General features: G+C 70.6%; 52 protein-coding genes, 2 tRNA genes and 1 riboswitch. Of the genes, 26 read left to right on the top strand and 28 right to left on the bottom strand.

All coding sequences use genetic code 11. The annotated features are described in order from the left end of the window. The first annotated feature begins 247 nt into the window (after window positions 1-247). Window positions 248-922: a snapalysin gene (gene snpA / locus ACZ32T_RS19405; protein ID WP_467266199.1), complete on the top strand. Its 675-nt coding sequence runs from the start codon at window positions 248-250 to the stop codon at window positions 920-922. A 66-nt stretch (window positions 923-988) separates the two neighbouring features. Here the strand turns inward: snpA and ACZ32T_RS19410 are convergent, their stop codons facing one another. The 4 genes from ACZ32T_RS19410 to ACZ32T_RS19425 form a co-directional block, all read right to left on the bottom strand. After that, the gene (locus tag ACZ32T_RS19410) at window positions 989-1657 is read right to left on the bottom strand and encodes a DUF6304 family protein (RefSeq protein ID WP_467266201.1); all 669 of its coding nucleotides are present in this window, start codon (window positions 1655-1657) and stop codon (window positions 989-991) included. Window positions 1658-1735: 78 nt separating this feature from the next. Further along, window positions 1736-2332: a GNAT family N-acetyltransferase gene (locus ACZ32T_RS19415; RefSeq protein ID WP_467367946.1), complete on the bottom strand. Its 597-nt coding sequence runs from the start codon at window positions 2330-2332 to the stop codon at window positions 1736-1738. A 93-nt stretch (window positions 2333-2425) separates the two neighbouring features. After that, complete coding sequence (locus tag ACZ32T_RS19420; protein ID WP_467266205.1) at window positions 2426-3469, bottom strand: family 2 encapsulin nanocompartment cargo protein polyprenyl transferase; 1044 nt, start codon at window positions 3467-3469, stop codon at window positions 2426-2428. A gap of 96 nt (window positions 3470-3565) precedes the next feature. Next, window positions 3566-4969 carry a family 2B encapsulin nanocompartment shell protein gene (locus ACZ32T_RS19425; protein ID WP_467266208.1) on the bottom strand — a complete coding sequence of 468 codons (1404 nt, stop codon included), beginning with the start codon at window positions 4967-4969 and terminating at the stop codon, window positions 3566-3568. 297 nt (window positions 4970-5266) lie between these two features. Here ACZ32T_RS19425 and ACZ32T_RS19430 point away from each other — a divergent pair, with 297 nt between their 5' ends. Further along, window positions 5267-6283 (top strand): questin oxidase family protein, encoded by a 1017-nt coding sequence (locus tag ACZ32T_RS19430; RefSeq protein ID WP_467367948.1) that lies wholly within the window; start codon window positions 5267-5269, stop codon window positions 6281-6283. A gap of 42 nt (window positions 6284-6325) precedes the next feature. On the opposite strand, the gene ACZ32T_RS19435 is transcribed toward ACZ32T_RS19430, so the two are convergent. After that, window positions 6326-7753, bottom strand: a complete 1428-nt coding sequence (locus ACZ32T_RS19435) for an FAD-binding oxidoreductase (RefSeq protein ID WP_467367950.1) — start codon at window positions 7751-7753, stop codon at window positions 6326-6328. A 98-nt stretch (window positions 7754-7851) separates the two neighbouring features. Here ACZ32T_RS19435 and ACZ32T_RS19440 point away from each other — a divergent pair, with 98 nt between their 5' ends. The 4 genes from ACZ32T_RS19440 to ACZ32T_RS19455 all read left to right on the top strand — a co-directional run bounded on the left by ACZ32T_RS19440 (window position 7852) and on the right by ACZ32T_RS19455 (window position 11286). Further along, on the top strand, window positions 7852-8304 hold the full coding sequence (locus tag ACZ32T_RS19440) for an RrF2 family transcriptional regulator (protein WP_467266214.1): 453 nt from the start codon (window positions 7852-7854) through the stop codon (window positions 8302-8304). A 131-nt stretch (window positions 8305-8435) separates the two neighbouring features. Next, window positions 8436-9632 carry a globin domain-containing protein gene (locus ACZ32T_RS19445; RefSeq protein WP_467367952.1) on the top strand — a complete coding sequence of 399 codons (1197 nt, stop codon included), beginning with the start codon at window positions 8436-8438 and terminating at the stop codon, window positions 9630-9632. A gap of 140 nt (window positions 9633-9772) precedes the next feature. Next, entirely contained in the window at window positions 9773-10363 is a 591-nt protein-coding gene (locus tag ACZ32T_RS19450; protein WP_467266218.1) for an N-acetylmuramoyl-L-alanine amidase, read from the top strand. Between the two features lie 29 nt (window positions 10364-10392). Then, window positions 10393-11286, top strand: coding sequence for a 1-aminocyclopropane-1-carboxylate deaminase/D-cysteine desulfhydrase (locus tag ACZ32T_RS19455; RefSeq protein ID WP_467367954.1), 894 nt, complete (start codon window positions 10393-10395; stop codon window positions 11284-11286). A gap of 16 nt (window positions 11287-11302) precedes the next feature. Here the strand turns inward: ACZ32T_RS19455 and ACZ32T_RS19460 are convergent, their stop codons facing one another. Then, on the bottom strand, window positions 11303-12904 hold the full coding sequence (locus ACZ32T_RS19460) for a Na+/H+ antiporter (protein WP_467367956.1): 1602 nt from the start codon (window positions 12902-12904) through the stop codon (window positions 11303-11305). Window positions 12905-12957: 53 nt separating this feature from the next. Between ACZ32T_RS19460 and ACZ32T_RS19465 the strand changes: the two genes are divergently transcribed. The 3 genes from ACZ32T_RS19465 (at window position 12958) to ACZ32T_RS19475 (ending at window position 14812) form a co-directional block, all read left to right on the top strand. Beyond that, window positions 12958-13218, top strand: coding sequence for a UBP-type zinc finger domain-containing protein (locus ACZ32T_RS19465; protein WP_467266224.1), 261 nt, complete (start codon window positions 12958-12960; stop codon window positions 13216-13218). A gap of 230 nt (window positions 13219-13448) precedes the next feature. Next, window positions 13449-13862 carry an ATP-binding protein gene (locus tag ACZ32T_RS19470; protein WP_014154139.1) on the top strand — a complete coding sequence of 138 codons (414 nt, stop codon included), beginning with the start codon at window positions 13449-13451 and terminating at the stop codon, window positions 13860-13862. After that, window positions 13859-14812 (top strand): RNA polymerase sigma factor SigF, encoded by a 954-nt coding sequence (locus ACZ32T_RS19475; protein WP_467266227.1) that lies wholly within the window; start codon window positions 13859-13861, stop codon window positions 14810-14812. The genes ACZ32T_RS19470 and ACZ32T_RS19475 overlap by 4 nt, the downstream gene beginning before the upstream one ends. A gap of 55 nt (window positions 14813-14867) precedes the next feature. Here ACZ32T_RS19475 and ACZ32T_RS19480 read toward each other — a convergent pair whose 3' ends face one another. After that, window positions 14868-15320: a hypothetical protein gene (locus tag ACZ32T_RS19480; protein ID WP_467266229.1), complete on the bottom strand. Its 453-nt coding sequence runs from the start codon at window positions 15318-15320 to the stop codon at window positions 14868-14870. A gap of 149 nt (window positions 15321-15469) precedes the next feature. Here ACZ32T_RS19480 and ACZ32T_RS19485 point away from each other — a divergent pair, with 149 nt between their 5' ends. Then, complete coding sequence (locus tag ACZ32T_RS19485; RefSeq protein ID WP_362935208.1) at window positions 15470-16438, top strand: diacylglycerol/lipid kinase family protein; 969 nt, start codon at window positions 15470-15472, stop codon at window positions 16436-16438. A 320-nt stretch (window positions 16439-16758) separates the two neighbouring features. Beyond that, window positions 16759-17016 carry a WhiB family transcriptional regulator gene (locus ACZ32T_RS19490; RefSeq protein WP_003953983.1) on the top strand — a complete coding sequence of 86 codons (258 nt, stop codon included), beginning with the start codon at window positions 16759-16761 and terminating at the stop codon, window positions 17014-17016. A 202-nt stretch (window positions 17017-17218) separates the two neighbouring features. Here ACZ32T_RS19490 and ACZ32T_RS19495 read toward each other — a convergent pair whose 3' ends face one another. Then, window positions 17219-18685, bottom strand: coding sequence for a sensor histidine kinase (locus ACZ32T_RS19495; RefSeq protein WP_467272515.1), 1467 nt, complete (start codon window positions 18683-18685; stop codon window positions 17219-17221). A 545-nt stretch (window positions 18686-19230) separates the two neighbouring features. Here ACZ32T_RS19495 and nagB point away from each other — a divergent pair. Beyond that, window positions 19231-20016 (top strand): glucosamine-6-phosphate deaminase, encoded by a 786-nt coding sequence (nagB, locus tag ACZ32T_RS19500; protein WP_467272360.1) that lies wholly within the window; start codon window positions 19231-19233, stop codon window positions 20014-20016. Window positions 20017-20082: 66 nt separating this feature from the next. On the opposite strand, the gene ACZ32T_RS19505 is transcribed toward nagB, so the two are convergent. The 4 genes from ACZ32T_RS19505 to ACZ32T_RS19520 all read right to left on the bottom strand — a co-directional run bounded on the left by ACZ32T_RS19505 (window position 20083) and on the right by ACZ32T_RS19520 (window position 24912). Further along, complete coding sequence (locus tag ACZ32T_RS19505; protein WP_467367959.1) at window positions 20083-21600, bottom strand: glycoside hydrolase family 3 protein; 1518 nt, start codon at window positions 21598-21600, stop codon at window positions 20083-20085. A 9-nt stretch (window positions 21601-21609) separates the two neighbouring features. After that, window positions 21610-22476 (bottom strand): carbohydrate ABC transporter permease, encoded by an 867-nt coding sequence (locus ACZ32T_RS19510; RefSeq protein WP_467272364.1) that lies wholly within the window; start codon window positions 22474-22476, stop codon window positions 21610-21612. Beyond that, window positions 22473-23489, bottom strand: a complete 1017-nt coding sequence (locus ACZ32T_RS19515) for a carbohydrate ABC transporter permease (RefSeq protein ID WP_467272367.1) — start codon at window positions 23487-23489, stop codon at window positions 22473-22475. Before ACZ32T_RS19515 ends, ACZ32T_RS19510 begins: the two co-directional genes overlap by 4 nt. Before the next feature lie 124 nt (window positions 23490-23613). Further along, window positions 23614-24912 (bottom strand): sugar ABC transporter substrate-binding protein, encoded by a 1299-nt coding sequence (locus tag ACZ32T_RS19520; RefSeq protein ID WP_467272371.1) that lies wholly within the window; start codon window positions 24910-24912, stop codon window positions 23614-23616. 286 nt (window positions 24913-25198) lie between these two features. Between ACZ32T_RS19520 and ACZ32T_RS19525 the strand changes: the two genes are divergently transcribed. The 6 genes from ACZ32T_RS19525 to ACZ32T_RS19550 all read left to right on the top strand — a co-directional run bounded on the left by ACZ32T_RS19525 (window position 25199) and on the right by ACZ32T_RS19550 (window position 32416). Further along, window positions 25199-25963, top strand: a complete 765-nt coding sequence (locus ACZ32T_RS19525) for a GntR family transcriptional regulator (RefSeq protein ID WP_467272517.1) — start codon at window positions 25199-25201, stop codon at window positions 25961-25963. A 229-nt stretch (window positions 25964-26192) separates the two neighbouring features. Further along, window positions 26193-26405 (top strand): DUF3311 domain-containing protein, encoded by a 213-nt coding sequence (locus ACZ32T_RS19530; RefSeq protein WP_161198845.1) that lies wholly within the window; start codon window positions 26193-26195, stop codon window positions 26403-26405. Beyond that, window positions 26405-28066 carry a monocarboxylate uptake permease MctP gene (gene mctP, locus ACZ32T_RS19535; protein ID WP_467272376.1) on the top strand — a complete coding sequence of 554 codons (1662 nt, stop codon included), beginning with the start codon at window positions 26405-26407 and terminating at the stop codon, window positions 28064-28066. The genes ACZ32T_RS19530 and mctP overlap by 1 nt, the downstream gene beginning before the upstream one ends. A 140-nt stretch (window positions 28067-28206) precedes the next feature. Then, complete coding sequence (locus ACZ32T_RS19540) at window positions 28207-28707, top strand: GNAT family N-acetyltransferase (protein ID WP_467367960.1); 501 nt, start codon at window positions 28207-28209, stop codon at window positions 28705-28707. 52 nt (window positions 28708-28759) lie between these two features. Further along, a riboswitch (cobalamin riboswitch) is annotated at window positions 28760-28883 on the top strand. A gap of 138 nt (window positions 28884-29021) precedes the next feature. Continuing rightward, window positions 29022-31400 (top strand): ribonucleoside-diphosphate reductase subunit alpha, encoded by a 2379-nt coding sequence (locus ACZ32T_RS19545; RefSeq protein WP_467367962.1) that lies wholly within the window; start codon window positions 29022-29024, stop codon window positions 31398-31400. Then, window positions 31400-32416, top strand: a complete 1017-nt coding sequence (locus tag ACZ32T_RS19550) for a ribonucleotide-diphosphate reductase subunit beta (protein ID WP_467272382.1) — start codon at window positions 31400-31402, stop codon at window positions 32414-32416. The genes ACZ32T_RS19545 and ACZ32T_RS19550 overlap by 1 nt, the downstream gene beginning before the upstream one ends. Here ACZ32T_RS19550 and ACZ32T_RS19555 read toward each other — a convergent pair. Next, window positions 32413-32625 (bottom strand): hypothetical protein, encoded by a 213-nt coding sequence (locus tag ACZ32T_RS19555; RefSeq protein ID WP_467367964.1) that lies wholly within the window; start codon window positions 32623-32625, stop codon window positions 32413-32415. The genes ACZ32T_RS19550 and ACZ32T_RS19555 overlap by 4 nt on opposite strands. A gap of 81 nt (window positions 32626-32706) precedes the next feature. On the opposite strand from ACZ32T_RS19555, the gene ACZ32T_RS19560 reads away from it, so the two are divergent. After that, window positions 32707-33681 (top strand): GlxA family transcriptional regulator, encoded by a 975-nt coding sequence (locus tag ACZ32T_RS19560; RefSeq protein WP_467272386.1) that lies wholly within the window; start codon window positions 32707-32709, stop codon window positions 33679-33681. A gap of 93 nt (window positions 33682-33774) precedes the next feature. Here ACZ32T_RS19560 and ACZ32T_RS19565 read toward each other — a convergent pair whose 3' ends face one another. The 9 genes from ACZ32T_RS19565 to ACZ32T_RS19605 all read right to left on the bottom strand — a co-directional run bounded on the left by ACZ32T_RS19565 (window position 33775) and on the right by ACZ32T_RS19605 (window position 42027). Then, complete coding sequence (locus ACZ32T_RS19565; protein WP_467272388.1) at window positions 33775-34512, bottom strand: D-Ala-D-Ala carboxypeptidase family metallohydrolase; 738 nt, start codon at window positions 34510-34512, stop codon at window positions 33775-33777. Between the two features lie 177 nt (window positions 34513-34689). After that, complete coding sequence (gene def, locus ACZ32T_RS19570; protein ID WP_467367966.1) at window positions 34690-35328, bottom strand: peptide deformylase; 639 nt, start codon at window positions 35326-35328, stop codon at window positions 34690-34692. 82 nt (window positions 35329-35410) lie between these two features. Next, a complete protein-coding gene (locus ACZ32T_RS19575) occupies window positions 35411-36403 on the bottom strand; it encodes a tetratricopeptide repeat protein (protein ID WP_467272390.1) in 993 nt (330 codons plus the stop codon). Window positions 36404-36493: 90 nt separating this feature from the next. Then, window positions 36494-37741 carry an HD-GYP domain-containing protein gene (locus tag ACZ32T_RS19580; RefSeq protein WP_467272392.1) on the bottom strand — a complete coding sequence of 416 codons (1248 nt, stop codon included), beginning with the start codon at window positions 37739-37741 and terminating at the stop codon, window positions 36494-36496. Beyond that, the gene (locus ACZ32T_RS19585) at window positions 37738-39126 is read right to left on the bottom strand and encodes an HD-GYP domain-containing protein (RefSeq protein ID WP_467367968.1); all 1389 of its coding nucleotides are present in this window, start codon (window positions 39124-39126) and stop codon (window positions 37738-37740) included. Before ACZ32T_RS19585 ends, ACZ32T_RS19580 begins: the two co-directional genes overlap by 4 nt. A gap of 142 nt (window positions 39127-39268) precedes the next feature. Next, window positions 39269-39583, bottom strand: a complete 315-nt coding sequence (rsrA, locus tag ACZ32T_RS19590) for a mycothiol system anti-sigma-R factor (protein ID WP_393763422.1) — start codon at window positions 39581-39583, stop codon at window positions 39269-39271. Further along, window positions 39580-40236 carry a sigma-70 family RNA polymerase sigma factor gene (locus ACZ32T_RS19595; RefSeq protein ID WP_033298180.1) on the bottom strand — a complete coding sequence of 219 codons (657 nt, stop codon included), beginning with the start codon at window positions 40234-40236 and terminating at the stop codon, window positions 39580-39582. The genes rsrA and ACZ32T_RS19595 overlap by 4 nt, the downstream gene beginning before the upstream one ends. A gap of 303 nt (window positions 40237-40539) precedes the next feature. Then, window positions 40540-41193: an alpha/beta hydrolase family protein gene (locus ACZ32T_RS19600; RefSeq protein ID WP_467367970.1), complete on the bottom strand. Its 654-nt coding sequence runs from the start codon at window positions 41191-41193 to the stop codon at window positions 40540-40542. 18 nt (window positions 41194-41211) lie between these two features. After that, the gene (locus ACZ32T_RS19605) at window positions 41212-42027 is read right to left on the bottom strand and encodes an SOS response-associated peptidase (RefSeq protein WP_467272399.1); all 816 of its coding nucleotides are present in this window, start codon (window positions 42025-42027) and stop codon (window positions 41212-41214) included. A gap of 76 nt (window positions 42028-42103) precedes the next feature. Here ACZ32T_RS19605 and ACZ32T_RS19610 point away from each other — a divergent pair, with 76 nt between their 5' ends. The 4 genes from ACZ32T_RS19610 to ACZ32T_RS19625 all read left to right on the top strand — a co-directional run bounded on the left by ACZ32T_RS19610 (window position 42104) and on the right by ACZ32T_RS19625 (window position 45793). After that, the gene (locus ACZ32T_RS19610) at window positions 42104-42817 is read left to right on the top strand and encodes a M50 family metallopeptidase (RefSeq protein ID WP_467272401.1); all 714 of its coding nucleotides are present in this window, start codon (window positions 42104-42106) and stop codon (window positions 42815-42817) included. Window positions 42818-42931: 114 nt separating this feature from the next. Further along, window positions 42932-44311, top strand: a complete 1380-nt coding sequence (aroA, locus tag ACZ32T_RS19615) for a 3-phosphoshikimate 1-carboxyvinyltransferase (protein WP_467367972.1) — start codon at window positions 42932-42934, stop codon at window positions 44309-44311. Window positions 44312-44315: 4 nt separating this feature from the next. Next, a complete protein-coding gene (gene rsgA / locus ACZ32T_RS19620) occupies window positions 44316-45332 on the top strand; it encodes a ribosome small subunit-dependent GTPase A (protein WP_467272405.1) in 1017 nt (338 codons plus the stop codon). A gap of 137 nt (window positions 45333-45469) precedes the next feature. After that, window positions 45470-45793, top strand: a complete 324-nt coding sequence (locus ACZ32T_RS19625) for a DMT family transporter (RefSeq protein WP_356716814.1) — start codon at window positions 45470-45472, stop codon at window positions 45791-45793. Here ACZ32T_RS19625 and ACZ32T_RS19630 read toward each other — a convergent pair. Next, complete coding sequence (locus ACZ32T_RS19630; RefSeq protein ID WP_467367974.1) at window positions 45750-46328, bottom strand: TetR/AcrR family transcriptional regulator; 579 nt, start codon at window positions 46326-46328, stop codon at window positions 45750-45752. The genes ACZ32T_RS19625 and ACZ32T_RS19630 overlap by 44 nt on opposite strands. Window positions 46329-46480: 152 nt before the next feature. On the opposite strand from ACZ32T_RS19630, the gene hisN reads away from it, so the two are divergent. Together hisN and ACZ32T_RS19640 are read left to right on the top strand one after the other, a co-directional pair. Beyond that, entirely contained in the window at window positions 46481-47281 is an 801-nt protein-coding gene (hisN, locus tag ACZ32T_RS19635) for a histidinol-phosphatase (RefSeq protein WP_467272409.1), read from the top strand. 193 nt (window positions 47282-47474) lie between these two features. Further along, on the top strand, window positions 47475-47876 hold the full coding sequence (locus ACZ32T_RS19640; RefSeq protein WP_467272411.1) for a CBS domain-containing protein: 402 nt from the start codon (window positions 47475-47477) through the stop codon (window positions 47874-47876). Window positions 47877-47967: 91 nt separating this feature from the next. Here the strand turns inward: ACZ32T_RS19640 and ACZ32T_RS19645 are convergent, their stop codons facing one another. Continuing rightward, window positions 47968-49419 (bottom strand): catalase, encoded by a 1452-nt coding sequence (locus ACZ32T_RS19645; protein ID WP_467367976.1) that lies wholly within the window; start codon window positions 49417-49419, stop codon window positions 47968-47970. A 178-nt stretch (window positions 49420-49597) separates the two neighbouring features. On the opposite strand from ACZ32T_RS19645, the gene ACZ32T_RS19650 reads away from it, so the two are divergent. Then, window positions 49598-50017 (top strand): Fur family transcriptional regulator, encoded by a 420-nt coding sequence (locus ACZ32T_RS19650; protein ID WP_356716823.1) that lies wholly within the window; start codon window positions 49598-49600, stop codon window positions 50015-50017. A gap of 111 nt (window positions 50018-50128) precedes the next feature. Here ACZ32T_RS19650 and ACZ32T_RS19655 read toward each other — a convergent pair. From ACZ32T_RS19655 to ACZ32T_RS19670, 4 genes are all read right to left on the bottom strand, one after another. Beyond that, window positions 50129-50202 (bottom strand) — tRNA-Met (locus ACZ32T_RS19655). A 91-nt stretch (window positions 50203-50293) separates the two neighbouring features. Further along, window positions 50294-52351, bottom strand: a complete 2058-nt coding sequence (locus tag ACZ32T_RS19660) for a tetratricopeptide repeat protein (RefSeq protein WP_467272415.1) — start codon at window positions 52349-52351, stop codon at window positions 50294-50296. A gap of 210 nt (window positions 52352-52561) precedes the next feature. Next, window positions 52562-52635: transfer RNA gene (locus ACZ32T_RS19665), tRNA-Met, on the bottom strand. Between the two features lie 42 nt (window positions 52636-52677). Then, a complete protein-coding gene (locus ACZ32T_RS19670; protein WP_467272519.1) occupies window positions 52678-55605 on the bottom strand; it encodes a UPF0182 family membrane protein in 2928 nt (975 codons plus the stop codon). Window positions 55606-55692: the final 87 nt, after the last annotated feature.

A 55692-nucleotide genomic window follows, 5' to 3' on the forward strand; every position in this document is an offset into this window, starting at 1 on the left:
GGTATGGCTGTTCGTACGCCGAGCACCAGATGCCCCAACCGCCACCAACCGGGCCGATTCAGGGGGTGTCGGGGCGACCGGCACGTGCTGATTCTGTGTGCTCCCTGTCCCGGGGATAGGGCGGGGCTATCGCCGGTTGACATCATCCGCCGCGGGCCCGGCTGCCCCGACACTCTTGCCGTACCCCCCACCCGTTCCCCGTCCGTCTCCGGACGGGATTCTTCGGACAGGCAGGAGAACACCCCCCATGAGACACCCCAGGACAGCCGTCATGTCGGCCGTGGCCGGTCTCGGACTCGGCCTCGCCACCGCGCTCGGCACCACTCCCGCGGTCGCCGCCACTCCCTCCACCGCGTCCACGGCCGCCGTGCCCGCGGCGCAGTCCGGCTACGCCGCGTACGCCGGTTCGAGCGAGAACGCCGCCGCGAACAAGGCGTTCTTCGACGCCGTCATGAAGTCGGTCGCCGAGAAGCGGGCCGCGAACCCCGGCGCCCAGGCGGTCACCGTGGTCTACAGCACCGCCGGTGCCCCGAGTTTCCGCAGCCAGATAGCCAGCAGCACCAGTATCTGGAACAGCTCGGTCAGCAACGTCAAGCTTCAGGAGGGCTCGAACGCCGACTTCGACTACCGCGAGGGCAACGACTCCCGGGGCTCGTACGCGAGTACGGACGGGCACGGCAGCGGTTACATCTTCCTCGACTACGCCCAGAACCAGCAGTACGACTCGACCCGGGTCACCGCTCACGAGACGGGGCACGTGCTGGGGCTTCCGGACCACTACACGGGGCCGTGCAGCGAGCTCATGTCGGGCGGCGGTCCCGGCACGTCCTGCACGAACGCGTACCCGGACGCCACGGAGCGCTCGCGGGTGAACTCCCTCTGGCAGAACGGACTCGCGGCTCTCGCCCGCGCCACGTCCTGACACCGGTCCGCCGGACACGGGGCCGTTCCGCCGGAGCGGGGCGGCCCCCACGGCTTCGCCGGCGGGTCAGGCGAGTTCGAGCGGGAAGGCGCCCCGGTGCCCGGTGCCGGCACCCTGCGCCGGACGCGGCTCGAACTCCCGGCAGCTCCATATCTCCTGCACGAACCCCGTACGCCGCTCCCAGAGGCCGGCGACCTCGTCCCCGTCCGCCACGTCGCGGTAGGCGTCCTTCGCGCCGCGGAAGCAGGCGAGCCCACCGGAGAGGCCGCGGACCGGGGCCGGGAAGTAGTCGGAGAAGGCGCAGGCTATGCACGTCTGCAGGTGCATGCCCGGCGGCAGTATCCGCTGGACCGTGGCCAGCGCGGCCGCGAAGTCGCCCTCGGCGCGGTTCGACTCGTAGACCGCGCCGTCCAGATGGAGGGCGAGATACAGATCCGGGTCAGCCCTGCGCAGGGACAACAGGCAGCCGAGCGTCGCCTGACGGACCGTCCCTGACACGAGGACAGGGAGCGGGAGGTCCCACTCCAGGACGCAGTCGTCGAGCACACCGTCCACCAGAGCGAACAGCCCCTCCGGAACCGGCACACCGGCCACGGGCCCCAGAGCGTCGAAGCTCTCGCCCTCGAAGTCCGTGCCCCGGACGCGCATACGGAGCTGCTGTCCGTCCGTGGTGAGAATGACGGCCTCGGAACCATGACGGTCCCGGTACCAGCCTGCCCACGACTCATCTGTCATGAGCAGGGACTGTAGCCCGTGCCCTGGGACCCGCCCTCCGGCACCCTCCCCTTCCGTGCTTCCGATGACGGGCCCCGGTCACCGGGCCTGCGGCTCACGCCACATGGGCCACATCGACGGACCCTGGGGCAGGTCGACCGTCCTCCCCATGAAGGTGAAGCCCAGCCGCTCGTAGAGACCGCGGCTGCGTTCGCTGCTCGCCTCCAGATAGGCAGGGGTCCCCTCCCGGTCGCACCGCTCCAGGACCCCCCTCATCAGCGCCTCACCGATCCCCTCCCCCTGGCGCTCCGGGGAGACGCCGATCATCAACAGGTACTCGTGCGCGCGGTCGTGAGGGTGGACGGCACCGGTCAGCCTCCCCACCAGCTCGGCCCGTTCGTTGTCCGGATCCGCGGTCTCCCGCATGAGCGCGGGGGTGTCGTCCTCCTCCTCCGGCGCGCCGGCCGGCACGGAGAGCCAGAGGGCCGCCGCCGTGCCGTCCTCCAGCAAGTCGACGCGGCCCCCTTCCAGCGTGACGTCGGCGAAGACCCCGAGAAACCTTCCGTGCACCGCGCTCCGGTGCTCCTCGTCGGGAAAGACCCAGCTGCTCACCGGATCGTGGTGGAACGCCTCTTCCAGGATCCGTACGACCTGATCCCTGTCCCCCTCGTCCGCCCGCCGTACTCGTACGCCCATGACCGGCCCCGCTCCCCTCGTCCCGTGGCTGATACCAACCGACTTACGGGATATTAGAGTTGGCGCTCAGCGGCGGTCACAAACGGCTTGGGATCAGTGCGTTCTTCGGGTGACGAACTCGGCCAGGGCGAGCAGGTCCCCGCCGCCGGCCGGCGCGGGCACCGCGCGGGACAGGTGGTGGACCGCTCTGGCCATCCGGTCCGCCGCGGCGGTCTGCGCCCAGTCGCGCCCGCCGGCCCGGTCCACCGCGTCGGCGGCACTCCTCACCTCTCCCGGTGTGTTCATGGCGCCCCGGTAGAGCGCGGCGAGCTCGGCAGCGGCCGGGGTGTCCGAGGTGAGCGCCGCGACCACCGGAAGGGACTTCTTGTGTGCGGTCAGGTCCGCACCGACCGGTTTGCCCGTGCGGTCGGTGTCCCCCCAGATCCCGATCAGGTCGTCGATGAGCTGGAAGGCGAGACCGGCTTCCCGGCCGAAGCCGTCCATGGCACGGACCGCCCGCTCGCCCGCCCCGGCGTAGAGAGCGCCGAGGGCGCAGGCGCAGCCGAGCAAGGCGCCCGTCTTGGCCATGGCCATGGCGAGACACTCGTCCAGCGTGACGTCGTCGGGGCCGCGGTCCTCCAGGGCGCAGTCGGCCTGCTGTCCCGCGCAGAGCTCGATGACGCAGGTGGAGAGCCGCACCGCGGCGTGCGCGGACGCCGGGTGCGGGTCGTCGGCCAGGAGTCGCAGGGCGAGGGAGAGCATGGCGTCGCCCGCGATGACGGCGTCCGGGACGCCGAAGACGGCCCAGGCCGTGGGCCGGTGCCGCCGGGTGGTGTCCTCGTCGATGACGTCGTCGTGGAGCAGGGTGAAGTTGTGCGCGAGCTCGACGGCGACCGCCGCCCGCATCGCCGCCTCCGGGTCCCCTCCCAGCGCACGGGCGGCGGCCAGGACGAGCGCCGGTCTGATGGCTTTGCCTGCCTGCCCTGAGGCGGGTGTCCCGTCGGCGTTCTGCCAGCCGAAGTGATACTTGGCGACGCGCCGGATCGCCCCGGGCAGGGTCTCGACGGCCGCCCGGAGGTGCGGGTCGACGGCGTTGCGGGTGTGCTCCAGGAGCGCGGCGGCCTTGTGCCCCTCCATCGCGGCATCCGTACTGGTCATGGTCACGGTCACTCCTTCCGGGCGCCACGGGCGCCTTGATCGCGGCCTCGGGCCTGCCGGGGCCCGGGCGGCCGCGCCGCCCGGGCCCGGGGAGCGTCACCGCCAACGGCTCACCTCCACGTTCTCCAGGACGCCGAGGGCGTCCGGCACGAGGACGGCGGCGGAGTAGTACGCGGTCACGAGGTACGAGATGATCGCCTGCTCGTCGATGCCCATGAAGCGGACCGAGAGGCTCGGTTCGATCTCGTCCGGGATGCCGCTCTGCTGGAGCCCGACGACGCCCTGGTCCGCCTCACCGGTCCTCATGCAGATGATCGATGTGGTGCGGGCGTCGGTGACCGGGATCTTGTTGCACGGGAAGATCGGCACTCCTCGCCACGCCGGCACGTGGTGGCCGCCGACCTCGACGCTCTCCGGGACCAGGCCACGCCTGTTGCACTCGCGGCCGAAGGCGGCGATGGCGCGCGGATGGGCGAGGAAGAGCTTCGATCCGCGCCGCCGCGACAGGAGCTCGTCCATGTCGTCGGGGCCGGGGGCTCCGTCGTGGGGCTGGAGACGCTGCCCGTAGTCGCAGTTGTTGAGCAGGCCGAACTCCCGGTTGTTGATGAGCTCGTGCTCCTGGCGCTCGCGCAGCGCCTCGACCGTGAGCCGCAACTGCTGCTCGGTCTGGTTCATCGGCTGGTTGTAGAGGTCGGCCACCCTGCTGTGAACCTTCAGCACGGTCTGGGCGACGCTCAGTTCGTATTCACGCGGCGCCGACTCGTAGTCGACGAAGGTGTGCGGGACGACGGTCTCCCCCACGTGCCCCGCGGACAGGTCGATCTCCGCCTCGCCGTAGCGGTTGGTCCGCTGGTGGGGGATGGCGAGCAGCCCCGCGAGGTGGTCGCGGAGCGAGTCCGCCCGGGCCGCGAGGTTGAGCACGTCCGACCGGCGCAGGGTCAGCAGCGTGCAGGCGGTCACGGCACGAGCCGTGTACTCCCAGGTGGCGTCGCCGTCGAGCAGGACGTGGTCGCCGAAGTACGCGCCGTCCGCGAGGACTCCGAGCACCGTCTCGTCGCCGTACGGCCCGGACCCGATCTTCTCGACCTTGCCGTGGGCCAGCAGGTGGACCCGGTCCGCCGACTCGCCCGACGAGACGAGCACTTCGCCGGCCGCGACGTCGCGCTGTTCGCACCTGCGCGCCAGCTCGGCCAGTACCTCCTCGTCACCGAAATCGCGCAAGGCCGGCAGCTCGCCGAGCTCGGCGGGGATGACCGTGACCCGGTCGCCCGTCTGGACGAAGGTCACCCTGCCGTCTCCGACGGAGTAGCTCAGTCGCCGGTTCACCCGGTATGTGCCGCCCTGCACCTGCACCCACGGCAGCATGCGCAGCAGCCACCGTGAGCTGATCTCCTGCATCTGCGGGGCGGACTTGGTCGTCGTCGCGAGGTTCCGCGCAGCCGCTGTGCCGAGACTCTGCTGCGGCGGCTGCGTGTCGCGAACCTCTTCACCAACGGACATCCGACATCCTCTCGATCATGGGCTGACCTGCGAGAAGAACACTTCCAGCCGGGGACACCGCGCGCTATTACACAAAAGAGTGTGACTATTCGGGCCTGGGGCGGGAACGTTGCCCACGCCCGGGCACCCGTGAACCGCCCGGGCGGCACTTCCTCAGGCGCCCGGGCGGCACTTCCTCAGGCGCGGAAAGGAATCCGGACCGGACCCCGGACCTAGGCCCATCTCCGGAAAGACCCGCCCGCCGCCTAGGACTTCCGCCCGTTACGGCGCCGCGGAGCGCGACCTAGCGTTCCCGTCATGGATACGACAGGCACCCTCGACGAAGCTCTCCAGCGGCTGCACATCTCGGGCCCCGAGCGGCTCGGGCGGCTCAGCAACCACGCGCCGATGGCCGTCGAGGCACTCTCCGCCAACGGCCGGCCGGCCGCGGTGCACCGCTGGCTCGACCTGTACGCCTCCAGGCTGGAGGAGTTCCCGGCCGGCGTGGAGCCGGTCACGGACGCAGGCTGGCGTTCCGCACTGGGCGACCCACGCCGCGCCGCCGACTGGATCGGCTACTTCGGCCGGGAACTCGCCGACCACCCCTGGCGCGAGGTGCTCTCGCTGTGGTGGCCCCGCCTCCTGCCCGGCATGTACGGCGGGGCAACGCATCCGGTGATCCGCGTTGGCCACGCCGTGCGCACCCTGCTGGCCGGCGAGGAGACCGGACCGCGTCTGACCGAACTCGCCCACGGCCTGGGTTACTGGGCGGCCCGCCACCGCCCCGTCACCGGCCTCGCCCCTTCGCCCGCCACCGGCCCCGGCAGCGCCGCCGCGGCCCTCGACGCGGTGGCGCCCGTGGACGAACGGGAGGGGGGATTCCCCGCCCGCCTCGGCCGGGTCAGGAGCCTGCCGGCCTGGGCGGCCGGGGTGACGGATCCCGCCGAGGCGCGCCGCCTGCTCACCGAACTGGTCCGGGCGGCCACCCACCGGTACGCCACCCACGGCCACGGCGAGGCGACGATGCTGGTCCACGCGGCCACGGCTCCCAACGCCGTCCTGCGGACCCTCCCCGCACTCCCCGAGGCCCTGTGGGTGCCGAGCCTCCGGGCGGCCTGGACCGCGTCCGCGGCCGTGACCGCCATGTACGCGCCGGACGCCCCGGTGGCCTACGTACCGCCGGGCCGGATCGCACCCGAGGAGGTCATGGAACGCGCCCTGGCCCACGGTGACGAGCACGTCATCAAGCTGACCGACACGGCCATGGATTTCGCCGACGAGCAGTCGCTCGCGGCGGCCCTGCGCGCCGTCGAGCTCAGCGAACCTCTGCGGTGAAGCGGCGAGGCGGCGAGGCGGCGAGGCGGTGAGGCGGGCCGTTCAGCGTGCCAGCGGTGCTCCCGACACGACGACCTTGCCCGGGTTGAGAATCCCGTACGGGTCCAGGGCCGCCTTCACCGCTCGCTGCATGGCGAGGTTGACGGGGCCCACCTCACGGTCCATGCCGCCCATCTTCAGCAGGCCCACGCCGTGTTCACCGGTAACCGTGCCGCCGAAGGAGATCGCCGCGTCGAGGATCTCCTCGAAGGCGAGCTGGGCGCGGGCCCTGGCGGCGTCGTCGCCCGGATCAGTGATGATCAGGGGGTGGAGGTTCCCGTCGCCGGCGTGAGCGATGTTGGCGATGAGGACGTCGTGTGCCCCGGCGATCTCCTCGATGCGCGCGAGCATCTGCGGCACCCGGGACCGCGGCACGACGACGTCCTCGGTGAGCACCGGACCCAGCCGCTCCAGCGCCGGGTAGGCGAGACGGCGGGCCTGGAACAGGGCGTCCGCCTCGGCCTGGTCGGTGGAGACCTCCGCCCAGGCCGCTCCGGCCGCCGCGAAACAGGCCCGTACGGCTTCGGCCTCGGCGTCGCCCGCGGCTCCCGGGGTGTCCACGCGGCCGAGCAGGATCGCGTTCGCGTCCGCCGACAGGCCCATGTTCTTCCACTCGTCGACGGCCTTCAGGCAGTGCCGGTCGAGGAGTTCGAGCGCCGACGGCACGATGCCCGCCGCCGTCACCCGGCTCACCGCGTCGCCGGCCGCGACCACCGAGTCGAAGAAGCCCGCCACCGTGCGTTCCGCCGGCCGCGCGCCGCGCAGCTTCACGGTGATCTCGGTGATGACGCCGAGGGTGCCCTCCGAGCCGACGAAGAGACCGCACAGGTCGTAGCCGGCGACTCCCTTCGCGGTCTGCCGGCCCACCCGCACGGTCTCGCCGAGGCCGTTGACCACCTCGAGTCCGAGCACGTAGTCGCGGGTCACGCCGTACTTGACGCAGCACATGCCCCCCGCGTTGGTGGCGGTGTTGCCGCCGATCGTCGACCAGGGCGAGCTCGCCGGGTCCGGCGGGTACCAGAGTCCCTCTTCGGCGCACGCGGCGCGCAGATCGTCGTTGACGACGCCCGGCTGGACGACGGCGATGCGCTCCACCGGGTCGATGCGCAGGATCCGGTTCATGTCCTCGAAGGAGAGGACGACGGCGCCGTCCACCGCGTTGGCCCCGCCCGACAGGCCCGTCCCCGCCCCGCGAGGGATCACCGGGATGCGGTGTTCGACGCAGTACGCGACGACGGCCCGCACCTCTTCGGTGTCCTGGGGCCGCACGACGGCGAGGGGCTGCCCCGCCGGCGCCCACTCCGCCTCGTCGTGCGCGTAACGGCCCAGGCTGTCCGGGTCGGTGATGACCTTGTCCGCCGGTATCCCGTCGGCTGCGTTCGGTTTCGGCACTGCCGCTGACCACCTCTCCTGCCCACGCACACCCCGCATCCGTCACGGGGCCGCACCTCCCATGATGACGCGGGCCCTCCCACGACGGACGGCCGCCCTAAGTTGCATCCGGGATGCAACTTATCTACGCTGCCGCCATGCGGCTGACGCGATTCACCGATGTGGCGCTCCGGGTCCTCATGCGCCTGACCGTCACGGCGGAGGGCGAGGACCCGCCGACCACCCGGGAGGTGGCGGCGACGATGCAGGTGCCGTACACCCACGCGGCGAAGGTCGTCGCACGCCTCCAGCACCTCGGCCTGGTCGAGGCGCGGCGCGGCCGGGGCGGAGGCCTCTCCCTCACCACCGCGGGCCGTGCGGCCTCGATCGGTGCCCTGGTGAGGCAGCTGGAAGGGCCGGGTGAAGTCGTCGAATGCGAGGGCGGCACACCGTGCCCCCTGCGTTCCGCCTGCCTGCTCCGCTCGGCACTGCGCCGGGCCGAGGAGGCGTTCTACGCCTCGCTCGACCCGCTCACGGTCGGCGATCTCGTCTCCTCCCCCACCGGCCCGCTGCTGATGGGCATCAGTCGCGGCCGCCCCGCGCCCGGCTGATCCGCGGCGCCCCCGCCCCCACGCACCCCACTGCGCGCATCAGGCGGTCACGCCGCCAAAAATACGCATCTCATATGCCAGTTAACTGGCCGGACGCCCTGCGCCCGGCCCTCACACCCAGGAGTCACCGGATGCTCTCCGAGACGTCGACCGCCACCGTCCGAGCCACACTTCCCGCCGTGGGGGCGGCCATCGGGGACATCGCGGACCTCTTCTACCGGAAACTGTTCGACGCCCACCCGGAGCTTCTCCGGGACCTCTTCAACCGGGGCAACCAGGCTTCGGGCGCACAGCGCCAGGCACTCGCCGGGTCGATCGCCGCCTTCGCCACCCAGCTCGTGGAGCACCCGGACATCCGGCCCGACGTGATGCTGAACCGCATAGCCAACAAGCACGCCTCGCTCGGCATCACCGCCCCGCAGTACGAGATCGTGCACACGCACCTCTTCGCCGCGATAGCGGAGGTGCTCGGCGACGCCGTCACCCCCGAGGTCGCCGCGGCCTGGGACGAGGTCTACTGGCTGATGGCCAACGCCCTGATCGCGATCGAGGAGCGGCTCTACGCGCAACAGGGTGTGACGGCGGGCGACGTCTGGCGCGAGTGGACGGTGGTCTCCCGCGTCGAGGACACCCCTGACGTGGCGACCTTCCGGCTCACCCCGGCCGACGGGGCACCGGCTCCCGCCTTCCGGCCGGGCCAGTACGTCTCCGTCCAGGTGGAACTCCCCGACGGAGCCCGGCAGATACGCCAGTACAGCCTCACCGGCGCACCCGGCGCCGCCCTGCGCTCCTTCTCGGTCAAGCGGGTACGGGCCGCGGACAGCCCGGAGGGAGAGGTCTCCGCACATCTGCACGCGCGACTGGGCACCGGCGACCGGCTGCGCGTCTCGGCGCCGTACGGAGACCTCGTGCTCGACAGCTCCGACGCCCCGCTGCTCCTCGCCTCGGCCGGCATCGGCTGCACGCCGATCATGTCGATGCTGGAGCACCTCGCGGAGGAGGGACACCGTTCGCCCGTCACCGTGGTGCACGGCGACCGGTCGCCGTCCGACCACGCGCTGCGTACGGACCACGAGGCGCTGACCAGGAAGCTGCCCGACGCCTCCGCCCACTTCTGGTACGAGAACCCGGAGCCCGGCCGGGCAGCCGGCCACACCGGCACCGTCGACCTGAGCGGCGTCCCGGTCGCCTCCGGCACCCGTGCCTACCTCTGTGGTCCGCTCCCCTTCATGCGCGCAGTCCGCACGCAACTCCTCGCGAAGGGAGTGCCGTCGGCGGACATCCACTACGAGGTGTTCGGCCCTGACCTCTGGCTCGCCCAGGACTGAGCACGGCTCGTCCGGGGCACTCGCGGACTGTCCGGAACGAATCGCACACGACGCGAACAGTGCTCGAACAGGTTTGCCGGAGCCTCCTGTTCCGGTAGAAGCGCTGTACGGACACGCTCCCCCGAACGAAGGAGTCGGCCATGTCCTCACCCATGTCCGCCAGCAACTTCCTCAAGGCCCTCAAGGCCGAAGGACTCACCGTCGTCCAGGTGGGCGACTGGCGTACGCACAACCGCAACCACAAGGGCCCCTGGGGGCCGGTTCACGGTGTGATGATCCACCACACCGTCACGAAGGGGACCGCCCGCACCGTCGAGATCTGCCGTGACGGCTACTCGGGACTTCCGGGCCCGCTCTGCCACGGTGTGATCGCCAAGGACGGCCGGGTCCACCTGGTCGGCTACGGCCGCGCCAACCACGCCGGGCTCGGCGACGACGACGTCCTGCGCGCCGTCATCGCCGAGAAGCGCCTGCCGTCGGACAACGAGTCCAACACCGACGGGAACCGGCACTTCTACGGCTTCGAGTGCGAAAACCTCGGCGACGGGAAGGACCCGTGGCCCGCCGCCCAGCTCGAGGCCGTCGAGAAGGCCGCGGCGGCGGTCTGCCGCTTCCACGGCTGGGACGCCCCCTCGGTCATCGGGCACCGGGAGTGGCAGCCCGGCAAGGTCGACCCGCGCGGCTTCTCGATGACGGGGATGCGCAACCGCATCCACGACCGGCTGAAGTAGGAGATCCCCGGGCGGCGGACAATGAGGGCATGACCGGCGAAGAACTCGACCTCTCCCGGCTGCAGCCGGCACTCCCCTCGCCCCTGCAGCCGGCCGAGGACGAGCGCTTCGCGCGGCACGGCGTGACGCTGCTCCTCAAGCGTGACGACCTGATCCACCCGGACCTGCCGGGCAACAAGTGGCGCAAACTGGCCCCCAATCTCCGGGCCGCCGCCGGCCGTACCGTGCTGACCTTCGGCGGCGCCTACTCGAACCACCTCCGGGCGACGGCCGCCGCCGGACGCCTGCTGGGCTTCCCCACCGTCGGCGTCGTACGGGGCGACGAGCTGGCCGACCGCCCGCTGAACCCCTCCCTCGCGCGCTGCGCGGCCGACGGCATGCGTCTGCATTTCGTGGACCGGGCGGCTTACCGCGCGAAGACCTCTCCCGACGTCCTGGAAGGCCTGCTGAGCCTCTTCGGGGAGTGCCTGGTCATCCCGGAGGGTGGCAGCAACGCGCTCGCCGCACAGGGCTGCACAGAGCTCGGCCGGGAGCTGCTCGGCCGGACCGGCACGGTGGCCGTCGCCTGCGGCACCGGCGGCACCCTCGCGGGGCTGGCCGCAGGGCTCGGCCGGGGACAGCGCGCCCTGGGCATTCCCGTCCTGCGGGGCGGCTTCCTGGGAGCGGCGGTGCGCGAGCTGCAGCGGGAGGCCTTCGGCGCCCCCACCGGGCCGTGGTCCCTGGACGAACGCTTCCACTTCGGCGGGTACGCCCGCACCACCGCGGAACTGCACGCCTTCGCCGACGACTTCGAGGACCGCCACGGCCTGCCCGTCGAACGGGTCTACGTGGCCAAACTCCTGTACGCGCTGACGGTGCTGGCCGGGGAGGGCGCCTTCGCTCCGGGCTCCACGGTCACCGCGGTCGTCACGGGACGGCCGTGAGGCGCCCGGGGCGCGATCAGGCGTCGTCCGTCTCCCGGTAGGCGGCGGCCTCCTCCAGGTCCAGCCGCCGCAGCAGCGCGCGCAGCATCTCGTCGTCGATCCGCCGCTCGTCCCTCAGGCGTACGAAGACCTCGCGCTCGGCGGCGATCATCTCCCTCGCGAGCCGCCGGTAGGTGTCGTCGGCCGACTCCCCGGTGACGGGGTTGGCCGCGCCGAGCCTCTCCCAGACCGCGTTGCGGCGGCGTTCCATGACGGCGCGCAGCCGCTGGACCAGAGGGTCGGGCAGCGCGTTGCGCGGATCGGCCAGCAGCGCCTCCAGCGACGCGTCGGCGGCCGTGGACGCCTCGCTCTGCGCCTGCGCCTCGGCCAGCGTCTCGGCCCGCTCGCTGCGCCGCGGCAGCTTCAGTACGCGTACGAGGAGGGGCAGGCTCAGCCCCTGGACGACCAGTGTCCCGATGACAGTCGTGAAGGTCAGGAAGAGCACCAGGTTCCGCGCGGGGAAGTCCTCCCCGTCGTGCGTGACCATGGGGATCGAGAAGGCGATGGCGAGCGAGACGACGCCCCGCATCCCGGCCCACCCGACGATCAGGGGCGACTTCCAGGAGAGATCCCCCTCGCGCTCCCTGATGCGTCCGGAGAGCCGGTGCGGCAGGTAGGTCGCCGGGTACACCCAGACGAAGCGCACCACGACCACGGCCACGAACACCAGGACCGCGTATCCGAAGGCCTCGGGCACGCCGTACGAGCCGAGGCCCCGGAGCACGAAGGGCAGCTGCAGCCCGATGAGCGCGAAGACCGCGGACTCCAGGACGAACGCGACCATCTTCCAGACCGCCGCCTCCTGGAGCCGCGTAGCGAAGTCGACCTGCCAGGAACGGTGCCCCAGGTAGAGCGCGACCACCACGACGGCGAGCACCCCGGAGGCGTGCACCCGCTCCGCGGCGGCGTAGGCGACGAAGGGGATCAGCAGCGACAGGGTGTTCTGGAGCAGCGCTTCCTTGAGGTGCGTACGCAGCCAGTGCAGCGGCACCATCAGCAGCAGTCCGACACCGATGCCGCCGACCGACGCCAGCGCGAACTCACCGATCCCGGCGCCCCAGCTCATGCCCTCGCCGACGGCCGCCGCGAGGGCCACCTTGAACGCGGTGATCGCGGTCGCGTCGTTCACCAGGGACTCGCCCTGGAGGATCGTGGTGACCCGGGCGGGCAGTCCCACCCTGCGCGCGATCGCCGCGGCCGTGACGGCGTCCGGCGGGGCGACCACCGCGCCGAGCACGAGCGCGGCGGTGAGCGGCAGACCCGGGACCAGGAGATGGGCCAGCCATCCCACGGCGACCGTCGCGAAGAGCACGTATCCCACGGAGAGCAGGGCGACCGGCCGCAGATTGGCCCGCAGGTCGAGGTACGAGCTGTCGACCGCCGCCGTGTACAGCAACGGCGGCAGGAGCAGCGGCAGCACGATGTGCGCGTCCAGCGTGTAGTCCGGCACTCCCGGCAGGTACGAGGCCAGCAGTCCGGCCGCGACCAGCAACAGCGGCGCGGGCACCGGTGTCCGGCGTGCGGCCCCCGCGACCGCCGCGCTTGCCGCGACCAGTGCCACCAGCGGCAATGCGTCCATCTCACTGTCCTCACATCCGACGTAACGACCTCACGCGTCGTAACGTGGCCATCATGAGTGAGTGCCTCCATGTATCCGAACTGCCGCGCCCCGAGCCCGCCCCGCTCGGCGACACCTGCCCCGAGTGTCTGGCGGCCGGCACCCATCCCGTGCAGCTGCGGCTCTGCCTCGTCTGCGGTCACGTCGGGTGCTGTGATTCCTCCCCGCTGAAGCACGCGACGGCACACTTCCAGGCGACCGGTCACCCGGTGATGCGCAGCTTCGAATGCGCGGAGAGCTGGCGCTGGTGCTTCGTGGACGGTTCGATCGTCTGACGTCTGGGTACGTCAAACCGGCGCCGGTTCTTCGCAATTGACCGCCGCAGACCCCTAGCCACTGTGTGTGCTCATATGCCTACCATGAGTAATCAGGGGGTTGGGGTCTCGTCGACACGGCATCATGGGTCGCGACAGTGTCGCCGAACCACAGAACCGACGACGGACCGCACGGCCCCGGGCACCCGTCCCGGAGCCTCGAACGAGTTTGTGCCACCTTGGAGGTGAGGGTGTCCCAGATCGCAGGCGAGCCCGGGAACCAGGACTTCGTAGAGGTCCGGCTGCCCGCTGCGGGTGCCTACCTGTCGGTGCTGCGTACGGCCACGGCCGGCCTCGCAGCACGCTTGGACTTCACTCTCGACGAGATCGAGGATCTTCGCATCGCGGTCGACGAGGCCTGCGCGATCCTGCTCCAGCAGGCCGTGCCCGGTTCCGTCCTCAGCTGCGTCTTCCGACTCGTCGGCGATTCCCTCGAGGTGACCGTCTCGGCCCCCACGACGGACGGCCGCGCCCCTGAGCGCGACACCTTCGCCTGGACGGTGCTCTCCGCACTGGCCGGCAAGGTCGACTCCACGGTCGCCGACGACCGTACGGTCAGCATCAGCCTCTACAAACAGCGCGGCGCGGGACCCGGGCCGGCGTGAGCGACGGGAACGGGGACGGTCCTGTGCGTGACGAGACGATCCGGTCGGAGCCGGTGCGCCCGGCCGCCCTGCCGGAGCAGCAGGCCCGGCCGCATCCGGAGGGCGGGGCGGACGGCGCGCAGGGCCGTCCGGCCGCGGCGGAGCAGTCGCAGACGGAGCGGGCGGGCCGGATGAGCGAGCACGGGCACCACGATCCGCACGATCGCAGCGGGGCACGGGCGCTCTTCATCGAGCTCCGGGAGCTTCCCGACGGCTCGGCGGAGAAGGCCGAGCTGCGCAACCGGCTGGTGCGGATGCACCTGCCGCTCGTGGAGCATCTGGCCCGCAGATTCCGCAACCGCGGCGAGCCCCTGGACGACCTGACACAGGTCGCCACGATCGGTCTGATCAAGTCGGTCGACCGGTTCGACCCGGACCGCGGCGTCGAGTTCTCGACGTACGCCACCCCGACCGTCGTCGGCGAGATCAAGCGCCACTTCCGGGACAAGGGCTGGGCGGTGCGGGTCCCGCGGCGTCTTCAGGAGCTGCGGCTGTCGCTGACCACGGCAACGGCCGAGCTCTCGCAGCAGCACGGCCGCTCCCCCACCGTGCACGAGCTGGCGGAGCGTCTGGGCATCTCCGAGGAGGAGGTCCTGGAGGGGCTGGAATCAGCCAATGCCTACAGCACCCTCTCGCTCGACGTCCCGGACACGGACGACGAGTCGCCGGCGGTCGCGGACACGCTGGGCTCCGAGGACGAGGCGCTGGAGGGGGTCGAGTACCGCGAGTCGCTCAAGCCGCTGCTGGAGGATCTCCCGCCGCGCGAGAAGCGGATCCTGCTGCTGCGCTTCTTCGGCAACATGACCCAGTCGCAAATCGCGCAGGAGGTCGGCATCTCCCAGATGCACGTCTCCCGCCTCCTGGCCCGCACACTGGCGCAGCTGCGCGAGCGGCTGCTCGTGGAGGAGTAGCCGCCGCCGGGCGGACAGCCGTGGCCCGGCCGGCAGGGACCGGTCGCGCGGCGGATCAGGCGTCGGGGGTCGTCCGCGGCCCCCGACGGATACCCAGCGCATCCGTCGTCGCGGGGTCGAACAACAGCACGAGCGCTGTCACGGCGACCGCCGCGAGGGCGATGCCCGCCGGGATCAGGGCCCCCTGGGACCGCAGCAGCGTCCAGGCCACCGGCAGCGCCATGAGCTGGGTGATGAGAGCGGGGCCCCGGCTCCAGCTGCGGCGCCGCAGCAGGCCACGGGCGGCGAAGAGCGGGATCAGACCGAGCGCCACCAGCGTGAGTCCGCCCATCTCGGCCTGCTGGATGCTGTCGGGCCGGCCGAAAAGGCCGACGGCCAGCATGTAGATCCCGCCGACGGCGAGCGCCGCGCCTTCGAGCGCGTTGAGTCCGGCCAGTGCGGCGATCCGCCCCGGCTTCTCCTGGCCGGCCGAGGGCGACGGAGAGGGCGTGTTCTGCTGAGTGCTCACGCCTTTCAGATTCGCATCCCGGCCCGTCGAACGCGAAGCCGGGGCGCCGACGGTCAAGCCACCGTGAACGGATCACGCTGCGTGACCGTCCGTGGACCCGGCGGATCGGGACTTCAGGGCGGTACCGCGCGGTAGGTACTCTGGCGGGCATGCGCGCACTTCTCGTGGTCAACCCAGCTGCCACCACTACCAGCGCGCGTACGCGTGACGTGCTCATCCACGCCCTGGCGAGCGAGATGAAGATCGAGGCCGTGACCACGGAGTACCGCGGCCACGCCCGTGACCTGGGGCGGCGGGCGGCCGACTCCGACGACATCGACCTGGTGGTCGCGCTCGGCGGCGACGGCACGGTCAACGAGGTGGTCAACGGGCTGCTGCACGACGGCCCGGACCCGGAGGGGCTGCCGAGCCTCGCCGTGGTCCCCGGTGGTTCCACCAACGTCTTCGCCCGGGCGCTGGGCATCCCGAACGACGCCGTTGAGGCGACGGGCGCCATCCTGGACGCCCTGGAGGCCCGCAGCGAGCGCACGGTGGGGCTCGGTCTGGCGGCCGGCACCCCGGGCACGGCGGACGAGGCCGTCCCCGGCCGGTGGTTCACCTTCTGCGCCGGGCTCGGCTTCGATGCGGGCGTCATCGGCCGGGTCGAACAGAAGCGCGAGCGGGGCAAGCGCTCGACCCATGCGCTGTACGTCCGCCAGGTGCTCCGGCAGTTCATGGACGACCCGCACCGGCGCAACGGAATGATCACGCTGGAGGTCCCTGGCCAGGACCCGGTCACCGACCTCGCACTGTCGATAATCTGCAACACCGCACCCTGGACCTACCTGGGGAACCGTCCGATATACGCCTCCCCGAAGGCGTCCTTCGACAGCGCCCTGGACGTGCTCGGCCTGAAGCGTCTCTCCACCCCCGCCGTGACCCGGTACGCCACCCAGCTGCTCACTTCCAGCCCGGAGAAGGGGCCGCACGGCAAGCACGCCGTGTCGCTGCACGACCTCACGGACTTCACCTTGCATTCCAAGGCCCCACTGCCCTTCCAGATGGACGGCGACCACCTGGGACTGCGTACGAGCGTGACGTTCACAGGCGTACGCCGTGCACTGCGTGTGATTGTGTGAGTAGAAGGGGCGAAAGTCCTTTAACTCGAACGTTTGGGCTGGCCCCCACCCCTTAGAAGTACGGCTGTGACCTAGTCGACACCGAGGAATCAAAAAAAACTTTCCAGAAGGGGTTGTATCCGCCGCCGAGGTTTGCGAATCTCTACATGGCGATCGGGACGGCCCGCAACATCGGCCTCCACTGAGAGCCAGAACCCCTCCTCACCACAACAGGACCACATCCAGTCCATCTGGGCGTCGGACCTTCGTCTGCGGGGGGATTCGTGAAAGCGTTCACATTCACAAGCACCAGCATGTAATACCAAGGAGAGGTAGCAGCCATGGACTGGCGTCACAACGCCGTTTGTCGTGAGGAAGACCCCGAGCTGTTCTTCCCCATCGGCAACACCGGTCCTGCGCTGCTGCAGATCGAGGAAGCCAAGGCCGTCTGCCGTCGCTGCCCCGTCATGGAGCAGTGCCTGCAGTGGGCGCTCGAGTCCGGCCAGGACTCCGGCGTCTGGGGTGGCCTCAGCGAGGACGAGCGCCGCGCAATGAAGCGCCGCGCCGCTCGCAACCGGGCGCGTAACGCCAGCGCCTGACCGACGCCCCCCACAACGAGCCCCAGCCAGGCGGCGCGTACAGAGCGTACGCACAGTCCCGCCTTCGAGTCGCAGCGCGCAGTACCCCCGAAGCGCATCGCACCGTGAGCACCACGCAGTGGGCCCGGACCGTTACAACGGTCCGGGCCCACTGCTGTGCGGTGGCCGTCGCCGACGCGCTACGTGTCGTCCGTAAGCCGCGCTACTTGTCGCTCTGTACGGGGATGTCGAGCACCACCTGCGTACCGCGCACCGGGGCCGGGACCATGCCGAAGGTGCCGCCCAGCTCGCCCTCCACCAGGGTCCGCACGATCTGGAGTCCCAGGTTGCCGGCCCGCTGCGGGTCGAACCCCTCGGGCAGCCCGCGCCCGTCATCCGTCACGGTGATCAGCAGCCGGCCCTCGGCCGGTGAACCGCCACGCACCGCGGACACCTCCACCGTGCCTTGCTCGGCCACGGTGAACGCGTGCTCCAGGGCGTTCTGCAGCACCTCGGTCAGCACCATCGAGAGCGGAGTGGCCACTTCCGCGTCGAGGATCCCGAAACGGCCCGTGCGCCGACAGGTGACCTTTCCGGGTGAGATCTCCGCGACCATCGCGATCACCCGGTCGGCGATCTCGTCGAACTCGACCCGCTCGTCCAGATTCTGGGACAGCGTCTCATGGACGATGGCGATCGAACCGACGCGCCGCACCGCCTCGTTGAGCGCCTCCCGGCCCCGCTCGGAGTCCATCCGGCGCGCCTGGAGCCGCAACAGGGCGGCCACGGTCTGGAGGTTGTTCTTCACCCGGTGGTGGATCTCCCGGATGGTGGCGTCCTTGGTGATCAATTCCCGCTCGCGGCGCCGCAGTTCCGTGACGTCACGGAGGAGCACCAGCGAACCGATCCGCACCCCCTTGGGCTTGAGCGGGATCGCGCGCAGCTGGATGACTCCGCCGGCGCCCTCGACCTCGAACTCCCGGGGCGCGTAACCGCTCGCCACCTTGACGAGGGCCTCGTCCACCGGGCCACGCGACGGGGCGAGTTCGGCGGTGGTCGCGCCGAGGTTGTGACCGACGAGGTCCGAGGCCAGACCGAGCCGGTGGTAGGCGGAGAGGCCGTTGGGGCTGGCGTACTGCACGACACCGTCGGCGTCCAGCCGGATCAGCCCGTCGCCGACGCGCGGCGACGCGTCCATGTCGACCTGCTGACCGGGGAACGGGAAGGAGCCGGCGGCGATCATCTGGGCCAGGTCGGATGCCGACTGGAGGTAGGTGAGCTCCAGCCTCGACGGCGTGCGCACGGTGAGCAGGTTGGTGTTGCGGGCGATGACCCCGAGGACCCGGCCCTCTCTCCGTACGGGGATCGACTCGACCCGGACGGGCACTTCCTCCCGCCACTCCGGATCCCCCTCGCGCACGATGCGGCCTTCGTCCAGGGCGGCGTCGAGCAGCGGCCTGCGGCCGCGCGGCACGAGGTGGCCGACCATGTCGTCCTGGTAGGAGGTGGGGCCGGTGTTGGGCCGCATCTGCGCGACGGACACATAGCGGGTCCCGTCGCGGGTGGGCACCCACAGGACGAGGTCGGCGAAGGACAGGTCGGAGAGCAGCTGCCACTCCGAGACCAGCAGATGGAGCCACTCGAGGTCGGTGTCACTCAGGGCTGTGTGCTGGCGGACGAGGTCGTTCATGGAGGGCACATGGCGAGCGTACCCGTGCAGACGAAGAGGTTCCGAACCGTTCGGTCCCCGGATGCGTGACACTGTGAGGACGGGTGCGCGGGCGGGAGATCGTCCGTGCATACGGATGGACAGGGTCTATTGGTCTAGTCCACAATGCACCACGTAGGGGTGACCACGGTCAGGACGTCCCCCTGCGAGACAGACCTCCGCTCTCCCCGCACAGGAGAGCGGATCGAGGTAACCGGCGCTCTCTGCCCTGACTGCGCCGGTGCCTCCAGTGGCCGGAGGCACCGCACACCGCCGGCCAGGCAGCTCCGGGCTGCGGTGCCGGACGGGCTGAGGGTCCCGTCCTGGCGCCGCGGCCCGCGGGTGTTTCCGGGGCCCCTCGGCCCGCGACTGTCCCCCGGCACTCCGCGCGGCCGGGACGGTCCGCCGACAGGGCGACAACCGATGGCCCACAGGCGGACGGTTCACCTCACGGCCGCGCCGTTCTGCTAGATTGGCCTCACAATTGGTCTATACCACATGCCACTCTCCAGATCGGCAGGCACAGCGTGGAAGTTGTCATCGTCCCGGACGCCACAGCAGGCGGCGAACTGATCGCGGAGGCCATCGCGTCCCTGCTGAGCAGCAAGCCCGACGCCCTGCTCGGCGTGGCCACCGGCTCGACCCCGCTGCCCATCTACAAGGCCCTGGCCGCGAAGGTCCGCTCCGGCGCCGTGGACGCCTCGCGCGCCCGCATCTGCCAGCTCGACGAGTACGTCGGTCTGCCCGCGGGCCACCCCGAGTCGTACCGCTCGGTCGTGCTGCGCGAGGTCGTCGAACCGCTCGGCCTGTCCGAGAAGTCCTTCATGGGCCCGGACGGCACCGCCGAGGACGTCCAGGCGGCCTGCGAGGAGTACGACAAGGCGCTCGCCGAGGCCGGCGGCGTCGACCTCCAACTGCTGGGCATCGGCACCGACGGGCACATCGGCTTCAACGAGCCGTGCTCCTCGCTCGCCTCCCGGACCCGCATCAAGACGCTGACCGAGCAGACGCGGATCGACAACGCGCGCTTCTTCGACGACGACATCGAGCAGGTGCCCCGCCACGTCATCACCCAGGGCATCGGCACGATCCTGGAGTCACGCCACCCGATCCTGCTCGCGACCGGCGAGGGCAAGGCCGACGCGGTCGCCAGGACGGTGGAGGGCCCGGTGGCCTCGGTCGTGCCGGCCTCGGCGCTCCAGCTGCACCGGCACGCCACGGTGGTGGTCGACGAGGCAGCGGCGTCCAAGCTGAAGCTGGCGGACTACTTCCGCGCCACCTACGCGGCGAAGCCGCGGTGGCAGGGCCTGTAGGGCCCCGTACGCGTGAGGGCCGGACCACCTGTGACGGTGGTCCGGCCCTCACGCGTCACTCCACGCTCAGGAGCCCGTGAGCGCCTCCGCGGCCGCGACCCCGCAGACCCGCGCCGCGCCGTGCGTGGCGATGTGCAGGGCGCCTCGGGGCGGCGCGTAGGGCAGGCCCATCTCGACCACGAACGTGTCGGGACGGGTGGCCAGCACGGCGTCCAGCGCCTCGCGCATCCAGGCGTGCCGGTGGACGTCGCGGACGACGGCCACGATGCGCCGCTCCCCCGCCGCCCTCAGCACCTCGGCGGCCGGCGAGGCGCTCGTGGTGCTGTAGGTGTCCGTCTCCGTGCCGGGCAGGATCCGGGCCAGCTCGGCCGCGACGCCCCACGGGGTCTCGTCGCCGACCGCGATGTTGGCGACCGGGGTGAAGGCCGCGACGTAGGCCGGCTCGCGCAGCGGCTCGGCGGTGCCCGTGACCGTCACGGCTCGCCGGGCCGCGACCAGTCCGATGCCGGCTCCGGGGCCGGGCGCGGTCCCCTCCTGCATGTCCGCGCCCGGCTCCGAGGCAGCCCCCCTGGCCCCCTGCGTCCAGGACGCGAGGGCCCGTACACGTGCGGCCGCGTCGGCCAGCCGCTCCTCGGGCAGTTCACCGGTCCGCACCGCTGTCACCAGCGCGTCGCGCAGCCGCAGCACGGTGTCCTCGTCGGCCAGCCCGCCGCCGACGCAGATGGCGTCGGCGCCCGCCGCGATGGCGAGGACGGATCCGCGCTCGATGCCGTACGTGCCGGCGATGGCGTCCATCTCCATGCCGTCGGTGACGATCAGCCCGTCGTAGCCCAGTTCGTCGCGCAGCAGACCGGTGAGGATCTGAGGGCTCAGAGTCGCGGGCCGTGTCGGGTCGAGTGCGGGGAGCAGGATATGCGCGCTCATCACTGATTTGGAACCCGCTGCGATGGCCGCCCGGAAAGGCACCAGCTCACGGGCGTGCAGGGTGTCCAGGTCCACATCGATGCGGGGCAGCGAGTGGTGCGAGTCGACCGCCGTGTCGCCGTGGCCGGGGAAGTGCTTGGTGCACGCGGCGACACCGGCGGACTGGAGGCCCTCGACGTACGCGGCGGTGTGCCGGGCGACGAGCCCGGTGCCCGCGCCGAAGGAGCGTACGCCGATGACCGGGTTGTCCGGATTGGAGTTGACGTCGGCGGACGGCGCCCAGTTGAGGTTGACCCCGCACTCGGCAAGCCGTCGGCCGAGCTCCCGGGCGACGGCCCTGGTGAGGTCAATGTCGTCGACGGAGCCGAGAGCGAGGTTGCCGGGGAAGGAGGAGCCGTTGCGGACCTCCAGCCGGGTGACGTCGCCGCCCTCCTCGTCGATCGCGACGAGCACGTCGTCCCGCTCGGCACGCAGCCGGGCGGTGAGCGCGGAGAGCTGCTCGGGCGAGTGGATGTTCCGGCCGAACAGTCCGACGGAGGCCAGGCCTTCACCGACCCTGCGCAGGAGCCAGTCCGGGGCGGTCGTCCCGGTGAAGCCGGGCTGGAGCACGGCGAGTGCGTCGCGGGTGACGGTGTCCATGGTGGATACGAGGGTGGTCATGGGGCTGCGTTATCCCTTCACGGCGCCTGAGGTGAGCCCCGTAGCCATCTTCCCCTGGATGATCATGAAGAAGATGACGACCGGGATGGAGATGAGCGTGGAGGCCGCCATCAGCGCGCCGTAGTCCGTTCCGCGCTCCGTCGTGAAGGTCATCAGCCAGACGTTGAGCGTGTACTTGGAGTTGTCGTTGATCAGGATGTACGCGAAGAGGTACTCGTTCCACGCGTTGACCAGCGCGAAGATGGAGGCGGCGGCGAGCCCCGGCGCCAGCAGCGGGAAGATGACCCGGCGGAAGGCCTGCATGCGGGTGCAGCCGTCCACCATCGCGGACTCCTCGAGCTCCACCGGGATGTTGATCACGAATCCGCGGATCATGATCGTCGCGAAGGGCAGCGTGGAGACCAGGTAGACGACGATGAGTCCCCAGTACTCGTCGATGCCTCCCATCGCGTTGAGCTGGAGGTAGATCGGGATCAGCATCGCGGTCGGGGGCAGCATCTGGACCAGGATCATGACCATCATCAGCGCCTTCCGCCCGAAGAAGCGGAAGCGTCCGATGGCGAGCGCCGCGAGGGTCGCGATGATCATGCCGCCGACGACGGCCGTGATCGAGACGATGAGGCTCGACTGGATGGCTGTGGAGAAGTTGTCCTGCTTCACCGCACGCGCGAAGTTGTCGAAGGTGAGGGAGGACGGCCACAGGGTCTGGTCGTAGGACCGGATCTCGTGGTTGGGGCGCAGCGAGCTGACGATCAGCCAGTAGACCGGGAAGGCCATGACCCCGGCCGTGACCAGCGCCAGGATGTTGTAGCCGAGGCGGTTCTTCTTACGGTCGGGCCGCAGGACCTGGGCCGGCGTGTTCGTGGAGGCGCTCATTCGACCTCTCCCGTCTTGATCAGCTGGCGCAGGTAGTACACGGCGACACCGGAGAGCATCAGGACGGTGATCAGTGCGATCGCGCTGCCCTGGCTGAAGGAGGTGGACTCGAACGCCTTGGAGAAGGAGTAGAGACCGAGGGTCTCGTACTCGGGCTCGGGCTTGTTGCCGCGCAGCAGCCAGATCTGACCGAACACGTTGAAGTCCCAGATGACCGAGAGCGTGGCGACCATGGTGAAGACGGGCTTGATGACGGGCCAGGTCACGTAGCGGTAGACGCCGAACGCGGTGGCTCCGTCGAGGGCGGCCGCCTCCTCCAGCTCCTTGGGGACCTGGGTGAGGGCCGCGTACATCGTGATCACGACGAACGGGATGGCGCCCCAGACGACCAGGAGCGTGATGATGCCGAAGCCCTGCAAGGGGTCGAGGAACCAGTTGTGGCCGAGCCACCGGTCCTCGTTGCCCGTGATGTCGGCGAGCAGCGTGTTGATCAGCCCGTAGTCGGAGTCGGAGAGCCAGCGGAAGACCGACGCGGCGACCATGAGCGGCATGGACCAGGCGGCGATCAGTGCCACCGTGAGGACGAGCCGCACCCAGGTGGAGAGCCTCAGCATCATCAGGGCGATGAGCAGGCCGAGGCCCATGGTCAGCACGACGCAGACGGTCATGAAGACGACGGTTCTTCCGACGACCGACCAGAACTCCGGGTCGCCGAGGATGTTGGTGAACTGCTCGAAGCCGACCCACGGTGCCTCGGCGTTGCCCCAGAGAGCCGCCCGTCCCAGGTCCTGGAAGGACATGATCACGGTCTTGACCAGCGGGTAGACGTAGACGGCGGCGATCGCCAGGATCGCCGGCAGGATCAGGAGATAGGGGAGGAGTTCCCCCTTCTTCCGCCGCTTCTTCGGGCGCGGCCCGGCGGTTTCCTGCTCGGAGGGTGAGATCCCGGTCTTCTCCGGGACACTCGGTACGGGGACCGGTGGACCGGCGGCCTTGGTGTCGGCAGCAGTCACGTGACTGACCTTCCATCGGGATTCCGGGGATCTGCACCCGGGAATCACGGCGTTCTACCTGCGAAAGAGGGGCGGGGGCCCGGTGTTCGCCGGACCCCCGCCTGGAGAGCCGTAGGCCCCGGGACTACTTGTTGATCAGCTCGTTGACCTTGTCGTCGGCCTTCTTGGCCGCGTCGGCCACCGAGGTGCCCTTGAGGATCTCCAGCAGCATGTTCTCCAGGACCTCCTCCTTCTCGATGGAGGTCCAGCCCGGCGCGATCGGCGTGAACCAGGCGTCCGGCACCGCGTTGGCGACGGCGGCGGTCTCCGGCTTGGACTTCAGCGGCTCGAGCTGCTTCTCGTTGTTCGGGAGGATGTTCTTGGCGGCGAGCACTTCCTGCGACTTCTCGCTGGTGAAGAGCGAGATCCACTCCTCGCTGAGGTCGGTGACCTTGGACTTGGCGGTCACCGCGAGGTCCGAACCGCCGATGAAGGACGGGAGGGCCTTGCCGTTCGGGCCGGGCATGCCGGCCGTGCCGATCTTGCCCTCGAGCTTCGGGTTGCCGTTGTTGGCGCCGTCGACGACGGAGCCGGCCTCCCAGCCGTTGCCGTAGATCAGGGCCGCCTTCTCGTTGGCCATGACGTTGGCGTGGTCCTGCTCGTCCTTGGTCTGGTCGGCCTTGTTGTACTTCTTGACCAGGTTGACGAAGTGCTCGATGCCCTTCTGGGACTCGGGCGAGGAGAGGTTGCCCTTCCACTCCTTCGCGCCCTCGTCGTACTCGGCGATGGAGCCGCCGTAGGCCGCGACGTAGGACATTGCCGCGTACCAGTAACGGCCCGGCAGGTAGAGGGACGAGAAGCGCTTGTCCTTCTTGTTGTACTCGGCGGAGACCTTGTCGAGTGCGGCGAGCATCTCGTCCTCGGTCTGCGGGAGGGCGTCGCTGCCGGTGCCCTTCTTGAGCATGTCCTTGTTGTAGACCGCGACACGGGCGCCCGCGTAGTAGGGCACGCAGAACTGCTTGCCCTCGAAGGTGCAGGTGTCCTTCAGACCCTTGATCCAGGTGTCCGAGTTGTCGTACTTCTTGGGGTCGATCTCGGCCAGCGCGCCGTTGAGGATGTACTGCATCGTCTCGGTGTTGCCGAGCTCGACGACGTCCGGGAACTTGTCACCACCGAGCGCGGTGTCGAGCTTCTTGGCCTTGTCCGCCCACTGCTGGTACTGGACGTCGACCTTGACCTTGGGGTACTTCTTCTTGAACTGCGCGTTGACGTCCTTGACCAGTTCCGGCCAGGTGCTCTGCGCGTCGACCATGAGCCAGACCGTCAGGTTCTCGGTACGGTCCTCAGGGTCCTTCGAAGCGTTGTCGCCGCTGTCCCCACCACACGCCGCGATTCCGGTCATCATCGCTGCGACGCCTACTGCCGCTATGAGCTTGCGCTTCATGCCACACCCTCCTCAGGGATACCAGCAACCCCCCGCCCACCGCGAAGACGTACGCCTGGCGCTACCTGTGGGTCTGGGACCTGGTCTTTAATGGTTTAGACCAGTACCGGGAGCTTGGCCTAGACCTTTAGGGGTGTCAAGGGTGTATAAGAAGTGCACTCGCGTCCGTTATCGGACCGACACCTGAGGGAGGGCGACGACCCGTGACCGGACCGTGCCACCATGTGAGCCGCGACAGACGGAGGAGCCGGTGACGGCAGCAACGCAGCAGTCGGGAAGGCGGGCCATGGGTGCCGACGGGGGCAGAGTGACGAACGAGGCCGGTGCGGGAGCGCGCACGGCACGCGTCCCGAAGTACTACCGGCTCAAGCGCCATCTCCTCGACATGACGGACACCATGCCGCCGGGCACTCCGGTGCCGCCCGAACGGACCCTGGCGGCGGAGTTCGACACCTCGCGCACCACGGTGCGCCAGGCCCTCCAGGAGCTGGTGGTCGAGGGCCGGCTGGAGCGCATCCAGGGCAAGGGCACCTTCGTCGCGAAGCCGAAGGTCTCCCAGGCCCTGCAACTCACCTCGTACACCGAGGACATGCGCGCCCAGGGGCTGGAGCCCACCTCGCAGCTGCTGGACATCGGCTACGTCACGGCGGACGACACGCTCGCCGGGCTGCTGGACATCACGACGGGCGGCCGGGTGCTGCGGATCGAGCGGCTCCGGCTGGCCAGCGGTGAACCGATGGCCATCGAGACCACTCACCTCTCGGCCAAGCGCTTCCCCGCGCTGCGCCGTTCACTGGTGAAGTACACCTCGCTCTACACCGCGCTGGCCGAGGTGTACGACGTCCGGCTCGCCGAGGCCGAGGAGACCATCGAGACCTCGCTCGCCACCCCGCGCGAGGCGGGACTGCTCGGCACGGACGTCGGCCTCCCGATGCTCATGCTGTCCCGGCATTCGATCGACGGAGGGGGCGAACCGGTGGAGTGGGTGCGCTCCGTGTACCGGGGCGACCGGTACAAGTTCGTAGCCCGTCTGAAGCGTCCCACGGACTGAGCACCGTCAGGGTCCCGGAATGCCTGATCCCCCCGCGTGCGCGGGGGGATCAGGCATTTCGGGCGACACCGGACCGTTGCACGACCGCAATGCGGACGGGGGGTGACGGTGGACGGGGCGCTCGCTTAGATTTCCTGCGCATTACACCAGGTGATCAGCGAGGGGACGGAGTCGCCACATGCCAGAAGAAAACGATGCGAACCCACCGACAGCACCGACAGTGACACCCATGAGGGTGGTCATCGGGCTCTGCCTGATCGCCCCGTTCGTGGCGATGCTCTGGGTCGGGTCGTACGCGAAGGTCGATCCGACCTTCATCGGCATCCCGTTCTTCTACTGGTACCAGATGCTGTGGGTGCTCATCTCGACCGCTCTCACCATGATCGCTTACAAGCTGTGGCAGCGTGACCAGCGCGCCCGCAAGGGGGGTGCGTCAGCGTGATGGACGGCTCGAACAACATCGCGGCCGCCGGGGACGGCGTGAACGGCGTCGCACTCGCCGTGTTCATCTTCTTCTTCCTGGCCGTCACGGTCATCGGGTTCATGGCCGCGCGCTGGCGCAAGGCCGAGAACGAGGCCACCCTCGACGAATGGGGCCTGGGCGGGCGGTCGTTCGGCACCTGGGTCACCTGGTTCCTGCTCGGCGGAGACCTCTACACGGCGTACACCTTCGTCGCGGTGCCCGCGGCGGTCTACGCGGCGGGCGCGGCCGGCTTCTTCGCCGTCCCCTACACGATCCTCGTCTATCCGCTGATCTTCACCTTCCTGCCGCGCCTGTGGTCGGTGTCGCACAAGCACGGCTACGTCACCACCTCGGACTTCGTCCGTGGCCGCTTCGGCTCGAAGGGTCTCTCGCTGGCGGTCGCCGTCACCGGCATCCTCGCCACGATGCCGTACATCGCGCTCCAGTTGGTCGGCATCCAGGCCGTCCTGGACGTCATGGGCGTCGGCGGCGGCGAGAACACGCACTGGTTCATCAAGGACCTGCCGCTGCTCATCGCGTTCGCCGTCCTCGCCGCGTACACCTACTCCTCGGGGCTGCGCGCGCCGGCGCTGATCGCGTTCGTCAAGGACGGGCTGATCTACCTGGTCATCGCGGTGGCGATCATCTACATCCCGATCAAGCTGGGCGGGTTCGACAACATCTTCGCCGCCGCCGGCGAGAAGTTCTCCGCCGCGAACGAGGCGGCCGGCAAACCGGTGGCCGGGCTCGCACCCGGCGTCTCCGGCCAGTGGGTTTACGCCACCCTGGCCCTGGGCTCGGCGCTGGCGCTCTTCATGTACCCGCACTCGATCACGGCGACGCTCTCCAGCCGCAGCCGTGAGGTGATCCGGCGCAACACCACGATCCTGCCGCTGTATTCGCTGATGCTGGGCCTTCTGGCGCTGCTCGGATTCATGGCGATCGCGGCCGGGATCAAGGTCGACAACGGCCAGCTCGCCATTCCGCAGCTCTTCGAAAACATGTTCCCGGACTGGTTCGCGGGCGTGGCCTTCGCCGCGATCGGTATCGGCGCCCTGGTGCCCGCCGCGATCATGTCGATCGCCGCGGCGAACCTCTTCACCCGCAACATCTACAAGGACTTCCTGAAGCCGGACGCGACCCCGGCCCAGGAGACCAAGGTCTCCAAGCTGGTCTCGCTGCTGGTCAAGGTCGGCGCGCTCGCCTTCGTCCTCACCATGGACAAGACGGTCGCGATCAACTTCCAGCTGCTGGGCGGCATCTGGATCCTCCAGACGATGCCGGCCCTGGTGGGCGGGCTCTTCACCCGGTGGTTCCACCGCTGGGCCCTGATCGCGGGCTGGGCGGTCGGCATGATCTACGGCACGGCGGCCGCGTACGGCGTCGCCAGCCCGACCCAGAAGCACTTCGGCGGGTCCTCGAAGGAGATCCCGGGCATCGGCGAGATCGGTTACATCGGTCTCACCGCGTTCGTCCTGAACCTCGTCGTCGTGCTCGTGCTGACCGTCGTCCTCAACGCGGTGAAGGCGCCGGCCGGTGTGGACGAGACCTCCCCGTCGGACTACACGGCGGACGCGGGCGACCCCGGCGTCAAGGTCGAGCTCCCGCCGGCCACGGCGGGCGCCCCGGGCGGCCACTGACCCCACAGCGGTCACTCCGGAGCAGGACGTCCGTCCCGGCAGGGTCCTCCCTGCCGGGACGGAGTCGTCTCAGGACCGGTGCCCGAGGCCTGCGGAAACGGGGGCGCGCCGCACCCGGCGTCTGGGGCAGACTGCCGCCCATGGACGTTTCGATCAGGCCGGCGCTGCCCGCTCAGTTCGAGGAGCTGGGCGAGATCACCGCGCACGCCTATGTGGGCGACGGGCTCCTGGACTTCGGCGCCGACGACCCCTACCTGGATCAGCTCCGCGCGGTCGGGCGGCGGGCCGCCGAGGCCGAGGTGCTGGTCGCGCTGGACGCCGACGGCAGGCTGCTGGGCGGTGTCACCTACGTCGCGCCGGGGAGCCCGTGGGCGGACATCGCCGGGGAGGACGAGGCCGAGTTCCGGATGCTGGCCGTCTCGCCGGAGGCCCGTGGGCGGGGTGCGGGTGAGGCGCTCGTACGTGCCTGTATCGAGCGGGCGCGGGCTGCGGGAGGGCTCACCGGGATCGTCCTGTCGACGCAGTCAGCCATGCTGGGCGCCCACCGGATATACCGCCGCCTCGGCTTCGTACGGACTCCCGAGCGGGACTGGTGTCCCCTGCCGGAGCTCTCGCTCCTGACGTTCCGCCTGGAGCTCTGACCCTTCACGACACAAGATGTGGTGGCTTCTTCAATCGGCACCCCCCACATGTATGCTCGACCTCGCTGTCGCCGCAGGGGAATCCGGTGAGAATCCGGAACTGTCCCGCAACGGTGTGATCGGTGTGCTCATCCGCACCCCGAAGTCCGAAGACCTGCCGACAGTGCGCCCGGCTCGACCGATCCGGGCGCCGATACGTCCGGGCCCCGCGGAGGGCCGGTGGACGCCGCGCGCCGTGCTGCCCTTTCCCGGGCGCCGTGTGCCCCCGGCTGCCCCGCTCCCGCAGGCCCTGAGCCGAGCGAGGGATAGCCCCAGTGACCATCGCGCCAGCCGACCCGGTTTCAGCCACGGAACCCGAAGGCCGCACGACCGACGCGCCCGGGACCGCACTGCTGCGGACCCTGACCGGTCTCACCGCCGATCTGCCCGACACCGACCCCGGACGGGTGGCCGCCGCCGCGCTGCGTGGCCGCAACGCCCGGTCGGACGAGGCCGAACTGCGCTCGCTGGCCACCGAGGCCGCCGCCGGCCTGATCTCCGAGGACCCCGCCTACTCCCGGCTCGCCGCCCGGCTCCTCACCCGGACCATCGCGGACGAGGCCGCCGGCCAGGGCGCCGTCTCCTTCTCCGCGTCGGTCGCCGTGGGGCATCGCGAGGGCCTGATCGCGGACCGTACGGCCGGGTTCGTCACGCGGCACGCCGCCGCCCTCGACGCGCTGGTCGAGCGGGCGCTCGCCGAAGGCGCCGACGACCGCTTCGGCTACTTCGGGCTGCGGACGCTGCACAGCCGGTACCTGCTGCGCCATCCGCTCACCCGCGATGTGGTCGAGACCCCGCAGCACTTCATGCTGCGCGTCGCCGCCGGGCTGGCCGAGGACACCTCCGAGCGGGCTCTGGAGGAAGTGGCCGCGCTCTACGGCCTGATGAACCGGCTCGACTACCTGCCCTCCTCCCCCACCCTCTTCAACTCCGGAACCCGCCACCCGCAGATGTCCTCCTGCTACCTGCTGGACTCGCCGCTGGACGAGCTGGACTCGATCTACGACCGCTACCACCAGGTGGCGCGTCTCTCCAAGCACGCGGGCGGCATCGGGCTCTCGTACTCCCGTATCCGCGCCCGGGGTTCGCTCATCCGCGGCACGAACGGACACTCCAACGGCATCGTGCCGTTCCTGAAGACGCTCGACGCCTCGGTCGCCGCGGTGAACCAGGGCGGCCGCCGCAAGGGCGCCGCCGCCGTCTACCTGGAGACCTGGCACGCGGACATCGAGGAGTTCCTCGAGCTGCGCGACAACACCGGCGAGGACCAGCGGCGTACGCACAACCTCAACCTGGCGCACTGGATCCCGGACGAGTTCATGCGCCGCGTCGACGCGGACACCGACTGGTCACTGTTCTCACCGGCGGACACCCCCGAGCTGGTCGACCTGTGGGGCGACGCGTTCGACGCCGCCTACCGGGCCGCCGAGGCCAAGGGGCTGGCCCGCAAGACCCTGCCGGCGCGTGAGCTGTACGGAAGGATGATGCGGACCCTCGCCCAGACCGGGCAGGGCTGGATGACGTTCAAGGACGCCTCGAACCGCACGGCGAACCAGACCGCCGAGCCGGGCCGGGTCGTGCACTCCTCGAACCTGTGCACGGAGATCCTCGAAGTCACCGACGACGGCGAGACGGCCGTCTGCAACCTGGGTTCGGTCAACCTGGGCGCTTTCGTGGTGGACGGCTCCATCGACTGGGAGCGGCTGGACACCACCGTGCGGACCGCCGTGACCTTCCTGGACCGGGTCGTCGACATCAACTTCTACCCGACCGAACGGGCCGGCCGCTCCAACGCCCGCTGGCGTCCGGTGGGCCTGGGCGCGATGGGCCTCCAGGACGTCTTCTTCCAGCTGCGCCTCCCCTTCGACTCCCCCGAGGCCCGCGCGCTGTCCACGAGGATCTCCGAGCGGATCATGCTGGCCGCCTACGAGGCCTCCTGCGACCTCGCGGAGAAGTCCGGCCCGCTGCCCGCCTGGTCCGAGACCCGCGCGGCGCGCGGCGTACTGCACCCGGACCACTACGACACCGAGCTGCACTGGCCGGAGCGCTGGGACGCGCTGCGCGCCCGGATCGCGAAGACGGGCATGCGCAACTCGCTGCTGCTCGCCATCGCGCCGACGGCGACCATCGCCTCGATCGCCGGGGTGTACGAGTGCGTCGAACCGCAGGTCTCCAACCTCTTCAAGCGCGAGACCCTCAGCGGGGAGTTCCTCCAGGTCAACGCCTACCTGGTCGACGAGCTGAAGAGACTCGGCGTCTGGGACGCGCGGACCCGTGAGGCGCTGCGCGAGGCGAGCGGCTCCGTGCAGGGCTTCGGCTGGATCCCCGAGGACGTGCGTGCGCTGTACCGCACGGCGTGGGAGATCCCGCAGCGCGGCCTGATCGACATGGCGGCTGCCCGCACGCCGTTCCTCGACCAGAGCCAGTCGCTCAACCTGTTCCTGGAGACGCCGACGATCGGCAAGCTCTCCTCGATGTACGCGTACGCCTGGAAGCAGGGGCTGAAGACGACGTACTACCTGCGGTCGCGCCCGGCGACCCGGATCGCCCGAGCGGCGTCCGCCGCCCCGATCCCCGAGCAGGCGCCCGCGCCCGACGCGGACGCGATCGCCTGTTCCCTGGAGAACCCCGAGTCCTGCGAGGCCTGCCAGTAATGACGACATCCGAGAACAAGAACCTGCTGGACCCGGGCTTCGAACTGACCCTGCGTCCCATGCGCTACCCGGACTTCTACGAGCGCTACCGGGACGCGATCAAGAACACCTGGCACGTGGAGGAGGTCGACCTGCACTCCGACGTCGCCGACCTCGCCAAGCTCTCACCCGGTGAGCAGCACATGATCGGACGGCTGGTCGCGTTCTTCGCGACGGGTGACTCGATCGTCTCCAACAACCTGGTGCTGACGCTCTACAAGCACATCAACTCCCCCGAGGCGCGGCTCTACCTGTCGCGTCAGCTGTTCGAGGAGGCCGTGCACGTCCAGTTCTATCTGACGCTGCTCGACACCTATCTGCCCGACCCTCAGGACCGTGCGGCGGCCTTCGACGCGGTCGAGGAGATCCCCTCGATCCGCGAGAAGGCGCAGTTCTGCTTCCGGTGGATGGACTCGGTCGAGAAGATCGAGCGGCTGGAGTCGAAGGCGGACCGCCGGCGCTTCCTGCTCAACCTGATCTGCTTCGCCGCGTGCATCGAGGGGCTGTTCTTCTACGGCGCCTTCGCGTACGTCTACTGGTTCCGCTCGCGCGGTCTGCTGCACGGTCTCGCCACGGGCACCAACTGGGTGTTCCGTGACGAGACGATGCACATGAACTTCGCCTTCGAGGTCGTCGACACCGTCCGCAAGGAGGAGCCGGACCTCTTCGACGACGCGCTCCAGCAGCAGGTCACGGACATGCTGCGGGAGGCGGTCGAGGCGGAGCTCCAGTTCGGCCGCGACCTGTGCGGCGATGGCCTGCCGGGGATGAACACCGAGTCGATGCGCCAGTACCTGGAGTGCGTCGCCGATCAGCGGCTCACCCGGCTCGGCTTCCCCGCGCTCTACGGTTCCGAGAACCCGTTCTCGTTCATGGAGCTCCAGGGGGTGCAGGAGCTGACGAACTTCTTCGAGCGGCGCCCCTCCGCGTACCAGGTGGCGGTGGAGGGGTCCGTCGGCTTCGACGACGACTTCTAGATCCGCGCCCAGGACCTGACGTACGGGCGCCGCGTGGCCGTGAGCGGCTGCGCGGCGCCCGCCGTCGCCGGCGGCCGCTCCCCCCTCCGTCGTTCCGCCTCACGCAGTTCGCGGTCGATCCGGCGCTCCCGCGCGAGACCGACGAGGGCGGGCAGCAGGACGAGGGCGAAAAGTACGACTACGGCCAGGTAGCTCAGGAATGTGTTCATGGCTCCACTGTCGTCGGAGCGGACGGATTCCGGCAGTGGCAGGACTGTCACGCTGCATCGAATTACTGCCACACTGGCGGCATGCTGAACAATGTCGCCGCTCTGGTGCTCGACGAGGTCAACCCCTTCGAACTCGGCGTCCTCTGTGAGGTGTTCGGGCTCGACCGGTCGGACGAGGGGCTGCCCGTCCATGACTTCGCGGTCGTTTCGGCCGAGGGCCCGGTCCTCCGGACCCACGCCGGCTTCTCCATCAGCACCCCTTACGGTCTCGACCGCCTGGAGGAAGCCGACCTGATCGCCGTTCCGGCGGGGACCCACTTCGTGGAGCGGGCCTACCCCGAGGAGGTCCTGGACGCCCTGCGCCGAGCCGTGGAGCGAGGGGCACGGGTGCTGAGCGTCTGCTCCGGGGCGTACGTCCTCGGAGCGGCCGGGCTCCTGGACGGCCGCCGCTGCACCACCCACTGGCGGCACGCCGACGAGCTGGCCCGCCGCTTCCCGAAGGCGAGCGTGGAACCGGACGTACTGTACGTGGACGCGGGGCCGGTCATCACGTCGGCGGGCACGGCCGCGGGCATCGACGCCGCCCTGCACCTGGTCCGCCAGGCACACGGGCCGGCCGTGGCGAACGCCGTGGCCCGCCGCATGGTGGTCCCCCCGCACCGGGACGGCGGCCAGGCGCAGTACATCAAGCGTCCGCTGCCCCGCACCCGGTGCGACACGGTCGGGGGCACCCTCGCCTGGATGGAGAGCCACCTCGACCAGGAGATGACCGTCGAACAGCTGGCCGACCGGAGTCACATGTCGCCCCGGACCTTCGCCCGCCGCTTCCAGCAGGAGACCGGCACCACGCCGTACCGCTGGCTGCTCCGGCAGCGCGTGCTGCTGGCACAGCACCTGCTGGAGACCTCGGACGAGACCATGGACACGATCGCGGGACAGACCGGATTCGTGACCGCGGCGGCGTTGCGTCACCAGTTCGTCCGCTCACTGGGCACGACTCCGAACGCCTACCGCCGCACCTTCCGCGGCCCGTCCATGATCCGGGAAGCCGCCTGACGTCCGTGCCCGCCTGTCACGACGGAGCCCCGTCCGGGACACGTGTCCCGGACGGGGCTCGCCGCACGAGGTGCGGTCACCGCGCGCGTGCGCTCAGATGCCGCACTGCGAGGCGGACCAGAAGCGGTTCGGTCCCTGGTTGACGTGGATGTGGTCGCCGTGGCCTGCGTAGCCCGGGCCGAGGATCCCCCGGAAGCCGTGGTTGCGGGCCTGCTTGGCGATGGTGCAGAGGGAGTGCGGCCCGGCACCGAGGTCGACGGCGTCACCGTAGAGATGGCGGCTGTTCGTGGCCCCGCCGACGGCCGCGTTGCAGGACGTGGAACGGAAGCCGCTGGTGACCCGGAGGGGCTGGTCGCCCAGCGCGTGCCGCAGGGCCTGGAGCTTCCACATGCTGCTCAGGGCGTTGGCCTTGGCCGTACCCGCCGCGACCGCACCGCCCGCCCAGGTGCTGTTGCACGTGTTCAGCTCGGGATAGGTGAAGTTGACGGGGGTGCAGTCGTCGTCCTGGAGCGCGTAGAGCTTGGCCTGCGTGGCCGGCCCGGCGACGCCGTCGGCGGCGAGGCCGTACGCGGACTGGAAGCGCTGGACCGCGGCCTGGGTGGCGGGGCCGTAGGAGCCGTCGATGGCGAGCACGGAGTTGTATCCCGGATAGCCGGCCACCCGGATCTGGAGCTGCGTGACGTCGTTGCCGGTGGCGCCGGACGACAGGGTGCGGGTCCAGGTGAAACAGCCGTCGGCCTGCGCGGTGCCCGCGGTGACGACGGCGCCGCCGATGGCGAAGGCCATGGTCATGACAAGGCCGAGCAGCAGATGTGCGGTACGTCTGAGCATGGGGGTCTCCCTGCACGGTGAGGCGTGGGCGTGGCGTGGGACGAGCCTGGCGGAAGGGTCGACGCGCGTCAACTACGCCGGGGTGAACCGTGGTTGACCAAGCCGCCCTCGTTCGTACCCCCGGACACGGAGAGGGCCCCGCCGCAGGCGGGGCCCTCTCCGAACAGCGAAGGGGGGTCAGTCGTTCGGGACGACCTCGTAGCGCGGGGTGCCCTCGGCCATCTCCTTCAGCGCCGCCTTGCGGTCCCGCTTCGAGAGACGGTCGATGTAGAGGTAGCCGTACAGGTGGTCCGTCTCGTGCTGGAGGCAGCGCGCGAAGTAGCCGCTGCCCCGGACCTTCACCGCGTTGCCCTGGGCGTCCTGACCGCGCACGACCGCGTAGTCGGGACGCGCGAGCGCGGCGTACGCCGTGGGCACGGAGAGGCAGCCCTCGCCGGAGTCGTCGAGGTGGCGCAGCTCCGGGGCCAGGTCCTCCAGCACCGGGTTGCAGATCGCGCCGACGTGGCGGACCCCGTCGTCGTCCGGGCAGTCGTAGACGAAGACCTTGCGGTCCACGCCGATCTGGTTCGCCGCCAAACCCACGCCCTGCGCGGTCCGCTGGCTGGCGAACATGTCGTCGATCAGCCGCGCCAGCTCGTCGTCGAACTCCGTGACGTCGGCGCACTCCTTGTGCAGAACCGGGTTGCCGACCACCGTGATGGGGCGGGAGGTGCCGCGCTCCCGGTGCGCCGCCTCGCGCGCCTCGCAGTCCTCGGTGTCCACGAGGAATCCCTCGTCGTCCACACCGGTCTGCTCGTCCGTCTCCTGCTGCGACATGTCCGCCGTTCGCCTTCCTGCAACCCTGTGACCCGTGAGTACCCGCACCGCAATCGGTGCCCGTACAGCCTACGGGCACGTATCAGCAGACTTCTTCCAGATCCCGCCACTCGCGGCTGTCCGGGCTGTCCGCCACCCAGCCGTCCAGCAGACCGCGCACCAGCCCGGCCGGGGCCGCTATGCCGCACTCACGCTCCGGCACCCACAGGTCACCGGCCGTACGGTGGCCGAGGGGCCCGGGGTGTCCCGGCTCACTGTGGTCGTGCGGGTCCAGGTGTTCGCCGTCACCCTCGTCGCTCTCCATCGGGCTCTCCGAACACGCGCGGCAGAGCAGCCGCACGGAGGACGACCAGTCCTCCGCGGCGAATCCGGCGTCCGAGGCGAGCTTCTCCAGCGCGTCGCGGTCGGCCTCGGTGGCGGCCTCCAGGAGGACCACCCAGGTGGGGACGGGTGAGGGCGCCCACAGCTCGATCTCGTCGAAGACCGGGTACGACGGCCCGGCCGCCGTGATCCGCTCGCCGTTCGGCACCCCGTCGTGCAGGACGACCTCGCCCCAGCGCCGCCCCGAGGACGGCAGCGGGATCGACAGCACCTCCAGCCGTGCCGGGTCCAGTCTGCGGCCCCAGACGACCTCGGCCTCGCCCTCGGGCGAGAGCCGCACGGCGGCACTGCCCAGCTCCATGCCCGTGGGTTCGCTGTTGGCCGCCGCGTTGTGCTGGCCGCTGCCCGGCACCCGCAGCCCGTAGGCCTGCCAGGCCCGGCGCGCCAGCGGCCAGTCCTGCAGCGCGGTGGCCGCGATCCCGACGTTCCACCAGTCCGGGGCCCCGGACTCCCGGTCGAGCAGGGCGACGGCCCGCAGGCCCGCGGCCCGGGCCTGCTCCCAGTCGTGCCGGAACTTGTGCAGCAGCGCCAGGTTGAACCAGGACTCCGAGAGCCAGGGCTCCAGGTCCGCCGCGCGCGTCAGCAGCGCCCCCGCGTCCTCGTACCGGCCGTCGCCGATCAGCGTGAACGCGCGGTCCGTGGCCTGCCGCCAAGAGGCGGACGGCCGATGCCGTACCTTCCCGAAGATCCTCACGATTCCCGCCTGTCCCGACTGGACACCCTCGTTTTCCGCTCTCTTCGCATCCAACCATGCCCGGCCGGACGCTCGCTCATTACCCGTGGGTTACCCCGCCCCCGCAGGGGCCGGGCCGCCCCGCGCCAGGACTCGCGCCAGTGCTTCCACCACCTGTGGCTGGTAGTCGCGGCCGGTGCCGAGCCTGAGCTGCTCCAGCGCGCGCAGGGACCCCTTGACGCCTTCCCCGCACAGGTCGTCGTACGCGTTGACCGCACGGACGATCCTCGCGGAGGTCTGCTGTTCCCGGTACGGATCCGCCTGCTGCTCCACCACCACGGCGACCGCGGGGTCCACCCCGGTCTGGCGGACCACCGCCCCTCCGAGCAGCGCGATCCTGCGCTGCTCGGCTGCCGGGAGGACGGCCGTCGCCCCGTCCTCCACCGGGTCGACCAGCGAGAGCTGCCCGATGTCGTGCATCAGCGCCGCGTACTCCAGCACGGTCAGCTCGGGGCCGGTGAGCCCCAGCTCCCGCCCGACGGCCGTCGAGAGCCCGGCCACCCTGCGGGCGTGCCCGTGCGGGGTGTAGCCCGCGATCTCCGTGGACCGGGCCAGCGACGCGATGGTCTGCCGGTACGTCGTGCGGACGGCGGCGTACCGGCGGAACGAGACCTGGGTGAGCAGCAGCGGTACGCACAGGACGGGCAGCGCCCACAGCCCCGCGACGGCGACCCCGAGCGCCATCACGGCACCGGTCGCGCAGACCGCGGAACCGATACCGCTGAGCGCGCGGAGTTCGTCGCGGAGCTGCGGCCCGTACGGACGGGAGGTCCCGGCCGTGAGAGCCGCGAGGACGGCGTCGCAGAGGGCGGTGAGCACCAGCAGGACGAGCAGGAAGAGCGCGAAGTAGGGCCCCTCGCCGAACCAGCGCTCCGACAGGCCCGCGTGCTGCAGCGGCTGGAAGCACACGGCGGCGAAGGCCACGGCCAGCACGCGGCGGGCCGCCTGGTCGGGTCCCGGGCCGCTGCCCCGCGCCAGGTGGGGCACGGAGGCGAGCAGCTGCGCCGCCACGACGACGGTGATCACCTGGAGCACGCCGTGCGCCGTCTCCTGTCCCGCGCTGCGCCCGAGCAGGGCGTACGCCAGCGCACCGGCCGCTCCCAGCGGCGCGGGCTCCCGCTCGCCGGGCAGGGCGCCCCAGCGGGCCAGCTCACCGACGGTGACGAGGACTCCGAAGGCGAGGGCGTGGCCCGGCTCGACCACGCCGTTCCACAGGGTGTGCCCGAGCGCGACGGCGGCGAGGACCAGGGCGGCGCCTCGGACCCCGAGGACGGCCGGCGACGGGTGGAGCGGGTTCACCGGGGCCGCCCGGGCCGGTCCGTCGAATCCGCCGCGGGCGGCAGCGCCCCCGTCCGCTGCCGCGGCAGCCCGGCCGGCTCCTCCTCCGAGGTGACCGTGTTGGCCGCCGCCGACCAGCCGTGGCGCTCCAGGGCACGCGCCAGCGCCCCGACCATGCGCGGGTCGAACTGGCTCCCCGCGCAGCGTCTCAGCTCCTCCACGGCCACGGGGACGGGCCGCCCGCGCCGGTAGGAGCGGGTCGAGGTCATCGCGTCGAAGGCGTCGGCGACGGCGACGACCCGGGCGAACTCCGGGATCCGGTCACCGGCGAGGCCGTACGGATAGCCGCTGCCGTCGAGCCGCTCGTGGTGGTGCAGGATCGCGGCGCGCGCCTCGTCCAGGAAACCGATGCCCCGGACGATCTCGTGGCCGTACTCCGGGTGCAGCTCGATGACGCGGCGCTCCTGGGGGGTGAGCGGCCCGTCCTTGCGCAGGACCCGGGTGGGGACGCCGAGCTTGCCGACGTCGTGGAGGATGCCGGCGAAGCGGAGCGCTTCCATCCGGTCCTCGTCCATGCCCAGTTCGCGGGCGATCAGCTCGGAGGCGCGGCCGACCCGCTCGCTGTGTCCCCGGGTGTAGCCGTCCTTGATGTCGACGGCCTGGACGAGCGCCCTGATGGTGGCGCGGTGAGCGGCGTGCTGGCGGTGGTACTGCGCGAAGACCCAGCAGGAGATGTACATCGGCAGCAGGACGACCAGCGCGGACAGCGGGCCGTAGGAGCTGTGCCACAGGACGGCCATCATCAGCCCGGCGAGGGCGTGCACCAGGTGCGGCCCCAGGGAGCGGGCCGGCAGTCCGCGCCAGGCGTGCCTGACGGCCACGCGCTCGGCCGTGACGAGGATGGAGCCGTCCAGCGCGGCCAGAACCAGACTGAAGACGAGAGCCGCCGCGCAGGCCGGGAGGAGGGCGTACGGGAGATCGGGCGCGGCGCCCCCCAGGGCACCGCCGAGCGTGGCGGGGCCGCCCAGGAACGCGTACGCCCACGAGGCCGCCCCCACGGTCAGCGCGAGCTGTGCGGCCCGCCAGACGCGGCGGGCCGCGGCGGGCGGGCGCTCCACCCGGCCCGCGAGCGCGCCGGGGACGGCGACGAGCGCGGCGGCGGACGGTGGCAGCAGGAAGGCCGCGGCGAGCAGCAGGGGAAAGAACGATCCGGCACCGATCGGTACGGAGCCGCGGAAGGAGGGGCAGCGGCCCGGAAGTTCACAGGCCAGGTAGAGCGCGGCGAGGAGTGCGAGCGTCTCCCAGGGCGTGGCGGCCTCCGGGGACAGCGCGGGAAGCGCGCAGAGCGCGGCGCCGACCGCCGCGCACAGGATGTGGGCGCGTGCCGCCCCCGGTGTGCCCCTCACCCGAACCACCCGCCCCCAGCCTGGTCAATGGAGGCGCCAGGCTAGCGAGTTGGGGGTTGACCGGGGCCCGAACGGGCCCGGTTAGCACGTTCGGGTGACACGACCGGGTGGGTTCAGCGGGCGGCGCACCGGTGGAGAGCCGTCACTCGGCGGTGGCCGGTCGGTCGGCGCCCACGGACACGTCCTGCTCGGGCACGGCGTGCCCGGAACGGATCAGGTCGATCCGTCCCATCACCTTCGAGCGCAGGTCGGCCGGGACGTCGTCCTGGCCGCAGCAGCGCTTGACCAGCTTCTTCACGGCCTGCTCCAGGCCGTACTTCTCCAGGCACGGGGAGCACTCCTCGAAGTGAACCTCGAATTTGGTGCAGTCGCCCTCGGGCATCTCATGGTCGAGGAACTCGTAGAGATGATCGAGAACCTCTGAGCAGTCCGTCTCGTGCGGCTCTCCGCAGCTCATGAGGCCGAGCCTTTCCTGTCGTCCGACTCACCGGCTCCGGCCGGGACGAGCCCGCGCTCACGCGCGTAGTCCTCCAGCATGCCGCGCAGCTGACGGCGTCCCCGGTGCAGCCGGGACATCACCGTACCGATGGGTGTCCCCATGATGTCCGCGATCTCCTTGTAGGCAAAGCCCTCTACATCGGCGAGATACACGGCGATGCGGAACTCCTCGGGGATCGACTGCAGCGCGGACTTCACGTCGGAGTCCGGCAGGTGGTCGAGCGCCTGGGACTCCGCCGAGCGCAGACCGGTCGACATGTGCGACTCCGCACGCGCCAGCTGCCAGTCCTCGATCTCCTCGGCGGCGCTCCGCTGGGGTTCACGCTGCTTCTTGCGGTACGAGTTGATGAAGGTGTTGGTGAGAATGCGGTACATCCACGCCTTGAGGTTCGTGCCCTCACGGAACTGGTGGAAGGAGCCGTAGGCCTTCGCGTACGTCTCCTGCACCAGGTCCTCGGCGTCCGCCGGGTTGCGCGTCATGCGCAGGGCGGCCGAGTACATCTGGTCCAGATATCCGAGGGCGTCCCGCTCGAAGCGCGCGTTGCGCTCGGCGGTCGTCTCCTGCGCACGGCCGTCGTCGGTCCCTGTGTCGGTCCCAGTGACCGGACCCACCTCCTCCAACGATGTGGCGGAGCCGAAACCGGACCCGCTCGCATCGGAGAATAGTCGACCTTGCTCCTGCGCGGGCTGTCGATCGGTTCCGCCCGGGGCGCGCGCCGGAGTGCTCCTGGCCGCGTGAAGCACCGTCCACTCCAGCTCTGCGGCGTTCGAGCGGCTCGGGCAGATGGTCGAACCCATGCGACGGACTCCCTCTCCACGTACGACGTTCCTGTACCGACACCAGCCACAACAGCCGCCTCGCACGGCGCATTCCCGGGGTGAGGGGCGCGCGCCGGGAGTGTGAGGGGAACAACGTCAGGAGAGTCCGCCGAGCCACTCGGCCACGGCGCCGGCGAGGTCGTCCATCGCCTGATCCTGGGTCAGCGGCGCCTTCTTCGGCACGGCGAAGCCATGGTCCGCGTACGGCACCTCGACGAGCGCGTGCTGCCCCGGTGGGAATTCCTCCGGCCTCCCGAAGGGGTCACGGCCGCCCTGCACCACGAGGGTGGGGACGCCGGCGCCGAGCAGCTCGTCCGCGCGGGACTTCTCCGGCTTGCCCGGAGGGTGCAGGGGGAAGCTCAGGGCGAGGACCGCGCGGGCGCCGAGCTCCGCCGCCGTGCGGCAGGCCACCCGGGCTCCGGCGCTGCGTCCCCCGGAGACGACGGGCAGCCCCGGGGCCGTCAGGGCCGGCCACACGCCCCGCCAGCCGGTGTCCAGGGTCCGGGGGCCGGGTGCCAGCTTCTTCCCGGCCACCCGCCAGGGCTGCTCGACCAGCGCCACGGTCACCCGGCGGTCCGGCAGCACGGCGGCCAGGGCCTGGAGGTCGCGGGCCTCGATGCCGCCTCCGGCGCCGTGGCCGACGGCGAGCACCAGACGGGCCCTCTTCGCGGGGAGCCAGGTGATCCTGGCCTCTCCGGCGTCCGTGCCGACGCTCTCGGTCTTCCGCTCTGTCGCTGTAGTACGGCTCACAGCACCCATCCTGCCGGGTCAGAAGAGCGTGCTCTCCTCCGGCGCGGCCAGCTCCTCCAGGAGTTCCGGGCCGTTGTTGCGGACGTTGCTGACGGCGGTGGCCACCGGATAGGCACGCATCAGTCCGCCGGGCGGCGGCTCCAGCAGCGCCTTCAGCTCCTCGACGCCGGTGTGCGAGGGGTCGAGCCAGTCGTCCCAGCGGTCCGGGGTCAGCATCAGCGGCATCCGGGGGTGGATGTCGGAGAGCGACGCGGGTCCCTCGGCGGGGGCGACGGCGAGCGGGGCCGTCTCGGCCTCGGTGGTGATCACCGAGCAGGTCACCCACCAGGCCCCCGGGTGGTCGTCGGGAAGTGTCCGGTCGCGCCAGAACTCGTACAGGCCCGCCATGGCGAAGACGGAGCCGTCTGCGGGGGTCACGAAGTACGGCTGCTTACGGGGCCGCTTCTTCCCGACCTTCTCCTCCAGCCGGCGTTCGTCGGTGCCCGTGACCCACTCGTAGTAGCCGTCGGCGGGCAGGATGCAGCGCCGCGACACGAAGGGTCGGCGGAAGGACGGCTTCTCGTGGACCGTCTCCGCACGCGCGTTGATCATGCGGGCGCCGCCTTCCGGCGACTTCGACCAGGACGGCACGAGTCCCCATTTCAGGGTGCGCAGCTGGCGAACCGGACGCTGATCGTCCGCGTCCTTCACAGGACGGTCCAGAACCGCGTAGACCTCCTTGGTCGGCGCGACGTTCCAGTCGGGCTCCAAGGTCTCGGTGGGTTCCCACTTCTCCACGCCGAAGAGCCCGGCCAGATCTTCCGGCCGTCGGCTCGCTGCATACCGTCCGCACATAAGTGCCAGACTGCCACGACCCGCCAGTCGAGTGGATGCCGATTGCCCTCGATCACCTCAAGGAGCCGCCCGCACCATGGACAGCACCGACCTCGGCGATCTGTGGGATCGCGTCTTCGGAACCCAGCCAGCGCCCGAGCAGTGGCTGGTGGTCGTCACGGCCACGGCGGCGCTCGTCGCGGTGGTCCCGAACCTCATATGGCGGCTCTCACGCAACGCGATCACCATCGCGCACGAGGGAGGGCACGGCCTGGTGGCCCTGCTCACCGGGCGCCGGCTGTCCGGCATCCGGCTGCACTCGGACACCAGTGGCCTCACCGTCAGCCGCGGCAAGCCCACCGGCATCGGCATGATCCTCACCGCGGCGGCCGGCTACACGGCGCCACCGCTGCTCGGCCTCGGCGGTGCCTGGCTGCTGGCCGACGGCCGGATCACGCTGCTGCTGTGGCTGGCGACGGCGCTGCTGGCGGTGATGCTGGTGATGATCCGCAATCTGTACGGCGCGCTGACGGTCATCCTCACGGGTACGACCTTCCTGCTGGTGTCCTGGCTGACCTCGGCCGACGTCCAGTCGGCCTTCGCGTACACCGTGGTCTGGTTCCTGCTGCTCGGAGGTGTGCGCCCGGCGTTCGAGCTGCAGTCCAAGCGCAGGTACGGCGGCACCCCCGACTCCGACGCCGACCAGCTCGCCAGGCTGACGCACGCGCCGGCCGCGATCTGGCTCTTCCTCTTCCACGCCGTGTCGCTCTGTTCGCTGATCGGCGGCGGACGCTGGCTCCTCGGGCTGTGAGCACACTCGATCGGCCGAGGCCGGGAACCCGCCTCTATCACCCTTGTATTACGCCCTGATTTCGTCCCTTTTGTTCAGGATCTGGGATTGCGCTGAGCCACTAAAGTGAGGGGCATGACCGAAAGTTCCGTGCACCCCGCCCTCTGGCCCGCCCCCCGAGCGACCGGGGCCGTCGACGCGACCGTCACCGTGCCCGGATCGAAGTCGGTCACCAATCGCGCCCTCGTCCTCGCCTCGCTCTCCTCCGAGCCGGGCTGGCTGCGCCGCCCGCTGCGCTCCCGCGACACCCTGCTGATGGCGCAGGCGCTCCGCGCGATGGGCGTCGGCATCGAGGAGGGTGTGGGCCCGGACGGCTCCGGGGAGGCCTGGCGGGTCATCCCCGCCGGTCTGCACGGCCCGGCGCGGGTGGACGTCGGCAACGCGGGCACGGTGATGCGTTTCCTGCCCCCCGTGGCCTGCCTCGCGGACGGCCCCGTCCACTTCGACGGGGACCCCCGGTCGTACGAGCGCCCTCTGCACGGCGTGATCGGCGCGCTGAAGTCCCTGGGCGCCCGGATCGACGACGACGGCCGGGGGACCCTGCCACTGACCGTGCACGGGGCGGGCGCGCTGGACGGCGGACCGGTGTCCATCGACGCCTCCTCGTCCTCGCAGTTCGTCTCCGCGCTGCTGCTGTCCGCCCCCCGGTTCAACCAGGGCGTGGAGGTGCGCCACACGGGCTCGGCGCTGCCCTCGATGCCCCACATCCGTATGACCGTCGACATGCTGCGCTCGGTCGGCGCCCAGGTCGACGAGCCGGAGTCGGGCGGCGAGCCGAATGTCTGGCGCGTCTCCCCCTCCGCCCTGCTGGGCCGCGACCTGACCGTCGAGCCCGACCTCTCCAACGCCCAGCCGTTCCTGGCCGCCGCGCTGGTGACCGGAGGCCGGGTCACGATCCCCGACTGGCCGCTGCGGACCACCCAGCCGGGTGACGCGCTGCGCGAGATCTTCACCGCAATGGGTGGCGCGTGCGAGCTGACCGAGCGCGGTCTTACCTTCACGGGCTCGGGCTCGGTCCACGGCATCGACGTCGATCTCGGCGAGGTCGGTGAGCTGACCCCGGGCATCGCGGCCCTCGCCGCCCTCGCGGACTCCCCGTCCACCCTGAGCGGGGTGGCCCACCTGCGGCTGCACGAGACGGACCGGCTGGCGGCGCTCACCAAGGAGATCAACGCCCTCGGCGGCGACGTCACGGAGACCGCCGACGGCCTGCGCATCACCCCCCGTCCGCTGCACGGCGGCATCTTCCACACGTACGACGACCACCGCATGGCGACCGCGGGCGCGATCATCGGCCTCGCCGTCGCCGGGGTGGAGATCGAGAACGTCGCCACGACGGCCAAGACCCTGCCGGACTTCCCGGACATGTGGACCGGCATGCTCGGGGAACCCTCCGGCGCCGTCGGCGTCTCGTCCGGGGCGCTCGGCGCACCGGCCGGCGGGCGCGGGGTCTGAGGACATGCGCCGCTACGGGAAGAACCCCGACGAGGACGACATCCGCGTCCGCCCCAACCCCAAGGGCAACCGGCCCCGTACCCACACCCGCCCCAAGCACGAGGACGCGCAGGACGGCATGGTCCTCACGGTCGACCGGGGCAGGCTCACCTGTCTGGTCGATGACCGTACGGTGACTGCCATGAAGGCCCGCGAACTGGGCCGCAAGGCCGCCGTGGTGGGCGACCGGGTATCCCTGGTGGGCGACCTCTCGGGCGCCAAGGACACGCTGGCGCGCATCGTGCGGATCGGGGCGCGCACGTCGGTGCTGCGCCGCACGGCGGACGACGACGACCCGTTCGAGCGGGTGGTCGTCGCCAACGCCGACCAGCTGGCGATCGTCACCGCGCTCGCCGACCCGGAACCCCGCCCGCGCATGATCGACCGCTGCCTGGTCGCGGCGTACGACGGTGGGCTCACCCCGCTCCTGGTGCTGACCAAGTCCGATCTGGCCTCGGCGGACAAGCTTCTGGAGGCGTACACCCCGCTGGGTGTCCCGTACGTCGTGACCAGCCGCGAGGAGCTGGAGAACGGGGACGCAGCCGAGCAGGTGCGGGAGCTGCTCGACGACCGGGTGACCGCGTTCGTCGGTCACTCCGGGGTCGGCAAGACGACGCTCGTCAACGCGCTGGTGCCGAAGGACCGACGGCGGACGACCGGCGTGGTCAACGCCGTCACGGGGCGCGGCCGGCACACCACCACGTCGGCGCTCGCCCTGCCGCTGCCGGACGGCCGCGGCTGGGTGGTCGACACCCCGGGCGTGCGGTCGTTCGGTCTGCACCACGTCGACCCCTCCCGGGTGATCAACGCCTTTCCCGATCTTCAGCCGGGCACGGAGAACTGCCCGCGCGGCTGCACCCACGACAGCCACGAGCCGGAGTGCGCCCTGGACGCGTGGGTCGCGGAGGGGCACGCCGATCCGGCGCGGCTCGACTCGCTGCGGAGGCTGCTGGCGACCCGGGAGCGGCGCGAGGGCGACTGAGCCACGGCGCCGCCCGACGCGCGCACGTTTGCGGGCTCCCTCGGTTGGTAAGGGCATAATCGCGCAGGCGGTACATCGCGCAGGCGGTACATCGCACAGGCGGGACGAGGCATCACCGACGTGGGAGGCACCTGACGATGGCGTGGTTGCTGGTCGTGGTCGCCGGACTGCTCGAGACCGGCTTCGCCGTGTGTCTGAAGCTTTCGCACGGATTCACCCGGCTCTGGCCGACGATCGCGTTCTGCGCGTTCGCCCTGGGCAGCTTCGGTCTGCTGACGATGGCTCTGAAGAAGCTCGACGTCGGTCCCGCGTACGCGGTGTGGACGGGTATCGGAGCGGCGGGGACGGCGATCTACGGGATGGTCTTCCTCGACGACGTGGTCTCGGCTCTCAAGCTGGTGTCGATCTCGCTGGTGATCATCGGTGTGATCGGTCTCCAGCTGTCGGGTTCCGCGCACTGAGCTCCGGTGCCGGCGCCGGCACCAGCGCGTAGGAGACGGCCAGCCGGAGCGCGATCTCGCAGCTCAGCTCCAGCTCCGCCAGGTCACGCGGCTCGGGCCCTCCTTCCAGCGCGGCCACGGCACGGTCGCGGACGAGCGTGAGCAGTTCGGTGGCCGTGGGCGGTGCCGCATCGGTGCGCCGCCCCTCGGCCGGCTCCCCCGGACGGGGCAGGTCCTCCCCCCAGACGCCCGTGATCAGGGCCATGACCAGGACGTTCGCGCGTGCCGCCCGGACCGTGCAGCGAGCGAGTTCGGCCGGCCCCTCCCCTCGGGCACGGGCGGATCCGAGCGCCTGTTCCACGCCGGCCAGATAGCCGTCGGCCGCCCGCCGGATCAGTGCGCGGGCCAGACCGTCCTTGCTCCCGAACTCGTTGTAGAGGGTCTGCCGGGAGACCCCTGCCCGGGCGGCCACATCGACCATGCGCACGGCCGGCCAGGGCAGGGTGGAGAGCGCCGAGTGTGCGGAGTCCAGCAGAGCTTCTCGCGCCGAGGGCATCGTCGCCTCCCACGCCGGGGACCTGCGCATCAGAGTTGACGCGCCCAGGGGCACTGTCAAGGGTCCGCGCACAGTGGGCACGCGGGGGAAGGGGGCGGCCGCCCGCACGGGGCCGTGTAGCCCGGGCGGGTGGCTGTGGATACTGTGACGGCATGCCCGACTACCACGATGATCTGCGCCTGGCCCACGTACTGGCGGACGCCGCCGACGCGGCGACGATGGACCGGTTCAAGGCTCTGGACCTCAAGGTCGAGACGAAGCCGGACATGACCCCGGTGAGCGAGGCCGACAAACACGCGGAGGAGCTGATCCGCGGTCATCTGCACCGGGCCCGTCCGCGTGACGCGATCCTGGGCGAGGAGTACGGGATCGAGGGCACCGGCCCCCGGCGCTGGGTCGTCGACCCGATCGACGGCACGAAGAACTACGTACGGGGGGTCCCCGTCTGGGCGACGCTGATCTCCTTGATGGAGGCGGGCGAGGACGGCTTCCAGCCGGTGGTCGGTGTCGTGTCGGCTCCCGCGCTGAACCGCCGCTGGTGGGCGGCCAAGGGCGCCGGCGCCTTCTCCGGGCGGAGCCTGACGTCGGCGACCCGGCTGCACGTCTCGAAGGTCGAGCGGATCGCGGACTCCTCGTTCGCCTACGCCTCGATGACCGGCTGGGAGGAGCAGGGCCGCCTGGACGGCTTCATGGATCTGACGCGGGCCGTCTGGCGCACGCGCGGTTACGGGGACTTCTGGCCGTACATGATGGTCGCCGAGGGTTCGGTGGACATCTGCGCGGAGCCGGAGCTCTCCCTGTGGGACATGGCGGCGAACGCGATCATCGTCCAGGAGGCGGGCGGGCGGTTCACCAGCCTGGACGGGGTGTCGGGCCCGGGCGGCGGCAACGCGGCGGCGTCCAACGGCCTGCTCCACCACGAACTCCTGGGCTATCTCAACCAGCGCTACTGAACACCGCGGAGACCCGCCGAGGAACGTCCCGCGATCCCCGGCGGCCGCCCCCTTGTCGAGTCACCTCCTGGGTGCGACTCTGAGAGTCCCCCCACTTGTGAACTTGTGAATCGGCTCACGAAGGGCGCTACGCTCCATCCACCCACGAAGGCCGGCTTCACACGGTCACTCCCTCAAGGAGGTGGCTCCCCGCATGCTTGTCCGTGACGCCATGAGCACCCTGGTCCTCACCATCGGCCCCGCCCACACGCTCCGGCAGGCGGCCCGGCTGATGTCGGCCCGCCGCGTCGGAGCAGCTGTCGTCCACGACCCGGACACCTGCGGCCTCGGCATCCTCACCGAGCGCGACATCCTCGACGCCGTCGGCGCCGGACTGGATCCCGACGCCGAGGCCGCGTCCACCCACACCACCACCGACGTGGTCTTCGCCTCTCCCGTCTGGACCCTGGAGGAGGCCGCCGAGGCCATGACGCACGGCGGCTTCCGGCATCTGATCGTGCTGGACGGTGACGGCCCCGTCGGCATCGTCTCGGTGCGCGACATCATCAGGTGCTGGGTGCCGGCCCGGCGGTCCCGGGTCGAAATGGTGCTCTGAACGGCGCGCCCCGGCCCGCCGACGACAGCGGGCCGGACCCCCGGGAACATCTCCCGGGAATCCGGCCCCCCACCTACGGCAAGCGTCCGTGTCAGCCGCGCAGGGCCTTGACCGCGGCGTCGAGCCGCTTGCCGAAGTCCGCGTCGGCCTGACGGAAGTTGCCGATCGCACGCTCGGCGATGTCGTCGCGCGAGACCTTGGAGATGAAGCCGGCGAGATTGCCGATCAACCGGTCCTTCTCGTCCTCGGACAGCAGCCGGTAGAGGTTGCCGGCCTGCACGAAGTCGTCGTCCTCGGCGTGGAGCGGCGTCTCGTGGCTGCCCGTGCCGCCCGTGACGGGGACGGGCTGCCAGAGCGGCCGGTCCGTCTGGGCGGGTCCGCCGAAGCTGTTGGGCTCGTAGTTCTTCGCACCCTTGTGGCGGCCGTCGTACAGGTAGCCGTCACGGCTGTTGGTGCGCGCCTCGGTGGCGTGCGGGCGGTTCACCGGAAGGTGGTCGGCGTTGATGCCGACGCGGTAGCGGTGCGCGTCGCCGTACGCGAAGAGGCGGCCCTGGAGCATCTTGTCGGGGGACGGACCGATGCCGGGCACGAAGTGCGCCGGGCTGAAGATCGACTGCTCGACCTCGGCGAAGACGTTCTCCGGGTTGCGGTTGAGCTCCAGCTTGCCGATCTCGATCGGCGGGTAGTCGGCGTGCGGCCAGACCTTGGTCAGGTCGAACGGGTTGAAGCGGTACGTGGCCGCCTCCGCCGCAGGCATGATCTGGACCTGCACCGTCCAGGACGGGAAGTCACCGCGCTCGATGGACTCGCGCAGGTCTCGCTGGTGGCTGTCCGGGTCCACGCCGGAGAGACGGACGGCCTCCTCGGTGGTGAGGTTCTTGATCCCCTGGTCGGTCTTGAAGTGGTACTTGACCCAGAAGACCTCGCCCGCCTCGTTGTTCCACTGGAACGTGTGCGAGCCGAAGCCGTCCATGTGGCGGTACGAGGCGGGGATGCCCCGGTCGCCGAAGAGCCAGGTCACCTGGTGTGTGGACTCGGGTGAAAGACCCCAGAAGTCCCAGACGTTGTCCGCCTCCTGCGAGCCGGTGTACGGGTCGCGCTTCTGGGTGTGGATGAAGTCGGGGAACTTGATGGCGTCCCTGATGAAGAACACCGGGGTGTTGTTGCCGACAAGGTCGTAGTTGCCCTCTTCGGTGTAGAACTTCAGTGCCCAGCCACGGGGGTCGCGCGCCGCGTCGGCGGAGCCGAGGTTGCCCGCCACGGTGGAGAAGCGCAGGAAGGTCTCGGTCTCCTTGCCGACCTCCGAGAGGAACTTCGCCCGGGTCCACCGCGAGACGTCCCTGGTCAGCGTGAACGTGCCGTACGCGCCGGCCCCGCGGGCGTGCACGACGCGCTCCGGGATGCGCTCGCGGTTGAAGTGGGCGAGCTTCTCGAGAAGCGCCTGGTCCTGGACGAGAACCGGTCCGCCCGGGCCGGCGGTCTCACTGTTCTGGTTGTCGGCCACCGGAGCGCCGGCCTCCGTGGTGAGCGGTCCCTGGGTCACGCGCGCCTCCTGCGTCATGTCCTGCACAGCGTCGTTCCCTGCACAGCGTGTTTCTCGGCCGCAGCCTGTCCTCGGCCAATCCGTAAATAATCCTACAATGGACTTTGTCCAAGTCAAACAGACATCTAAAGTCACACCGACTCGGGACTCGGGGCCTCCCACTGTTACGCTGGGCTCCATGAGTGACCTCCTGGAACGACTTCGTGGACGCGGCTGGCGCATGACGGCACAGCGGCGCGTGGTGGCCGAGGTTCTCGAGGGGGACCATGTGCATCTGACGGCGGACGAGGTCCACGCGAAGGCCGTCGCCCGGCTCCCCGAGATCTCCCGGGCCACCGTGTACAACACGCTGGGCGAGATGGTGTCGCTCGGGGAGGTCATCGAGGTCACCACCGACCGCCGGGCGAAGCGGTACGACCCCAACGCCCACCGCCCCCACCACCACCTGGTGTGCGGGCGCTGCGGCGCGATCCGGGACGTGCACCCGTCCGGCAACCCGCTGGCGGACCTGCCCGACGACGAGCGCTTCGGCTTCACCGTCTCCGACGTCGAGGTGACCTACCGCGGCATCTGCCCGAACTGCTCCGCCACGGCCTGAACCCCGGCGCCCGGCGGACCTTCGCCGGGCGCGGCCTCTGCACGGCCGGCCTTTGCACGGGCATACGACAGAGGCCCGGATCCTTGGAAGGATCCGGGCCTCTGTCTTCAGTAGCGGGGACAGGATTTGAACCTGCGACCTCTGGGTTATGAGCCCAGCGAGCTACCGAGCTGCTCCACCCCGCGTCGTTGTGATTGCAACTCTACGACACCGGCACCGGCCGGAGCAAATCCATTCGCCGGACACAAGTGCGCGCCCATGGGCCGACCGGCCCGGTCACGCCGTGAGCTCCTGGTGCAGCGCCTCCAGCAGACGCGCCGCCCGCTCGGTCACCTCCGCCGGCCCCAGCTCGACCGCCCGGGCACACCAGCGCTGCCCCTCGGTCAGCTCGCCCCGGCGGGCGGCAAGCAGGGCGAGACGCAGGGCGGCGCGGCCGTGCCCGTCGTTGGCGGCACGGCTCCACCACAGGGCCGCCTCGCGCTCACTGCCCTCGCGGGCGAGCAGCAGGCCGAGGTTGAACGCTCCGTTGCGGCTGCCGGACTCGGCGGCCTCGCGGTACCAGCGCGCGGCGCTCGCCATGTCGCCGCGCGCCGCCGCGAGCATCCCGGCCCTCACCTGGGCACGGCGGTGGCCCTGCTCGGCCGCCCTCTCGTACCACTCCTCGCACTCGGTCTTCTCCGGCATCTGTTCCCCGAGCCCGGGGGGCCCCGGGGCCGGCTGGCGCAGGTCGAGGACGCCCGCCAGCCGGAAGGCGGCCTCGGCGCTGCCGCCGCCCGCGGCGCAGCGCAGATGGCGCTCCGCCTGCCGCTCGTCGCCGTCCCGCAGCAGGGCCATGCCCACCTGGAGCGCGGCGTCGGTGTGCCCGGCCGCCGCTGCCCGCTGGTACCAGTCGAGCGCCGCGCGGTCCTCGTCCCGTCCGGCGTGCAGGATGCCGAGGTTGAACGCGGCGTCCACGCTCCCGGCCTCCGCCGCCTTGGAGAACCAGGGCTCGGCCCCGGCCGCGTCACCGGCCTGGAGCAGCAGCACGGCCAGCGCGTTCGCGGCCTCCCGGTGTCCGGCGTAGGCGGCCCGGCGGTACCACTGCTCGGCCTGCGGGATCCGGTCCTGGGCGGCGCAGAGCAGACCGAGGTTGTAGGCGCCGTTGACGTCTCCGGCGTCCATGGCCGCGCGGTACCAGCGCTCGGCGGTCTGCTGCTCGCCCCTGGCCGCGTGCAGGGCGCCCAGGGCGTTGGCGGCGTTGCCGTCGCCGTCCTGGGCGGCACGCAGCCACCACACGGCCGCGCTCTCCTCGTCGCCCGCGTCACGCAGCAGGAAACCGAGGGCGCAGGCCGCCCGGGGCTCGCCGTCCTTGGCGGCGGTGAGATACCAGCGGCCGGCCTCCTTCAGCTCGCCGCGCTGCTCGAGGATGGAGCCGAGGTGCAGGGCGGCACGGCGGTGGCCACGCGCCGCTGCCTGGCGGTACCACTGCTCGGCCTCACCGACGCGTCCGGAGCCGGGGCCCGCGACGGGCCCGTCCGGCCTCACCGGCGGCCCCGCGTCCAGCACCCGGCGGCCGTCGCCCACGACGCGGCCGGGACCGAAGGCATCGTGCGCGTCGCCGGCGGCGTTGCGCTCGATCGTCCGCGCCAGGCGGTACGCGGCCTCCCTGTGCCCCTGTTCCGCGGCGGCGCGCAGCCAGCGCTCGGCCCCGGCGTCACCGCGGTGCTCCAGCAGGTCCGCCAGCGCGTACGCCCCCAGCGCGTGGCCCTGCTCGGCGGACTGGCACAGCCAGTACTCGGCGCCGGGCTCGTCCCCGCGCTCCCGGAAGTGGCGCCCGAGGGCGTGTGCCGCGGCGGCGGAGCCGGCGACAGCGGCGATGCGCCACCACCCGGCCGCCTCGTCGGCGTACCCCCTCTGGTGCAGGAGCACGCCGAGGTTGTTGGCCGCGGCCCGGTCACCCTCGGCGGTGGCCGCGCGCAGGTAGACCTCGGCGCCGTCCAGGTCACCGCGGCGCAGCAGGAGAGCGCCCAGGACGCTCATCGACTCCGTGTCACCGGCCTCCGCGGCACGCCGGTGCCGGGCCTCGGTCTCGTCGGCGTGATCCGTGCCGTCCGCGGTGTCCGCGCTCCTGGTGGTGTCCGCGTGTCCGGTCGCCTCGGCGCTCTCCACGCCGTCGGCCGCGTCGGCGACGCCCACGGTGGAGACCGGGTCCTCGCGGGCGCCGTCGGCGATGTCAGCGGTCCGGGCCAGGGCAGCGGCGAATGCCGCATCTGCGGTGCTTTCCGTCGTCCGGCCGCGTCGCTGCACAAACCGCCCTGTCTCCAACAGAGTTGCCCTGTCCCCCATAAATACCATCGTCGCACCACCTGCTACCCGCGTACACCTGGTATACCGCGGCCAGTGAAGTCACTTCGGCGTTTTGTCGACATGCCCACAGAGAGACAAGTGAAACACGACTGGCCTCAACTCATGCCCCGCGAACCGCACTTCACGCCGACAAGTTGAGAAAGGCCCATGACATGGCGAAGGCCCGGATCCTGGGGGATCCGGGCCTGCGCCTTTCAGTAGCGGGGACAGGATTTGAACCTGCGACCTCTGGGTTATGAGCCCAGCGAGCTACCGAGCTGCTCCACCCCGCGTCGTTGTGTTCAAACCGTACCACGACGCGGGGTGAACATTTCTCAACTGCCCTGGTCGTCGCCCTCCGGCTTCTTGGCACCCTCGGTCGGCGAAGCGCCGCCCGCCCCGTCGGGCTGAGCCGCCGCCGCCCGCTCGAGAGCCTCCTGGAGGTCGGCCTGGGCCTTGCCGTAGGCCTCCCAGTCCTGCTCCTTGAGAGCCGTCTCGCCGGCCGTGTACGCCTTCTGGGCGTCCGCGATGGCCTTCTTCAGAGCCGCCTCCCCGGTGGCCGGGGGCTCTGTGGTGTCACCCGGTGGCTCGTCCGGCTCGGTCGGCGGTGTCGTCGTATCGGAGTCCTCGACCCCGAACACCGCGTTCAGCGCTTCGCCGAGACTGTTCTCGAACACGATCTTCGAGCCGTACGAAGCGGCGACCTTGCGCAGCAGCGGATAGTTCTGCGTACCACCGCGCGTGTACACCGGTTCGATGTAGAGGAAGCCTCCGTCGAGCGGCACCGTGAGCAGGTTGCCGTACTCGATGTCCGAGTCGGTGCCCTTCAGGTTTCTCACGAACTCGGCGACGTCGTCGTTACCGTTGAGCTCGCTCTGTACCTGGCCCGGTCCCTTGATCGTGCTGGTGACTCTCAGGAGTCTGATCGTGCCGTAGTCCTTGCTGGCCGCGTCCGCGTCCACCGCCATGAACGCCCCCAGGTTGGGACGCCCCTTCGGGGTGAAGGTCGTGGTCAGGGAGAACTTCTGCGCGTCCTGGTCCGGCATCTTCATGCTCAGGTAGTACGGCGGGACGGACCCGGGTTCCTTGTTGGTGGGGTCGTCCGGCACCTGCCAGGCGTCACTGCCGCTGTAGAACTGCGCGGGGTTCTCGACGTGGTACCGCGTCAGCAGCTCCCGCTGGACCTTGAACAGGTCCTGCGGGTAGCGCAGGTGGTCCATGAGCTCCTGCGGGATGTCCGCCCGGGGTTCCACCGTGCCGGGGAACGCCTTGCGCCACGTCTTGAGCACCGGGTCCTCGGTGTCCCACTCGTAGAGCTTGACCTTGCCGTCGTACGCGTCGACGGTGGCCTTCACCGAGTTCCGGATGTAGTTGACCTGGTTCTGCTGGGCGACGACCGCGCGCTGGTTGGTGGTCAGCGAGTCGGCCGTGGTGTCGCCGAGCGTCGTACGCGAGGCGTACGGATAGCCGTTGGTCGTGGTGTACGCGTCGACGATCCACTGGATCCGGCCGTCGACGACCGCCGGGTAGGCGTCGCCGTCGATCGTCAGCCAGGGCGCGACCGCCTCGACGCGCTCCTTGGGGGTGCGGTTGTAGAGGATCCGGGAGCCTTCGCCGATGGCTCCCGAGTACAGGATCTGCGGCTCGCTGAACGACACGGCGTAGGCCGCCCGGTTGAAGGCGTTGGAGAGACTGATCCCGCTGTCGCCCTCGTAACTGGTGGTCTTCTCGCCGTCCTCCTCGTAGTCGAGCTCCTTCTGGGGCCCGCCGACGATGGAGTACTGCTCGGTCTTCTCGCCGTAGTAGATCCGCTGCTCGTACTTGCCCAGCTCGCCCGTGGTGGGCAGCCCCGACTCCGTGAAGTCCGGGGATCCCGCCGGGTTGGTGCCCGTCGTGGTGCCCCGGGCCGCGATGACGCCGTAGCCGTGGGTGTACGTGAAGTGGTCGTTGATCCAGTTCCTCTTGGGGAGGCCCTGGAGGTTCAGCTCGCGCAGGCCGACGACGGTGTCCTGCTCCTTGCCGTCCTCACCCTTGTAGCGGTCGACGTCCAGCGTCTTGGGGAACTGGTAGTAGTTCCTCTTCTGCTGGAGCTGCTGGAACGCGGGCGAGACGACGTTCGGGTCCATGACGCGGTAACTGGCGGCCGCGTCCGCGCTCGCCCTCAGTTTGGTGCTGTCGTCGGTCGTGCTGGTGCCCGTGTAGTCGTCGACCTTCGCGTCGTCGATGTCGTAGGCGTCGCGCGTCGCATCGATGTTCTTCTGGATGAACGGCGCTTCCTTGGCCTGCTCGTTGGGCTGGACCTGGAACTTCTGCACGATCGCCGGGTAGAGCCCGCCGATCAGGATCGCCGAGAGCACCATCAGGCCGAAGCCGATCACCGGCAGCTGCCAGGTGCGGCGCCAGAGCGTCGCGAAGAACAGCACGGCGCAGATGACCGCGATGCAGAAGAGGATCGTCTTCGCCGGCAGGTAGGCGTTGGCGTCGACGTACCGCAGGCCGGTCCAGTTGTCCGTGGCCTTGAAGTCACTGGACTTCACCGCCAGGCCGTACCGGTCGAGCCAGTACGCCACGGCCTTCAGGGCGACGAAGACGCCGAGCAGCACGGAGAGATGACCCGTCGCGGCGCCCGTGGCACGCGCGCCGGGGCTGGTGATCCGCAGCCCGCCGTAGAGGTAGTGGGTCAGCGCCGCCGCGATCAGCGACAGCACCACCGCGGCGAAGCCGAACCCGAGCAGGAAGCGATACCACGGCAGGTCGAAGGCGTAGAAGGCGACGTCCAGCTTGAACTGGGGGTCCTTCTGTCCGAACGGGACGCCGTTGACATACATCAGCCAGGTGCGCCACTGACCGGACGCGGAGGCGCCGGCGATCAGACCGACGAGAGCGGTGACGGCGAGCAGCACCCACTTCTTGTACGGCGCGACGCTCATCCTGTAGCGGTCCAGGCTCTGCTGCTCCAGCGACATCGCGCTCAGCGGCGGCCGGAGCCGGTGCGCGAGCCAGATGTTCACACCGATGGCGACGGCCATCAGCAGTCCGAAGACGAGGAACAGCCCGATCTTGGTCCACAGAGTGGTGGTGAAAACAGACGAATACGCGACCGACCTGTACCAGAGCCAGTCCGTCCAGAACCCGGCGAACATGACGAAGGCCATGGCGAGAACCGCCAGGACACCCAATGTCATGAGCAGGGTACGGACGCGCCGGGACGGGCGGCCGACTCTGATCCGTGGCCCGGTCGGGCCTCCGCCGCGGTCCGGCATCTGGAAAGCCAACGTGCGCACCTCGAAGTTCGCGGTCGTGTGAAGCAGGCCCAGCGATCGTAGAGCCCACCTATGCAACTTACTGAG

The sequence above is a fragment of the Streptomyces sp. NPDC023573 genome (assembly GCF_055559735.1).

Bases quoted from the DNA above. Each gene is read 5' to 3' on its own strand.
- snpA (WP_467266199.1), top strand. From the start codon at position 248: ATGAGACACCCCAGGACAGCCGTCATGTCGGCCGTGGCCGGTCTCGGA.
- ACZ32T_RS19410 (WP_467266201.1), bottom strand. From the start codon at position 1,657: ATGACAGATGAGTCGTGGGCAGGCTGGTACCGGGACCGTCATGGTTCC.
- ACZ32T_RS19415 (WP_467367946.1), bottom strand. From the start codon at position 2,332: ATGGGCGTACGAGTACGGCGGGCGGACGAGGGGGACAGGGATCAGGTC.
- ACZ32T_RS19420 (WP_467266205.1), bottom strand. From the start codon at position 3,469: ATGACCAGTACGGATGCCGCGATGGAGGGGCACAAGGCCGCCGCGCTC.
- ACZ32T_RS19425 (WP_467266208.1), bottom strand. From the start codon at position 4,969: ATGTCCGTTGGTGAAGAGGTTCGCGACACGCAGCCGCCGCAGCAGAGT.
- ACZ32T_RS19430 (WP_467367948.1), top strand. From the start codon at position 5,267: ATGGATACGACAGGCACCCTCGACGAAGCTCTCCAGCGGCTGCACATC.
- ACZ32T_RS19435 (WP_467367950.1), bottom strand. From the start codon at position 7,753: ATGCGGGGTGTGCGTGGGCAGGAGAGGTGGTCAGCGGCAGTGCCGAAA.
- ACZ32T_RS19440 (WP_467266214.1), top strand. From the start codon at position 7,852: ATGCGGCTGACGCGATTCACCGATGTGGCGCTCCGGGTCCTCATGCGC.
- ACZ32T_RS19445 (WP_467367952.1), top strand. From the start codon at position 8,436: ATGCTCTCCGAGACGTCGACCGCCACCGTCCGAGCCACACTTCCCGCC.
- ACZ32T_RS19450 (WP_467266218.1), top strand. From the start codon at position 9,773: ATGTCCTCACCCATGTCCGCCAGCAACTTCCTCAAGGCCCTCAAGGCC.
- ACZ32T_RS19455 (WP_467367954.1), top strand. From the start codon at position 10,393: ATGACCGGCGAAGAACTCGACCTCTCCCGGCTGCAGCCGGCACTCCCC.
- ACZ32T_RS19460 (WP_467367956.1), bottom strand. From the start codon at position 12,904: ATGGACGCATTGCCGCTGGTGGCACTGGTCGCGGCAAGCGCGGCGGTC.
- ACZ32T_RS19465 (WP_467266224.1), top strand. From the start codon at position 12,958: ATGAGTGAGTGCCTCCATGTATCCGAACTGCCGCGCCCCGAGCCCGCC.
- ACZ32T_RS19485 (WP_362935208.1), top strand. From the start codon at position 15,470: ATGCGCGCACTTCTCGTGGTCAACCCAGCTGCCACCACTACCAGCGCG.
- ACZ32T_RS19490 (WP_003953983.1), top strand. From the start codon at position 16,759: ATGGACTGGCGTCACAACGCCGTTTGTCGTGAGGAAGACCCCGAGCTG.
- ACZ32T_RS19495 (WP_467272515.1), bottom strand. From the start codon at position 18,685: ATGAACGACCTCGTCCGCCAGCACACAGCCCTGAGTGACACCGACCTC.
- ACZ32T_RS19505 (WP_467367959.1), bottom strand. From the start codon at position 21,600: ATGACCACCCTCGTATCCACCATGGACACCGTCACCCGCGACGCACTC.
- ACZ32T_RS19510 (WP_467272364.1), bottom strand. From the start codon at position 22,476: ATGAGCGCCTCCACGAACACGCCGGCCCAGGTCCTGCGGCCCGACCGT.
- ACZ32T_RS19520 (WP_467272371.1), bottom strand. From the start codon at position 24,912: ATGAAGCGCAAGCTCATAGCGGCAGTAGGCGTCGCAGCGATGATGACC.
- ACZ32T_RS19525 (WP_467272517.1), top strand. From the start codon at position 25,199: ATGGGTGCCGACGGGGGCAGAGTGACGAACGAGGCCGGTGCGGGAGCG.
- ACZ32T_RS19530 (WP_161198845.1), top strand. From the start codon at position 26,193: ATGAGGGTGGTCATCGGGCTCTGCCTGATCGCCCCGTTCGTGGCGATG.
- mctP (WP_467272376.1), top strand. From the start codon at position 26,405: ATGGACGGCTCGAACAACATCGCGGCCGCCGGGGACGGCGTGAACGGC.
- ACZ32T_RS19540 (WP_467367960.1), top strand. From the start codon at position 28,207: ATGGACGTTTCGATCAGGCCGGCGCTGCCCGCTCAGTTCGAGGAGCTG.
- ACZ32T_RS19550 (WP_467272382.1), top strand. From the start codon at position 31,400: ATGACGACATCCGAGAACAAGAACCTGCTGGACCCGGGCTTCGAACTG.
- ACZ32T_RS19555 (WP_467367964.1), bottom strand. From the start codon at position 32,625: ATGAACACATTCCTGAGCTACCTGGCCGTAGTCGTACTTTTCGCCCTC.
- ACZ32T_RS19560 (WP_467272386.1), top strand. From the start codon at position 32,707: ATGCTGAACAATGTCGCCGCTCTGGTGCTCGACGAGGTCAACCCCTTC.
- ACZ32T_RS19565 (WP_467272388.1), bottom strand. From the start codon at position 34,512: ATGCTCAGACGTACCGCACATCTGCTGCTCGGCCTTGTCATGACCATG.
- def (WP_467367966.1), bottom strand. From the start codon at position 35,328: ATGTCGCAGCAGGAGACGGACGAGCAGACCGGTGTGGACGACGAGGGA.
- rsrA (WP_393763422.1), bottom strand. From the start codon at position 39,583: ATGAGCTGCGGAGAGCCGCACGAGACGGACTGCTCAGAGGTTCTCGAT.
- ACZ32T_RS19605 (WP_467272399.1), bottom strand. From the start codon at position 42,027: ATGTGCGGACGGTATGCAGCGAGCCGACGGCCGGAAGATCTGGCCGGG.
- ACZ32T_RS19610 (WP_467272401.1), top strand. From the start codon at position 42,104: ATGGACAGCACCGACCTCGGCGATCTGTGGGATCGCGTCTTCGGAACC.
- aroA (WP_467367972.1), top strand. From the start codon at position 42,932: ATGACCGAAAGTTCCGTGCACCCCGCCCTCTGGCCCGCCCCCCGAGCG.
- rsgA (WP_467272405.1), top strand. From the start codon at position 44,316: ATGCGCCGCTACGGGAAGAACCCCGACGAGGACGACATCCGCGTCCGC.
- ACZ32T_RS19625 (WP_356716814.1), top strand. From the start codon at position 45,470: ATGGCGTGGTTGCTGGTCGTGGTCGCCGGACTGCTCGAGACCGGCTTC.
- ACZ32T_RS19630 (WP_467367974.1), bottom strand. From the start codon at position 46,328: ATGCCCTCGGCGCGAGAAGCTCTGCTGGACTCCGCACACTCGGCGCTC.
- hisN (WP_467272409.1), top strand. From the start codon at position 46,481: ATGCCCGACTACCACGATGATCTGCGCCTGGCCCACGTACTGGCGGAC.
- ACZ32T_RS19640 (WP_467272411.1), top strand. From the start codon at position 47,475: ATGCTTGTCCGTGACGCCATGAGCACCCTGGTCCTCACCATCGGCCCC.
- ACZ32T_RS19650 (WP_356716823.1), top strand. From the start codon at position 49,598: ATGAGTGACCTCCTGGAACGACTTCGTGGACGCGGCTGGCGCATGACG.
- ACZ32T_RS19660 (WP_467272415.1), bottom strand. From the start codon at position 52,351: ATGGTATTTATGGGGGACAGGGCAACTCTGTTGGAGACAGGGCGGTTT.
- ACZ32T_RS19670 (WP_467272519.1), bottom strand. From the start codon at position 55,605: ATGCCGGACCGCGGCGGAGGCCCGACCGGGCCACGGATCAGAGTCGGC.